Annotated in this window: 35 protein-coding genes and 3 pseudogenes; 20 read left to right on the top strand and 18 right to left on the bottom strand. The window is 67.8% G+C overall.

Annotation, left to right across the window (positions count from 1 at the left end; all coding sequences use genetic code 11):
- Window positions 1-409: 409 nt before the first annotated feature.
- From CG719_RS34725 to CG719_RS34715, 3 genes are all read left to right on the top strand, one after another.
- On the top strand, window positions 410-1,006 hold the full coding sequence (locus CG719_RS34725; RefSeq protein ID WP_100572686.1) for an SLATT domain-containing protein: 597 nt from the start codon (window positions 410-412) through the stop codon (window positions 1,004-1,006).
- Window positions 1,003-2,322: a nucleotide-binding domain-containing protein gene (locus CG719_RS34720; protein WP_100572685.1), complete on the top strand. Its 1,320-nt coding sequence runs from the start codon at window positions 1,003-1,005 to the stop codon at window positions 2,320-2,322. Before CG719_RS34725 ends, CG719_RS34720 begins: the two co-directional genes overlap by 4 nt.
- Before the next feature lie 324 nt (window positions 2,323-2,646).
- The gene (locus tag CG719_RS34715; protein ID WP_100572684.1) at window positions 2,647-3,621 is read left to right on the top strand and encodes a hypothetical protein; all 975 of its coding nucleotides are present in this window, start codon (window positions 2,647-2,649) and stop codon (window positions 3,619-3,621) included.
- A gap of 95 nt (window positions 3,622-3,716) precedes the next feature.
- On the opposite strand, the gene CG719_RS34710 is transcribed toward CG719_RS34715, so the two are convergent.
- Window positions 3,717-3,911: a hypothetical protein gene (locus tag CG719_RS34710; protein WP_100572683.1), complete on the bottom strand. Its 195-nt coding sequence runs from the start codon at window positions 3,909-3,911 to the stop codon at window positions 3,717-3,719.
- Between the two features lie 244 nt (window positions 3,912-4,155).
- On the opposite strand from CG719_RS34710, the gene CG719_RS34705 reads away from it, so the two are divergent.
- The 5 genes from CG719_RS34705 to CG719_RS34685 all read left to right on the top strand — a co-directional run bounded on the left by CG719_RS34705 (window position 4,156) and on the right by CG719_RS34685 (window position 11,741).
- Window positions 4,156-4,551: a hypothetical protein gene (locus tag CG719_RS34705; RefSeq protein ID WP_159025030.1), complete on the top strand. Its 396-nt coding sequence runs from the start codon at window positions 4,156-4,158 to the stop codon at window positions 4,549-4,551.
- Between the two features lie 474 nt (window positions 4,552-5,025).
- Complete coding sequence (locus CG719_RS34700) at window positions 5,026-6,507, top strand: DUF3375 domain-containing protein (RefSeq protein ID WP_199836895.1); 1,482 nt, start codon at window positions 5,026-5,028, stop codon at window positions 6,505-6,507.
- Window positions 6,504-7,124: a DUF4194 domain-containing protein gene (locus CG719_RS34695; RefSeq protein ID WP_100572681.1), complete on the top strand. Its 621-nt coding sequence runs from the start codon at window positions 6,504-6,506 to the stop codon at window positions 7,122-7,124. Before CG719_RS34700 ends, CG719_RS34695 begins: the two co-directional genes overlap by 4 nt.
- Before the next feature lie 2 nt (window positions 7,125-7,126).
- Window positions 7,127-10,543, top strand: a complete 3,417-nt coding sequence (locus CG719_RS34690) for an ATP-binding protein (RefSeq protein WP_100572680.1) — start codon at window positions 7,127-7,129, stop codon at window positions 10,541-10,543.
- Window position 10,544: 1 nt separating this feature from the next.
- The gene (locus CG719_RS34685; protein WP_100572679.1) at window positions 10,545-11,741 is read left to right on the top strand and encodes a Wadjet anti-phage system protein JetD domain-containing protein; all 1,197 of its coding nucleotides are present in this window, start codon (window positions 10,545-10,547) and stop codon (window positions 11,739-11,741) included.
- 519 nt (window positions 11,742-12,260) lie between these two features.
- Here the strand turns inward: CG719_RS34685 and CG719_RS34680 are convergent.
- The 4 genes from CG719_RS34680 to CG719_RS34665 are packed head-to-tail and all read right to left on the bottom strand — an operon-like array spanning window position 12,261 to window position 19,173.
- Window positions 12,261-15,671: a protein kinase family protein gene (locus tag CG719_RS34680; RefSeq protein WP_159025029.1), complete on the bottom strand. Its 3,411-nt coding sequence runs from the start codon at window positions 15,669-15,671 to the stop codon at window positions 12,261-12,263.
- A gap of 16 nt (window positions 15,672-15,687) precedes the next feature.
- Window positions 15,688-16,698: an AAA family ATPase gene (locus CG719_RS34675; RefSeq protein WP_100572677.1), complete on the bottom strand. Its 1,011-nt coding sequence runs from the start codon at window positions 16,696-16,698 to the stop codon at window positions 15,688-15,690.
- Entirely contained in the window at window positions 16,695-18,857 is a 2,163-nt protein-coding gene (locus CG719_RS34670) for a VMAP-C domain-containing protein (RefSeq protein WP_100572676.1), read from the bottom strand. Before CG719_RS34670 ends, CG719_RS34675 begins: the two co-directional genes overlap by 4 nt.
- Window position 18,858: 1 nt before the next feature.
- Entirely contained in the window at window positions 18,859-19,173 is a 315-nt protein-coding gene (locus tag CG719_RS34665) for a trypco2 family protein (protein ID WP_100572675.1), read from the bottom strand.
- Window positions 19,174-19,338: 165 nt separating this feature from the next.
- Between CG719_RS34665 and CG719_RS34660 the strand changes: the two genes are divergently transcribed.
- The gene (locus CG719_RS34660) at window positions 19,339-20,865 is read left to right on the top strand and encodes a class I SAM-dependent DNA methyltransferase (protein WP_234375911.1); all 1,527 of its coding nucleotides are present in this window, start codon (window positions 19,339-19,341) and stop codon (window positions 20,863-20,865) included.
- 343 nt (window positions 20,866-21,208) lie between these two features.
- Here CG719_RS34660 and CG719_RS37005 read toward each other — a convergent pair.
- Window positions 21,209-21,386: pseudogene (locus CG719_RS37005) on the bottom strand (thioredoxin-disulfide reductase); the annotation flags it as partial.
- A gap of 126 nt (window positions 21,387-21,512) precedes the next feature.
- On the opposite strand from CG719_RS37005, the gene CG719_RS34650 reads away from it, so the two are divergent.
- Together CG719_RS34650 and CG719_RS37000 are read left to right on the top strand one after the other, a co-directional pair.
- Window positions 21,513-22,634 carry a hypothetical protein gene (locus CG719_RS34650; RefSeq protein WP_234375910.1) on the top strand — a complete coding sequence of 374 codons (1,122 nt, stop codon included), beginning with the start codon at window positions 21,513-21,515 and terminating at the stop codon, window positions 22,632-22,634.
- Between the two features lie 338 nt (window positions 22,635-22,972).
- A pseudogene (locus CG719_RS37000) lies at window positions 22,973-23,320 on the top strand (Shedu anti-phage system protein SduA domain-containing protein); the annotation flags it as partial.
- Between the two features lie 90 nt (window positions 23,321-23,410).
- Here CG719_RS37000 and CG719_RS36995 read toward each other — a convergent pair.
- From CG719_RS36995 to CG719_RS34615, 7 genes are all read right to left on the bottom strand, one after another.
- Window positions 23,411-23,701: a hypothetical protein gene (locus CG719_RS36995; RefSeq protein WP_234375909.1), complete on the bottom strand. Its 291-nt coding sequence runs from the start codon at window positions 23,699-23,701 to the stop codon at window positions 23,411-23,413.
- A 111-nt stretch (window positions 23,702-23,812) separates the two neighbouring features.
- Entirely contained in the window at window positions 23,813-26,062 is a 2,250-nt protein-coding gene (locus tag CG719_RS34640) for a hypothetical protein (protein ID WP_100572674.1), read from the bottom strand.
- On the bottom strand, window positions 26,062-26,916 hold the full coding sequence (locus CG719_RS34635; RefSeq protein WP_100572673.1) for a hypothetical protein: 855 nt from the start codon (window positions 26,914-26,916) through the stop codon (window positions 26,062-26,064). The genes CG719_RS34640 and CG719_RS34635 overlap by 1 nt, the downstream gene beginning before the upstream one ends.
- A 25-nt stretch (window positions 26,917-26,941) precedes the next feature.
- Entirely contained in the window at window positions 26,942-27,784 is an 843-nt protein-coding gene (locus CG719_RS34630) for a vWA domain-containing protein (RefSeq protein WP_100572672.1), read from the bottom strand.
- 283 nt (window positions 27,785-28,067) lie between these two features.
- Window positions 28,068-28,769 carry a hypothetical protein gene (locus CG719_RS34625; RefSeq protein ID WP_234375908.1) on the bottom strand — a complete coding sequence of 234 codons (702 nt, stop codon included), beginning with the start codon at window positions 28,767-28,769 and terminating at the stop codon, window positions 28,068-28,070.
- Between the two features lie 236 nt (window positions 28,770-29,005).
- Complete coding sequence (locus CG719_RS35640; protein ID WP_159025028.1) at window positions 29,006-30,295, bottom strand: hypothetical protein; 1,290 nt, start codon at window positions 30,293-30,295, stop codon at window positions 29,006-29,008.
- Between the two features lie 1,370 nt (window positions 30,296-31,665).
- On the bottom strand, window positions 31,666-32,817 hold the full coding sequence (locus CG719_RS34615; protein ID WP_100572671.1) for a hypothetical protein: 1,152 nt from the start codon (window positions 32,815-32,817) through the stop codon (window positions 31,666-31,668).
- Between the two features lie 278 nt (window positions 32,818-33,095).
- Here CG719_RS34615 and CG719_RS37675 point away from each other — a divergent pair.
- The 5 genes and pseudogenes from CG719_RS37675 to CG719_RS34590 all read left to right on the top strand — a co-directional run.
- A pseudogene (locus CG719_RS37675) lies at window positions 33,096-33,216 on the top strand (IS5/IS1182 family transposase); the annotation flags it as partial.
- An 87-nt stretch (window positions 33,217-33,303) separates the two neighbouring features.
- A complete protein-coding gene (locus tag CG719_RS34605) occupies window positions 33,304-33,621 on the top strand; it encodes a hypothetical protein (protein WP_030944093.1) in 318 nt (105 codons plus the stop codon).
- The gene (locus CG719_RS34600) at window positions 33,618-35,069 is read left to right on the top strand and encodes a hypothetical protein (protein ID WP_100572670.1); all 1,452 of its coding nucleotides are present in this window, start codon (window positions 33,618-33,620) and stop codon (window positions 35,067-35,069) included. The genes CG719_RS34605 and CG719_RS34600 overlap by 4 nt, the downstream gene beginning before the upstream one ends.
- Before the next feature lie 408 nt (window positions 35,070-35,477).
- On the top strand, window positions 35,478-37,562 hold the full coding sequence (locus CG719_RS34595; protein ID WP_159025027.1) for an ATP-dependent nuclease: 2,085 nt from the start codon (window positions 35,478-35,480) through the stop codon (window positions 37,560-37,562).
- Window positions 37,559-39,373: a UvrD-helicase domain-containing protein gene (locus CG719_RS34590; RefSeq protein WP_159025026.1), complete on the top strand. Its 1,815-nt coding sequence runs from the start codon at window positions 37,559-37,561 to the stop codon at window positions 39,371-39,373. The genes CG719_RS34595 and CG719_RS34590 overlap by 4 nt, the downstream gene beginning before the upstream one ends.
- 75 nt (window positions 39,374-39,448) lie before the next feature.
- Here the strand turns inward: CG719_RS34590 and CG719_RS34585 are convergent, their stop codons facing one another.
- From CG719_RS34585 to CG719_RS35635, 5 genes are all read right to left on the bottom strand, one after another.
- On the bottom strand, window positions 39,449-39,883 hold the full coding sequence (locus CG719_RS34585; RefSeq protein ID WP_267895384.1) for a DDE-type integrase/transposase/recombinase: 435 nt from the start codon (window positions 39,881-39,883) through the stop codon (window positions 39,449-39,451).
- The gene (locus CG719_RS34580) at window positions 39,884-40,099 is read right to left on the bottom strand and encodes a hypothetical protein (RefSeq protein ID WP_100572666.1); all 216 of its coding nucleotides are present in this window, start codon (window positions 40,097-40,099) and stop codon (window positions 39,884-39,886) included.
- Complete coding sequence (locus tag CG719_RS34575) at window positions 40,096-40,296, bottom strand: hypothetical protein (RefSeq protein ID WP_100572665.1); 201 nt, start codon at window positions 40,294-40,296, stop codon at window positions 40,096-40,098. Before CG719_RS34575 ends, CG719_RS34580 begins: the two co-directional genes overlap by 4 nt.
- Window positions 40,293-40,598 (bottom strand): transposase, encoded by a 306-nt coding sequence (locus tag CG719_RS34570; RefSeq protein WP_100572664.1) that lies wholly within the window; start codon window positions 40,596-40,598, stop codon window positions 40,293-40,295. Before CG719_RS34570 ends, CG719_RS34575 begins: the two co-directional genes overlap by 4 nt.
- 204 nt (window positions 40,599-40,802) lie before the next feature.
- On the bottom strand, window positions 40,803-41,000 hold the full coding sequence (locus CG719_RS35635) for a hypothetical protein (RefSeq protein WP_159025025.1): 198 nt from the start codon (window positions 40,998-41,000) through the stop codon (window positions 40,803-40,805).
- A 473-nt stretch (window positions 41,001-41,473) separates the two neighbouring features.
- On the opposite strand from CG719_RS35635, the gene CG719_RS34565 reads away from it, so the two are divergent.
- From CG719_RS34565 to CG719_RS36990, 4 genes are all read left to right on the top strand, one after another.
- The gene (locus tag CG719_RS34565) at window positions 41,474-41,995 is read left to right on the top strand and encodes a hypothetical protein (protein ID WP_100572663.1); all 522 of its coding nucleotides are present in this window, start codon (window positions 41,474-41,476) and stop codon (window positions 41,993-41,995) included.
- Window positions 41,996-42,035: 40 nt separating this feature from the next.
- Window positions 42,036-44,399, top strand: a complete 2,364-nt coding sequence (locus tag CG719_RS34560; RefSeq protein ID WP_100572662.1) for a putative dsRNA-binding protein — start codon at window positions 42,036-42,038, stop codon at window positions 44,397-44,399.
- Between the two features lie 320 nt (window positions 44,400-44,719).
- Window positions 44,720-44,929 carry a DUF6243 family protein gene (locus tag CG719_RS34555; RefSeq protein WP_093896585.1) on the top strand — a complete coding sequence of 70 codons (210 nt, stop codon included), beginning with the start codon at window positions 44,720-44,722 and terminating at the stop codon, window positions 44,927-44,929.
- A gap of 318 nt (window positions 44,930-45,247) precedes the next feature.
- Window positions 45,248-45,519, top strand: a 272-nt coding sequence (locus CG719_RS36990; protein WP_234375907.1) for an SMI1/KNR4 family protein, incomplete at its 3' end; no start/stop codon positions are given.

Here is a 45,519-nt window from a genome sequence, read left to right as displayed (position 1 = left end):
GATCTACCCCACGACCGAAGATCCTCCCAACGCGGTTACACCACTACAGGGGGCATGACCTGCGGAATCGCGACCGCGCACGCGGCACAGGCGTCGGCGCTGCCAGGTCCGGCCCCAGTCTGCCCGGATCAGTACCAGTTGCTCTGAGCCTCGCTCTCGCGCGGGCCTGGAGCCAGGAGCTTCGCGGGGCCACCGCGGAGATGGAAGGCGAGCGGCTCCGCGGCATCGTGTCCACCGCTTTCCCCTACCTGCGCGAAGCAGGGGAGGACCGCAGAGCGGGCCAGATCGAGCGGCCTGAACGGGACGTAGCTCAAGTCGGTCGGAGTGTCAGTGGTCGCCGCCATACTCAGAAGATGTGCAACTGACTTTCAGGCGCATGTCCAGGAGTCCTCGACCGAGTAGGAACGAATTGACACCCGAGAGCGACGCGGTGCCTGACCGCGACCCCTACCTTCTGGCGCAGATACGAGAGGCCTTCGGGCGCGTGGTCTACAGCCACAAGACCCATGAGAAACAGGCGGACATCTGCTTCACCAAGCACCGGTGGCAGCAGGGCGTCCTCATTGCTCTCACCGCGATCAGCTCGGGCACCTTCCTTGCTGCGGTGGTCGGCCTGCTCGGCAACGCAGTGCTGACGAGTCTCGCGACCTCTTCTATCGCGCTCCTGGTCAGCTGGATGAGCCTTGGGACGAAGACCTTCAAGTTCGAGGAGGAGTCCGATGCCCACCGCGGCATCGCCTCTCGGCTGTGGGACGTCCGGGAGTCCTATATCTCCCTCATCGCCGACCTGATGTCCGGCACTGTCTCCGTCGCGGAGGGCCGAGAGCGGCGGGACGAGCTGCAGCGGGCCGCGCGCGACGCGTACGCCGACGCGCCTAGGACGAGCAGCAGGGCGTTCGCGCGCGCCCAGGGCGGGCTGCAGAACAACGAGGAGATGACGTTCACCTCGCGCGAGATCGACCTCTTCCTCCCGGAGGCGCTCCGGATCGGCGAAGGCGAGGCATGAAGATGAAGACCTCAGAGATCTTCGAAACGCTGCTCGAAAACCTAAAGGTCGGAGACACGGCCACGACGGTCGCCTCGCGCCGGGATGAGATCACGAAGGCGCTCAACAAGGACTTCCGCGACAAGGACGGCTGCACCGACTACAAGCTGATGGTCGGATCGTTCGGCCGGCACACCGCGATCAAGGGCGTGTCCGACCTCGACATGATCTTCATCCTGCCGCCCGGGATCCGGTCGAGCTACGACGGGGACACCGGCCCGCGGAGGATTCTCGAGAGGGTTCGCGACGACCTTAAGGCGCGGTACAAGAACACGGAGATCCGCGTCGACCAGTGCGTCGTCCGAGTGCGGTTCGCGTCCAACGCCTTCAAGTTTGAGGTCCAGCCTGCGTTCGAGAACGCCGACGGCAGCTTCGACTACCCGGACACGAAGGCTGAGGGCTGGAAGGTCACCAAGCCGCGCGAGGAGATCGCCGCGACCAAGGAGTGCAACGACCGCACCTCGACGAACATGCGCCACCTCGCCCGGATGGCACGGGCCTGGAAGAACGCGAACGGCGTAAACATGGGCGGCCTGCTCATCGACACCCTCGTCTACAACTTCTTCGACCAGACCGACGACTACGACGCAGCGGGCACAGGCTCGTTCGACCTCATGGCCCGCGACTTCTTCGAATTCCTCAAGGATCAGTCAGAGCAGGAGTACTACCTGGCGCTGGGCAGCCGACAGCGGGTCCACGTCAAGGCGCAGTTCCAGCCGAAGGCCAAGAAGGCGTACAACCGATGCCTCGAGGCGATCGCGGACGAAGGCAAGACGTCCGCCAACAAGAAGTGGCGCGAGGTCTTCGGCACGTCGGTGCCGCTGGCGAAGAGCGCGAGCGAGTCGTCCCGGTCGTTCAGGGACACCGAGGAGTTCATCGAGGATGAGTTCCCGGTCGACGTGTCCGAGACTGTGTCCATCGACTGCGAGGTCACGCAGGCCGGATGGCGTCCGACCTGGCTTCGCGCGATGCGTCGCGGCGGGATCCTGCTAAAGGCCGACAAAAACTTGAGGTTCGTGGTCACCAGTTGCTCGGTCGGGGAGCCCTACACGCTGAAGTGGAAGGTGCTCAATCGTGGTCCGGAAGCCGAGCGGCGGGACGCGATCCGCGGCCAGATCGTCGACTCGAGCAAGCGGGGAGTCCGCATCGAGCACTCGGACTTCAAAGGCGAGCACGTCGTCGAGTGCTACGTAGTCAAGGACGGGGTCGTCGTCGCTCGGGACCGGATCGACGTGCCGATCGGCAACACGAGCGTGAAGAGGGCGAACGCCTTGTAGAAGACCGATCCTCGAAGCGTGGCGAGGCCCCGACGACTCTGCCGGGGGCTCGTCGCATCAGACGCATCCGCCCCCCAGGGTTGAAGTATGGGCAGCTCTCTCGCTGTCATGTCCGAGTGCCTGCTCAACGCGGAGCTGGCTTCCGCGAAAGCGGTAGGCTGCCCGCCGCCCGGCTGAGCTGCGTTCCGGGGATCCCGGCAGGTCCGCTCAGTGGATCGTCGATCTGCTCAGCGACGAAGCAGATGCCGCGGAAGAGGAGTTTCGGCGGGTTTGGGACCTCGGCTGAAGCTGGTTTTCCGTCGGACGCTTCCGGAGAATGGTGCCGTGGAACGGCGGATCGACTTCTGGCGAGAGCGGCAGATGTTCTGTGGGCGCTGCGATCATGGGTGGCGTGTCGATTTGGACTGGATCGATCGGTGGGAGCAGGCGACGGAAACCTGCCCCGGCTGCGGCATGACCTGCGAGCACGAGGATTCGCCTCGGGTGACGCTCGACTCCTGCGACCCGGCACTCGACGGCGACAGGGTCGCGCAGTTTTTCTGGTACCACGCCAGTACGCAGGCGCACTGGCCGACGCGGGACTTCGACCCGTCAGCCGTCTTGACTCCCGAGATGCGCAGGAGGATGGGCGGAGAGCAGCGGGTTTCCGCGTGGGTCGCGAGCCAGCGGGCGAAGGCCCTCCACGTCGGCACGTACGAGGCCGCTGTCCACAACATGCTGCGTCGGATCCGTGACCAGGCCGACCAGCGCAGCCAGTTCAATCTGTATCAGGTCCGTCTGAAGCCATCCGTTGTGGTGCGGGAGGGGTGGCTCGTCGACCCCGCAAACTTCGTCGGCGACGTCGTGCTCGACGAGGTCTGCCCGCCCGGCGTCGACGTCGCCCGCTACCTGAATTACCACGAGGATCCGGGAGGGCTCTCGCTCGCACTGGGGAGGAACGCGATCGCCAGCGTTCAGCGGATCGCGGTTCCGCTCCCCGACACCCGGGATGGCGGCTGGGTGCGCGATGCCGTCGCGGCTCTTGAAGGCGTGAGCGACACCGCCGCCCCGGCGACCGGCAAGCTGGCCCTCCGCATGCGGCCGCCATCGGCGCGCGCCGTCCTGGGCCGACAGCTCGGTGCGTCCCTGGCTGACAGACTGCCGGTCAATCTCCGGAACCAGTTCAGGTCGGCCGCGGCGTTCGCGGAAGGAGAGGATCCAGAGCGCTGGGCGCGACGGACCAGCGGCCTGTTCGATCTGATCGACGATCCGACTTCCGTGCTGGCTGCGCTCGACCAGCAAGATCCCCGGGAGGTCTGAGAACGGCCTGTCCCGCTTCTGTGGGGCAGGAAGCCCTGAGGTCGCTGCCGGTCTTTCAGGTGGGCGCCGCCCTGAGTGGGGAGAGCGTGAGCAGCTCAAACGCCGCGGAGCGTCATGCTGACCGCGGAGTCGATGACGGCTTGGGAAAGTCGCTTCCATCCGATTTCGTTATCCCGGTCTAGTGCCGCCGTGTCGAGACCATCGAGGCCATCGTAGATTTCGCGAATCGCGGCGTGCTCCCCGGCGCGCACCGCTTCCAGGAGGCGCAACGTCTGCATCTTGAAGGGCATGCACGTCACCCTCGCCTGGAGACTGAGCTGTTCGGCCAATCATGCCTGACGTGATGCTGACGAGAATGGACAGCACTTGATGGCTCTCAGGGGCAGGTGGTGCGTCGGCTTCGCCGACCAGGACCATGAGTGAGGCGCGGCACTCAGGCACGCCGGAGGCGACGGACAGCTCCACACGCAGCCCTACATCGTGCAGGGTCCTGGCGATCACCTGCGGATGCATGGGCCGCTCGACCGAATACGCGTGGATGGATTGAAGGGATTCCAGGGCATCGTTCCATCGGTTTTGATACACCAGGACCTCGGTGAGGAACCCTCTCAGCTCAAGGCGCTGGGGGCCGCGCAGACCGTCGTCCTTAAGCAGCGTTCGGCAGCATTGCTCGACTTCCTCGTCGGTCATGAGCCCGGTCGTGAGGGTGTCATTGATCTGGCCGATCTCGCGCTGAATGCGCGCGGACGGAATGGTCGGCATCCGTTGGCTCAGCGAGTCGAGATCGGCGGCGAGGGCTTGCACCTCTGGCTCCGGGGTGCCATGGCCAGTGTGACTGCGGAGCACTGTCAGGCAGTTGGCGATGGCCAAGGACGCGTCCTCGGGCGGGGAGTCGGCCAGTTGGAAGGCGAGGTCTCGGGCGCGCTGTAGATGGTGCAGCCATATTGCCGGCGCTTCTAGGTACCCTGTCGCGCTTTCCGGCGGACCGATCCGGCGGCAACACGACCCAGCTCTCACCGGGCGCGATCAAGATGAGATGGCACGGCCTCGCGTCCGTCCGGATGGGGCAGGGCGCCGGCGGACCGGTAGGCGAGCCAAAACCCTCGGCCGGGACTCGAAATTGTGTTCGGGGATCGTCGCAAGGGCGAGAAGCGGGAACGATCCAGATCCGGATGTATCCGGCCTCTTGCCTGCCGTTTTCCCTCCCCGAGGCAGCCTGGCCTATCCCGTCATCGGCTCGGGCCGAGTCCCGTTGTCAGTGGTGGCCTCTACGGTTCCTTGTGGCCGGCGCGGAATGCCCATGCGCGGCTGTGCGGGCATGAGTGCCGATCGAGTGGGGCGTCCATTTTCGCTGTTGGCGGGAAATGCGGTCGTACTTGCTGGGGTAGTGAGAGGGCAGGATGTATGGAGTTGGACTACGACCGCCTGGTCGCCCTGCGGAAGCAGAGCGCTGCTTGGCGGCTGCTGAAGGCCGACAATGCGGCACTGATGTTGAGCTTCTTCAACAAGGTGTTCGTCGAGCAGGGAGCGCGCTCGATTGCCGGTGCGGAGCTTGTCGAACGTCTGGACGATGAGTTGTTCGCCCTCAATGACCGGCTCGGGCAGGGCACGTTTCCCAAGTCCGCGAAGGCGTATCTGGATGTCTGGTCGGCACCGGGGAACGGCTGGCTGCGCAAGTATTACCCGGCGGATTCGGACGAGCCGCACTACGACGCCACGGCCGCGGTCGAGAAGGCGATCGCGTGGGTCCGGTCGCTGGAAGAGCGTTCGTTCGTCGGTACGGAGTCGCGCCTGAATACGATCTTCGATCTGCTGCGGCAGATGACGTTCGGCACCGAAACGGACCCCGAGGCGCGACTGGCCGAGCTCTCCCGGCGACGGCATGAAATCGACCAGGAAATCGAGCGTGTTGAGGCCGGCGAGGTAGACGTTCTGGACAGCGCGGCCCTGCGGGACCGCTACCAGCAGGTGACAACGACGGCGCATGGGCTGCTGGCCGACTTCCGCGAGGTTGAGGCGAACTTCCGGGACTTGGACCGGGACCTGCGGAGCAAGATCGCCGCGTGGGACGGGGCCAAGGGCGAACTCCTGGATGAGGTGCTGAGCAGCCGCGAGAGCATCGCTGAGTCGGACCAGGGACGGACCTTCCAGGCGTTCTACGACTTCCTGCTCGCCCCGAGCCGTCAGGACGAACTCAAGACGCTGCTGGCCGAGGTTGAGGCCATGGAAGCCATCGACGAGCCTGACCCGCGCATGCGTCGCATGCCCCGGGACTGGCTGGAGGCCGCCGAACGCACCCAGGCCACGGTGCGGCAGCTGTCGGATCAGCTCCGCCGATTCCTGGACGACCAGGTGCGCTCGGAAGACCGCCGTGTCCTGGAACTGGTGCGCGCGATCGAGACGCAGGCCCTGGCCCTGCGCGACGTGCCGGGCGTGAATCTGGTCGCCGAGATCGATGCGGCAGCCCCGGCCATCGCCCTGCCGATGGAGCGGCCCTTGTATACGCCGGTGGTCAAGGCGCCGATCGACAGTACCGGCATCGAGGCGGGGGACGATGAGTTCACCGCCGACGCCTTGTTCGAGGCGGTGTATGTGGATCCCGCCCGGCTCACGGCCGCGGTGCACCACACCCTGGGCTTGCGCACGCAGGTGTCCTTGGCCGAGACGCTGCGCGAGCACCCTCTGGAGCAGGGGCTTGCCGAACTGGTCGCCTACTTCGCGCTACCGGACGACGGGTTCACCACCGTGTTCGACGACGACCGCCAAGAAGAGATCACGTGGATCGGCGAGGACGACGTCCAGCAGGTCGCCACCGTGCCCGTGGTCACCTTTGCTCGCACCAGCCCCGGCATCGCCTGGGTATCCAGCCCGAAGGAGGGGCGATGACCACACCTGCCACCCCCACCCCGCAGCAGCCGTACGCCCTCTCGCTGCCGGTCAACCAGCTACTCAAGGGCCCGGTCTTCCGCGACCAGCACGAGCGGGCCTGGGACGCGCTGCTGCACCACAGTGCCGGCGTGAAGGACTACGTCGACGTCATGGGGCTGCGCGTGGTGATCGACGAGATGGAGGGCTACGCCTTCCTCCAGTCGAAACCCGACGACGAGGACGATGACCGCGATCCCCGCATGGCGCCGCCGCGGCTGATGCCCCGCCGCTCGCTGTCCTACCCCGTCAGTCTGCTGGTCGTGCTGCTGCGCAAGAGGCTTGCCGAGTTCGACGCGGGCGCCGACGGCACCCGCCTGATGATCACCCGGGACGAGATCGTCGAGATGATCCGGATGTTTCTCCCGGCCGGCAGCAACGAGGCACGTCTGGTCGACCAGATCGACGGCCACATCAACAAGGTGGTGGACCTACAGTTCCTGCGCCGCGCTCGCGGGCAGGAGCAGCTGTTCGAGGTGCAGCGGATCATCAAAGCCTTCGTCGACGGGCAGTGGCTCGCCGACTTCGACACGAACCTGGCCCAGTACGCCGCCACCCACACCCCCCAGGAGAAGTAGCAATGATCCCCGCCCAGCCCGGCCCCGCCGACACGAGTGCCTCCACCGACCTGGCTGCGGCAGGCTTCCGACTGGAGCGTATGGAGGTCTACAACTGGGGCACGTTCGACAAGCACGTGTGGTCGTTCGGTCTCGGCGGCGCCAACGCCCTGCTGACCGGTGACATCGGTTCCGGCAAGTCCACCCTGGTGGATGCGATCACCACGCTGTTCATGCCCGCCCGCAAGATCGCCTACAACAAGGCAGCCGGTGCGGAGAGCGGCGAGCGCAGCCTGCGCTCCTACGTGCTGGGCCACTACAAGTCCGAACGCAACGAGACCACCGGGACGACCAAGCCAGTAGCGCTGCGAAAGCCGGGCAGCTACTCCGTCATCTTGGGCGTGTTCACGAACCCGGCGATGGCTGCGACCGTCACGCTGGGGCAGGTGTTCTGGCTGGCCGACGGGAACGCCACCAGCCCCGAGCGGCTGTTCCTCGTCGCCGACCGGACGCTGTCCGTCGCCGGGGACTTCGCCGACTTCGGCACCGAGGTGCGGGCGCTGAAGAAGCGTCTCGAAGCGGGCGATGTCCGCGTCCACAAGACGTTCCCGCCATACAGCAAGGATTTCCGGCGCCGGATGGGCATCGAGTCCGAACAGGCGCTGGAGCTCTTCCATCAGACGGTGTCGATGAAGTCGGTGGGCAGCCTGGACGAGTTCGTGCGCAGTCACATGCTCGAACCGTTCGATGCGGCGGCGATGACGGACAACATCGTGAGCCACTTCGACGCTCTGACTACTACCTACAACTCCGTTCAGCGGGCCCGTGCCCAGATCGAGGCCCTCACCCCGCTGCTTGAGGACTGCGACGCCTATGAGGGCCTGGCCGCACGCATCGAGGAGGCCGACGGCCAGCAGGCCGCCTTGCGGTACTTCATCGCCCAGCGCACGTCGGCGCTGCACGAAGCCCAGCGCGCCGAGGCGGAGCGGATGCTCGCCCGCCTGGAGGGCGAGAAGAAGACCGCGAAGGACGAGCTGGAGCGGCTGCGGGACCAGGAACGCCGGTGGGAACTGCAGCGTGAGGGCCTGGGCGGCGGGCGCCTGGGCGAACTGGAGCGCCAGATCGAGGAGACGGAGCAGCAGCGCGCCGCTCAGGAGAAGCGTGCCCGCCAGCACGCAACCCTGCTGGAGCAGGCAGAGCTTGCCCCGGTCACCGATCAGGCGCAGTTCACCGACCGCCTTGAGGAGGTTGCCCGGGCCCAGCACGACGTCGCCGGGACGACACAGGAGACGCGCACGGCCCTGGAGACGCTCGCAGTCGAGGCCGCACAGCTGAAGCAGCGGGCCGAGGACCTGAACGCAGACCTGATCAGTCTGCGCTCGCGCCGCAGCAACATCCCCCGCAAGCAGCTGGAGGTACGCGCTCGCCTGAGCCGCGAACTCGGCATTGAGGACAGTGCTCTGCCCTTCGCCGGCGAACTCATTCAGGTCCGAGACGAGGAACAGGCGTGGGCCGGAGCCGCCGAGCGGCTGCTGCGCGGCTTCGCCGTGTCCCTCCTGGTCCCCGGCGATCAGTACGCTCGCGTCTCCGACTGGATCAACGACCACCACCTGGGGACGAAGCTGGTCTACTTCCGCGTCCCGGAGAAGCTCCCGCCGCGGCGCCTGCCCACCGGTGCGTCCATGGCGCTGTTCACCAAGCTCGAAGTGCGCGAGGACTCGCCGTTCGCTCCGTGGCTGGCCGGCGAGCTCGAACGCCGTGCCTCCCACGCCTGCGTGCCGACGATGGAGGACTTCCGGCACGCCGAACTAGCTATCACCGCACAGGGGTTGATCAAGGGGACGCGGGGCCGCCACGAGAAGAACGACACCACCCGCATCGACGACCGCAGCACGTATGTGCTCGGCTGGACGAACCAGGCGAAGATTGATGCCCTCCTGGATCAGGCGGGACGAGTCCATGGCGCCCAGCGCGAGATGGACGAGAAGAGACGCACGTTGGGGGCCGCCTACGAGGACGCCATCAGCCGTGACAAGGTCCTCGACCGGCTGACGGCGATGGTGGACTACAGCGAGATCGACTGGCCGTCCGCGGTACGGCGCATCACCGAGCTGACCGCGGAGAAGCAGCGCCTGCAAGCCGCCTCCAACGACCTGGACGAACTCACCCGCCGCCTCACCGAGACCGCAGACGAAATCGCCGAACAGGGAGCCGCCTACGAGAAGGCCAGCCAGAGCTGGGGACGGGTCGACGGCGAGCGCGACGCCGCTGAACGCGCCCGCGACGAGGCCCGCGCGGTACTCGACGAACCGGCCGCCGGCGCTGCACAGGCGCACTTTCCGGCCCTCGAACAGCGCTTGAACACCGCCCGCCTGGCGTGCCGGACCGCGCAGGAGTGCGCGCAGACGGAAACCCGGCTGCGCGAGGAGATGACGGCGCACAAGCACCGCTGGGCCAAGGAGCAGACCCGCCTCGCCCAGACGATCGCCGCCCAGATGAGCTCCTTCCGCACCACCTATCAGGTCGAGACCAGCGAACTCGACGCCTCGGTTGCCTCCGCCCCTGGCTACCGTGCCCTGCACCAGCAGCTCGTTGCCGACGACCTGCCGCGCTTCCAGGACCAGTTCCGCACCTACTTGAAGACCAACGTGATCCGCGAAATCGCCGGATTCCACGCGCAGTTGAACATCTGGGCCGACGAGATCGGCGACCGCATCAACACCATCAACGAGTCGCTGGCCGGCATTGACTACAACCCGGGCCGCTACATCATGCTCAAGCCCGAGCAGACGCCCAACACCGAGATCCGCGAGTTCACCGCGGAACTGCGCGCCTGTACCGACGACGTCCTATCCGGCGACGACTCCGACCTGTACTCCGAGGAGAAGTTCCACCAGGTCCAGCACCTAATCGAACGCTTCAAGGGCCGCGAAGGCCACGCGGACAGCGACCGCGGCTGGACCAAGCGCGTCACCGACGTGCGGTACTGGTTCGTCTTCAGCGCCAGCGAACGACGCCGCGAGGACGACTCCGAGTACGAGGTGTACTCCGACTCCGGCGGCAAGTCCGGCGGACAGAAGGAGAAGCTCGCGTACACCATCCTGGCCGCCTCTCTCGCCTACCAGTTCAAGCTCGACACCACCCACAGCAGAAGCCGTACCTTCCGCTTCGTGGTCATCGACGAAGCCTTCGGGCGCGGCTCGGAGGAATCCGCCCGCTTCGCCCTGGACCTCTTCAAACGTCTGGGCCTGCAACTCCTTATCGTCACCCCACTGCAGAAGATCCACGTCATCGAGCCCTACGTGTCCGCCGTCGGCTTCGTCGACAACCCCAGCGGACACCATTCCCGCCTACGCACCCTGACCATCGCCCAATACCGCCAAGAACGCCTCGCCCACACCCTGGCCAGCCTGCAGCCCGCCGCCGGACAGGGAGACTGAGATGACGACGCATCAAAACCTCAACTGGACTACGCCGCAGGCCGTCCTCGAACGCCTCCGCAAACGCTGGAACACGGGTACCTACCTCACCCAACTCGCCAACGGGGCACCCTGGGAACCCGTCGAGATTCCCCTGCGCGGCCCGAAAGCCGGCGACATCACCCGCCACTACGACGACGTCCTCGCCTGGACCGAATCGTGGGCGCCCAGCGCACACCGGCACCTGCGCATCGAATACCGCCGGCTCGGCGGACGCCTGGCCGGCGTGAACTACATCCCCGACCGCGTCTGGGTCGACGACCGCGACGACCTCTGGCGCATACTCGGCGTCACCCCCACGGTCGCCCGCTACCAAGCCCTGCTGGCCTCCACCCAGGAAAGGCTGCCCGCTCTCATCGACTGGATGGTTGCCCACCCCATGCAGGTCCTCCAGCGGGAGGCCGACTGGCATCGCCTGGAGGGCACGATCCGCTGGATCACCGACTACCGTGGCCCAGCCGTCTACCTACGCCAGCTCGACGTACCTGGGGTGGACACCAAGTTCATCGAACGCCACCGCGCTATCCTGACCACCCTGCTCGAACAGTGCCTTCCCGACGACCGCATCGACGCCGAGGCCGCGCGCACTGACTTCGCCGCCCGCTTCCGTTTCCTGCGCAAGCCCGCCTACCTGCGATTTCGGCTGCTCGGCGGCGAGTCGCTGGGGGGCTTCAGCGAACTCACGATCCGCGCGGATGAGTTCACCGCGCCGCCGCCCGGCATCACGACCGTGTTCGTCATCGAGAACGAAACCACCTACCTCGCTTTCCCCGACCAGCCCCACAGCATCGTGATCCACGGCGGCGGCTACGCCGTCACCCAACTGTCCGCCCTGACCTGGCTGCACGATGTACGCCTTGTGTACTGGGGCGACCTGGACACTCACGGTTTCACCATCCTCGACCGGCTGCATCGGGCCTTCCCGCACACGCAGTCCATCCTGATGGACCGGAGCACTCTCTTGGAGCACCGCGGCCAATGGGTGAAGGAGGACGCCCCCACCCACCAGCCTCTCGGCACGCTCACCCCGGACGAAGCCGACGTCTACGCCAGCCTCGCGGACGGCGAGTTCGGCCCCAACGTGCGACTCGAACAAGAACGCGTGCGCTACCACCTGCTCGAAGTCGCCCTCAACGACCTGCGCCAAGGGCCGCGGTGACTAACCCTCGTGCCTGGCCGGCAGTCGGAGACCGGGAACTGCGGCGTCGCTGCCGTTCTGTCGCGCCCCGGGGTGCAGGCGCGGCGTCGGAGCCGAGCGGTTCGATCTGCAGACCAAATACCCAGAGCGGCATGGGCCCCACGACCGATGGGCTGCGCGGCAATCGCCGCTGGGACTACATGGGTTGAGGCAACCCCTTTTTCGGAACAGACGTTCGAAACGAATGATGCTCCGGCGGGGGGTCCTGCGTAGACGGGGGCCTGATACGACGACGCCCCGCCGGCTTGCTGCGGCGGGGCGTCGTCGTGCAGCCAGCGCGCTACGCGCGGCCGATGCGACCTCTCGATGCCTTTTCGGGAGCCATGGGCCCGGGCTGACCGGGGCGCAGTGGTGCTGACTAGCCGGGTGCCGATTCGCTGCGCCAGGTGCTTGGTGGGCGCCAGCCCGGGGCGGTGCAGGCATCGGACCGTGGCGCATCGAGCACACACCTGGGCACCAACTTCTCCGCCGTGCTGCCGACTACTGACCGGGTGCCCGCGCGGCGGGGCCCTCCAGCCAGTGCCTGATGCGCCGGGACCACTCCTGAATCTCGAACGCAGCCCGCGACCGTTCGTCTCCGTACTGGTCCAGCACGGCGAAGCTCGCGTCAACCACACTCAGGGCGTCGTCGTGACGTCCTTCGTCGCCGAGCAGGACGGCGAAATTGATCAGGCTCATGGCGTGGTCCGTCCAGACGCGCCGCGCCTCCTCCGGAGGCAGGGCACCGTAGATCTGGGTAGCCTCGGCGACGGCCGTCCGAGCCTCGCCCTGCCGTCCCAGGTCGCCCAGGCGGCTGCCCAGGTTCGTGAGACTCCTCGCCAGATCGCCCCCAACCGCCGGCTCACCCAGCTCGGCCCTTCTGCGCCCGATGAGAACAGCCTCCTCGATAGCCTGGAGTGCCTCACGGTACCGACCTGCCTCCGCCAAGCGGTTGGACTGGTTGTTCAGGGTCATGGCGTGGCCCGCGCCGAAGAAGCCGAAGTCCCGGCGACTCAGCTCCCGGTACAGCGTCTCCGCTTCTGCGACCGCGTCGAGACTCTCCCGCGCCCGGCCGGCTTCGCCCAGTCGCACGGAAAGATTACTGAGGGCCTCGGCGAGACCAGACGAGAAGGGGACGGGGGCGGAGTTACCCCCTACCGACAGCAGCTCTCGGTACACCTCCACGCTCTCCAGGGCCGCAGCGAGCGACTCCTCCCGCTGCCCCACGGAGGCCAGTTGGTTCGAGAACGTCAGGAGAAGACGGGCGAATTCCAGCCCGTAGGTGCCGATGTCCCGCCCCGCCAGATCCCGAACCCGCCGGACGTCCTCAGCGACGACCTCCTTCGACGCTCGGTCGGCCGTCGGGCCTCCGGACGCAAGGGCGAACGCCTCGGCCAGGGTAGCGGCGGAGGGTCTGCGGGCGGGATCACGCTCCAAGCAACGCCAAAGAGTCCGCAGGAGCACCGGGCCGATCCTGGGGTTGGTCAGGGGACCATGTCGCGAGTTGTCGTCCCTGGGGTCGCTCCACCGTCCCGAGAGGAAGGCCAGCAGCAGCGCACCGACGGCGTACACATCGCTCTGCGGCGTGAGCGACCGCTCGTCGTCGTCCGCCTCCAGGTAGGTGTCGCTGAGGGGCAGCACGTCGCGGTGAGCACTGTCGACTCCGTCGATCGTCGCGGTCGCCCAACCGACCAGCCGGACGTCGCGGTCGGTCACGAGAACGGCCAGGGGTGAGAGCGAGCCGTGCACGAGCCCCCGAGAGTGGGCGAAGGCAACGGCCTCCGTCAGGCCCAGCCCGATCCGCAAGAAAAGCTCCTCCGGGACCATTCCACCGTGTTCGTCGAGGACGGCGCGCAGGTTCGGTGCGGGCGGTGAGGACGGGGCGTCTGTGCGGCCGTGGACGCAGCTCGCCGCGACCCACGGCAGCTCCCCTGTGGTGGGCGCCGCCACACCGAGGAGTGCGGGGGCATGCGTGCCCTGCATCCGCGTCAGGCACTCGGCTTCCGTCCGGACGAGGTCCCGCGCGGTTCCCGGGTCGCGGGTATGCAGCATGACCGGCGCCCGGACCGTGGCGACGGTGCCGTCATCGTCCTCGGCCAGGTACATCGTCAGGTGAGGCCACCCGTGGGCACTGCGTGCACGGAGCCGGAATCGACCGAGCCGTACCGGGTCCTCCGGCAGGAGCTCCACCCAGCCGGCTGGCAGGGTCTCGCCCGGCGCGTCGTCGTACGCCTCATCAGTCCCGGCGGCTGCGGAGTCCCGGGGCTCGGTGGAATCCCCGGTCTCGCCCTCGGGGACACGGGTTTTCGGCATGGGCGCCACTGGCCTTGCGTCGGCGGACGGGATGCCGAGCCGCGATAGTGCCTGCTCCCGTAGCCAGCCGAAGGAGCGCCCGGTGTCGTCGATGACGGCCGCGCCGTCCGGGTGCCCGACCCACGCCGGGAAGACCGGGGCGCGGCCGACGGCGGCCTCAATGCGCTGCGTCACAGCCTCGGCGGTGCGCAGCAATTCCCTAGGGGAGACGGCGCTGAGGAGAACGCGCCGGGCGCCGTCTGTGAAGTCGTACCGCCGGTGGTGCGGCAGCCGGTCCGCACCGTCGGCGTCGAGCTCGTGCATCAAGCCCCCTAGGAACACCTCCATGAGGTGTCCGATGTCTGTCGGCGGCCCGAGGGCGGCCTGCACCAGGCGCATCACGGGCGGCGTGACGGGGGCGACGGCCGCCACGTGGGCCGCGAGCCGATACGCCTCGGCGGACGCGGCCTCCCTGAAGCGGAGTACCGCTTCGGCGGCGTCGCCGTCCCGGGCGTCGGCGACGGTCCGGCTGGAGCCGGGACGGCCGGCGTCCCACAGCGGGAGGAGCGCTGTGCCGCCGGGTGAGGCGACGAGCCACGCCCAGTCGGCGACGGCCGCAGGGGTCGGCGCGAGGACCGGGACGGGTACGGAGTCGAAGCGGACCAGGTCCGGCGGCAGGTCAGGGTCGGTGACGTGCCAGGCGCGGGTGGGGCCGCCGCGGCGATGGGTGGTGACCTGCCAGCGCCGTGCGCCGATGCCGGTGCTCGCCCAGAGCCGGGACGGCAGTGCCTGGACGATCGCGATGGGACCGCAACGTCCCCAGCGGTCCGTCACCCGGCGCATCCCGCCGTCCCGCCAGGCTTCGCCCACACCGTCGCTGACGACCAGGACGAGGGTGTTGCCGGTTAGGTCGCACAGGACCTTCGGCGATAAGAGCCGGCCGCGGTGGCGGTAGGGGGTGGTCCGCAGAGACGGAGTGTCGCTGCGCGTGTCGAGTCCGTACACACGCACGTCTCGGAAGGCCCCAGCACGTTCCATCAGTGCCCGGACGTCGGCGGCGAGCCGCTGCCAGAGGACCATGGAGACGCCGTCGTCAACCACGAGGGCCAGGGACAGCCAGCGGGTGCGCACCGCACGGGCGACGGTCTCGGGCACGCCCGTCTCAGCGATGGCAGCGACGGTTCGTGTGACGTCGAGTTCCTGCTGGCGCCGGTCGGGGAAGCGCTGCCGCAGCGGCCGGAGGGACTTGCCGAGCCGGAGCTGCCCGGCGCCGAGGATGCTGCTGTCCGGGGCGCGGACTGCGAACGCCGGTGACAGGCCCGCGAGCGCTGGCGCGTCTTCGGTGGGACTGGCCTGCGCCGAGGCCAGAAGCGGGCGCGCGGACCGCTTCTTCGTGGACTCCGCAGCGGTCGGCTCTGGTGCGGGCTCCGCGGCCTCCGGCGCCGCCACCGTCGACCCCTCGTGGTGGGGCTCGCCGTGCCGCTCCGAGCTCGCAGCGGCCACGCCGATGGAGCGCACCAGGGGCCCGGAGTCCCGAGGCAGCTTCCCGGCGAGCCACATGGCGTCCAGGAGTTCCTCCAGAGAGAGCTCCACCCCGCTCTCGGCCAGGACCTTCGTCACGCGCGAGATCACGGCGTCACACGGCTCCGCCGAGGCGGTGCAGGACGCCCTGGAGGAGGGAAGCCGCGTCGAGGTTCACGCCACCCTTGCGGAGGAAGACTGCGTTCAGCAGCTGATCGGTGGCCAGTTCGCCCTCGGCACGGCGTTCGAGGAACTCCCGCAGCAGGTCGTCGGTGTCGTCCAGGGCGTCGGGACCGAGGTGCGCGGCGACGATCTCCCGAAGCCGCCGCTCGTTGGGCTCGGGGAGATCGAGGCGAACGCAGCGCCGCAGGAAGGCGGGCGGGAATTCCCGTTCGCCGTTACTGGTGATGACTACAACCGGGAACTCACGGCAGCGGACGCGGCCGCGCGTGACCGGGGCGGTCTCATCCAGGTCGTCGGTTCGAACGTGTACCGGTGCGTGGCTCGCGGGCAGCCGGGTGAGTTCGGAGATGGCGAACTCACCCTCCTCGAAGACGGTCAGCAGGTCGTTGGGTAGATCGACGTCACCCTTGTCCAGCTCGTCGATGAGCAGCACGCGGGGGCGCTCCCGGGGCACAAGCGCGTTGCCCAAAGGGCCGAGCCGGATGTACTGGCCGATGTCCGGTTCGGTGCCGTCCGCGTCGCGCCGCAGGGTCGCCTCGCGCAGCCGGCCGACGGCGTCATAGAGGTAAAGGGCATCCTGAAGAGTTGAGCGGCTGTTCACCGGCCACTGCAGGACACGGCCGAGCGCGAGTTCGTGAGCGATGGCGTGGGCCAACGAGGACTTGCCCGTGCCGGGCTGCCCGGTCACCAGGAGGGGTCGGCGCAGGTGGAGTGCCGCGTTCACCACCTCCACCTCGTCGGGGCCGATGAGGTAGGGCCGCGGGTACGGAACCCTGTCACCGGTCACGGTCTCCTGCCGGTCGAACCGGCGCCACGGGGGTGCAGCGGGGAACGGTACCTCACGGCGCTCGCCGTCTCCGCGGAACAGCCACCAGTCGTCGCCTCCGCCGTCGGAGGATGAAAGCCGAGGGCTTGTACCGGCCAGGGGCTCTGAGGTGGTCATGACGCGTGCGATCCTCTCCAAGGGTCACTCAGTTGAAGCGACTCAGTCTGCGGGAGACGACCTTCCGGTTCCCACACGAGGGAGGGCCGTGCCCGCCGCTCCGCCGGGCAAGCCGCCGAGTCGCTCCGGAAGCCCCGGACCCGCTCGGGAAGTCCCTCCAGGTCGCCGGCGGGAGCCAGGATCTCCAGTCTCCCTGCGTCCTCGTAGCCAATGGCCTCACGGTCCCACAGCACGACCGGGACGCCCAGGACGAGACATTTCAGCAACCAGGACCGACGCTCGTTGGCGGGGCCGTGGAGAACCACCCGCGCGGTATCACGATGCTCAGTCTTCAGCAGATTCACGAGCTGCCTGGCGTCGCCGGACGTCCGGCCGGTGACGAGCACCGACGCGCGTCCGTTCTTCCACCGGCGCTCCTGGTCGCCTTCGCGTTCCGGCCTCTGGTCACTGAGTTCCGGGCAGCTCAGGGAGACGCGGTATTCCGCTCCGATCGGCCACGCCGGAAGAATGTCGTCGAGCGCTCCGGGCTCCCATTCGTCGACGGCCAAGTCGAGCCCCGCCCGGTCGACCACGACGGTCACCCACGGCACATGGTCGCCTTGCCCCGGCTCCTGGGCCGCGGCGAAGACCGCCTCGCTCAGGGTGCTCGCCGCCTCCCGCGGGGTCTTGGGCTCCGACTCCGCCTCCTTGAGCACGCGGTACGAACCGTCGTCGCGGACGAGCAGAATCCGGACCCGGTACCGGTCGTCTCCCGCGGCGGGGTCGTGTGCCAACTCCATCACGACCCGCGACACCGGCGACGCTGCGCGCTTCGCCCACTGGGCGGCGTCCGCACGCCGCTCGGCCAAGGCCCCGGCGTGGATACCGAGCCGCCGGGCGGTCTTCCCCGACCACGCGCGCAGGTCGTCGCCCAGCCCGTCGCCCGCGGCCGCCGCCACGTACTCGACGAGCCGCAGTAGCGCCGGCACCGGCGGGGCATCCTCGGGACCGCTCACACCGTCGGACAGATCCTCCAAGCCCTCGACCACGCCGCAGACATCGTCCGCGCTGAGCTGCGGACGGGTGAGGATCTCCGGAAGTACGACGTACCGCAGCGCCTCACCGGCTGTTCGGGGCAGCAGCGCCGGCTGCTTCTCGCAGAGCCGGCGCAGCAGGCCGATCAGGGCGTCGTACTCGTTCACGGAGAGCAGCGACCCGCAGTCGAGTCCCCTGGCCCACGAGAACAGACGAGTCAGCGCGGTGCGGGCCGTCCCCTGCGCGCTGCTCGCGAGGGCTTCGCCGAGAGACGCGAGCGCTCGGGGATGGGCCATGAGGAGCGCCACGAGGTCGGCAGCAGTGGGCTCATACCCCTGGGCCTCGTAGCCCAGTTCGCGCGCCAGGGCCCGGGCGTGGTCGACACGGACGCCGGGGTGCGAGAACAACGGCGCAAGCAGCGTCTCCAGTTCGCGCTCAGCGGGCGTGCGCTCGGCGGCGGGCCCGGCCTCGGGCAGGGACGCGCCGATCGCACTCAGCTCGGGAGACCGACCGGTTTGCTCCTCGACGTGGGACACGAAGCCGCCGTCCCCGGCGAAGGAGGACACCGGCAGGGCGATCAGCCGACGGGCTCCGTAGGCGTGGTCCTCCTCGGTCACGACGCCGACGAGGTGGCCGCCGCAGAAGATCGCCGTGCCCGAGGCCCCGCCCCAGGCGTTCCCGCCGTCGGTACGGGCGGTGGGGGCCGGTCCCTGGTCGAGGACGTAGCGGTCCTTGCCTCCAGAGAGGACCGGCAGCACACCGCGCAGGTGCTCCGGGGCCCGGGTCTCCCCTTTGGCGGCCCAGGGATAGCCGAGGCCCTCGTACGGCAACAGCGCGGTGCCCGCTGGGCAACCCCAGCGGACGGAGCCGGGCGGATCGATCTTGCGGTCGATGCGCAGCAGTGCGACGTCCAGCCCGTCCGGGTGGGCCCAGAGCAGCTCCGCGTCCGCGCGCGTCGTCTCGCCGTCGAGGTGGTGGCCTACGCGTACGGTGATGACCGGCCACAGCGTTCCCGTGTCGCGGTCCTCCAGCACATGGCGGGCGGTCAGTACGAGCCGCGGGGCGATCAGATAGCCGGAGCCGACGGTGAGGCGCCCCTCACCGGTGCCCCCGCTGCGGATCAGAGCCAGTCTGCGGCGATCCACGTCACTCCTCGTCCAGCGACCCGAACTCGTCGTCGCCGATCTCGGGGCGCGCGCCTCCGAGGGCCCGGTCCTTGACCGACAGCTTCAGCACCAGCTTGTGGGTACGGACGGTGGTTTGCTCGCCCCCCGCGCCGACGACAACTACGCCGAAGGAAAGCTTGCCGTCCCCTTTGGCGGACTTACGCAGCTCCAGCTGCAGCTCCAGCTCGGCCTCCTCGACGCCGAAGGCGAACTGCTGGTTGATGCCAAGCTGCTGCGCCTCGTACAGCTCTTGGCGCAGCTCCTCGATGGCTGCGGCCAGTCCGATAGTCGACACCTTCGCCCCGCCCCCGGTTCAAGACAATGAGAAAAACAGTAGGTCGCCGGTACGGTACAACGCTCGCGAGACACCACAAACCTCGGTCATGGACAATGACTCGGTGGAAGGAACCGTCCACCGCATGCCACCGCGCGAGAAGAAGTCCACCGAGCAGGAGGAAACTTGAGCGCCTCCACCCCCGAGGAGATCCAGGCGATCCTCTGGAAGGCAGCCGACAAGCTGCGCGGCTCCGTCGACTCCGCCCAGTACAAGGAGTTCATACTCGGGCTGATCTTCCTAAAGTTCGTCTCCGACGCGTTCGACGAGCACCGGAACAAGCTCGCCAAGGAGCTTGCCGAGGACGGCCTCTCGGACGACCGAATCGGCGTCTTCCTGGAGGACCGCGACGAGTACACCGGCGCCCACGTCTTCTGGGTACCGGAGACCGCCCGTTGGCCCTGGATCGCCGCGAACGCTAAGAGGCAGGGTGTGGGCAAGCTCCTCGACGAGGCGATGGACACGGTCATGCGGGAGAACGCCTCTCTGGCGGGCGTTCTCCCCAAGGTCTTCAACCGCGATGACGCCAGCCAACAGCGCGTGGCCGAACTCTTCGACCTCATCACCGACGCGCGCTTCGGCAGCACCGAGGACAAGCCGGCCCAGGTCGTGCTGAGCGACGTGTACGAGTACTTCCTCAACAACTTCGCGCGCGCGGAGGGCAAGAAGGGTGGCGAGTTCTACACCCCTCAATCAGTGGTCCGGCTGATCGTGGAGATTCTGGAGCCGTACAACGGGCGCGTGTACGACCCGGCGTGCGGCACAGGCGGCATGCTCGTCCAGGCGAGCAAGTTCATCGAGGCACACGGGGGCCGCGGCCACAAGGCCGACATCGCGGTCTACGGCCAAGAGGTCAACGAGCGCACCTGGCGCCTGGCCAAGATGAACCTCGCCATCCACGGCATCGACGCCAACCTGGCCGCCCGTTGGGGCGATACCTTGGCCGACGACAAGCACCCGGACCTCAAGGCCGACTTCGTGATGGCCAACCCGCCGTTCAACATGAGGGACTGGGCGCGGGACGAGAGCGACGTCCGTTGGCAGTACGGGGTTCCTCCGAGGAACAACGCCAACTTCGCGTGGCTCCAGCACGCCGTCTCGAAACTGTCCGACCGCGGGACGGCCGCCGTCGTCCTCGCCAACGGCTCACACTCCTCGCCCAGAGTCGAGGCTGAGATCCGCCAGGCGATGGTGGAAGCTGACCTGGTCGCCTGCATGGTTGCATTGCCGCCCCAACTCTTCCGGACGACCCAGATCCCGGCCTGCCTGTGGTTCCTGACCAAAGACAAGTCCCCCCAGGGCGCGAAACGCCTGGACGACCGGCGCGGCACAACCCTTTTCATCGACGCCCGCGGAATGGGCGAGATGGTTGACCGGACCGAGCGGAATCTGACAGAAGCCGACCTCGCAAAAATCGCTGGCACCTACCACGCCTGGCGAGGCACGGCATCAGCGCAGGAAGCAAACCTGGCCTACCAAGACGAGTCCGGCTTCTGCTTCTCGGCGGATGTGGCGACTGTGCGCGAGCATGAGTACGCGCTGGCCCCGGCACGTTATGTCGGCGTGGGCCTGCCAGCCGCCGTGGAGCCGCAAGCGGTCCCGCGGAGCGGTCCCGCGGCCCTGATGAAGGACCTGTACGCAATCTTCGACTGAGAACCGCCAGCGAGAGCCCCCGGCTGGGCGGGGTGCCTGAGGCGCGTAAAGCGAGAACGCTGGGCACACGCCGTCTGGCCCCACACGCTCGTCACGACTGCACTACGCCACCTGGGACGGCCGCGCCCCTCTACGGTGCTGTCCTGCCCACGACGGCACCGTGGAACCTGTCATTGGTCGGGACCCGGAACATAGGCACGAGCACAGGCTGCCGCCGACAGGGCCGTTGGATAAACGCGGCCGTGCGCGCATCGGCCCGCGAAGGGAGGGAAAGCGCGCACGGTAGCGGACCGTATGGCGCACCTTGACGGGGTCATGGTGCGCTTCAGCCCCGTCAAGGGCGCTTGGGGAAGCCGGGGAAGTTCTCGACCTCGGTTGTGGTGGTGAGCGCACCGCCGACGAAGATGGCACTGCCGAAGAGGAGCGGCTTGAACTCTGGCGCGGGCGGTGTAGAGGGCGGCGGTGAATCCGGCGCGGCCGGAGTCGATGACGATGACCTCGCGTATGCCGGTGTCGGTCACTGAGGTCACGCGACGACGTGACCCCCCCCACAACGAGGAGCGGTGGGATTGCGCGGGTACCACCGCTCCTCTGCCCATATCTGGCAACCTTGCAGGTCGCTGAACTATCTGGGAGGGGACCCCGCTGTGACCGAAGTGCTGCCTAGCTTCGACAACGCCGGCGACGACGACGCCGACGCCGACCGCGAAGCTGTCGAACAGGAGCGGGCCAAACTGCGGGAGTTTGTCGCAGGGCTGAGCGCGGACGACATCAAGTCGGGCGGCTGGTTTACGAAACTCTGCACCCAGGCGCTGCGGTCGTACGCCGAGAAGGCCACCTGGGAGTATTTCCAGCAGAAGTACAAGGGCGTGCCCGCGGACGGCATAGTCGGGCAGCAGATCAAGCTCGCGGTAAAGAACGCCATGATTGAAGGCGGGATCACCTCCAGCCTTTACAACGGGACGATCGCTGCCACCATCGGGTCGTTGGGTGGCGCCAGCCCTGCCACTGTTCCGGCCGGTGTCTTCACCTTTATGGTTGACCTGACGTACATTACCCAGCTGCAGATGCGCCTGGCCTACGACATCGCGGTGATCTACCGGATTCCCCTGGACGTGGACGATCCCGAAGACACGATGAAACTCGTCCGGGTGGCACTCGGTATAAAGGCCGGAGAAGCCGCCCGCGTCAGCCTGAAGTTCGTACCCGGCCTGGTCCGGCAAGTCCTCAAGAAGTACTACTCCGGTGCGGTCCTTGCCGCCGCGAAAAGCCTTCCGTTCGTCGGGAAACACCTCCTGCAACGCAATATCATCAAGTTCGGCATCCCCGGCGTTGGCATCCCCTTGACCATCCTCGTGAACCGCTACACGACCTTGGCCGCAGGACGCTATGCCAAATCCGTGTTTCGTGACGAGGCAGAGGTAATTGAACTCGCCGACACTTTGATCCGACGTACGCAGCACCCGAGGCTGATGCTGTGGGTCGCGTGGCTCGTCATCAACGCGGACGGCGAGATCACTGATGCCGAGCGCCTGCTGTTCCAGCGGCTGACGCGGCTTGCCTGGGAACGGCATCAGGTCGATGACGAGCAACTCGCCAACGTCGTCAACATTGACCCGGGCGAGGTATGGCACCGCATCGATGCCGAGCCTGGGGATCTCAGTGACGTTGTCTACGCCGCCGAACGGGTCGCCGCCGTTGACGGGGATCTCAACACACACGAGAGGGCGGTCATCGCCGAGCTACGGGATCGCTGCCAGCGACGCTAAACCCGTGGTGCGCAGACCCCACACGAAGGCCGAGGTCTGCCAAACGGCGGGGTCGCTGCCGGGGCGGCACCACCGGTTGTCCGGAGCGGCTGGCATCGCGCGAGGTGGATACCGCGGTGACGGCCGCCCTCGCGTTGACGTCCTGGTCCCGGCTATGCCGGGAGCCAGCCGGAGTTCATGCGCACCTAGCCCGATCCAAACGATCACGCGCATAAAGCGGATGGCGTCTGAAGTCAGAAAGCCAGGATGTTCATTCGCCTGCCGGGTGAGTCGACGGACGTCCATCCTGGGGGCATGACGCAGTTCGCGCCTACCCGGCGCCACAGAGCACACAGAGGATCACGACACTCGCGCGACGCGACATCTTCGACTACCTGTGCGGTGAGGGCGGCCCCTGGTGGGGAATGCTCGACGAGGTCGACTTTTTGGGATCCCTGTACGACCTCGACAGGCTGGCGTCGACGGACTCCCGGTTCACGGCGGCACCTGAAGACATTTTCCAGTACCGGATCAACAACCCACTCGACTGGTCTGACGACTGGGTCTTCGAATACCCCCAGTTTCAACTCCTCGATGGCCCTGACGAGGTTCTGCTCGCCTTCCTAGCGCGGTTCGTGCATCCCGAGGTGCAGCCCGACGTTGACCACTCATCCCAAGGGGTCGCGAAGCTGAACCGCCTCCTCGGGCCGGGCGGCTGGACCCTCCGCCCCTTCAAGTTCATATCGGGGCGGCCGGTCTACGGATCAGCCCCCGCACCGGACACCGGCCCGCTAGTCTCACTGCCGCTCGATGACGACGACACCGGCAAACTCGACCTCGTCCTCGGCCAGAACTACAGCCTCCTCGACCGCGACGGCGAGGAAGTCGCCCGAGACCTGCTCCGCCGGACTGTACTGACGCTGCGCCGCGACGGCGGCTTCTACCACCCCATTCCCGGTGACGGATGGACGGACGCCACGTCCGAGGCAGTCCTCACCGTGCCTTCTGTCCTCCTGCCTGCATTCACGGAGGCCGTCATCAACGCGGTCTGGCAACGACTGGAAGCCGTACTCACCCGTCTCCAGCACGAAGACGTCCAGTCCCTCGTGGTCGAAGGCGACATGGGGCCGCTGCCGGCCGTCTCACCGGACTGGAGGAACCAGACGGCCGAGCCCGATCTCCCTGTCCTGTCGCCTGGTTCAGTGGCCCGTCAACAGGAATGTGACGTATTTCCGGACACCGAGGTTGCGTCGGGTCTCCGTCCGTGCGGTGCTGAGTTCGCCCTTCACTCTCGCTCGTTCCGCCTCGGCGCCGCTCAGCTGCTTCTGGCGTTGCAACAGGTCAGCACGCCTGCGCTGGGTCTCCATAGCGCGCTGCTGTCGGTCGGCCGTGAGCCGCTGCCGTTCGTCGGTGATCTGCTTTTGGAGGACGTCCCTGTCCTGCTGGGCCTTGCTCTCCGCCTGCTTTACCTCCTGGTCGTACTGCGCCCGCAGCGTGGCGATCTCTGCGCGGATCCTCGTCAGGGCGGGCCCGGGCAGCTTGGCGGGTGCGGAGGCCCTGGCCCGTTGCTCCAGGGACCGCCGCCATGCGTCGAGGGCACTCGCCCGCGCTTCGCCCACGCCGGACACGCGGACGTGGTGGCCGCCTGGGCGGACGAAGTAGGCGACACGGCTCCCGGAACCCTGGCTCTGGGAGTAGGACACCCCCGTGAAGTCGGCCGCCGTGCGGATACCGGCCTGCACCAGAGCCCCGACCGTCTTGGCGCCCATGTTCGGCAGTGACCGCGCTTCCTGGATCGAGGTGGCGCGCAGCTTCGCCTCGACGTGCTGGCGCACCGCGGGTTCCAGCGCGGCGGCGATCATGCTCTGCTCTCTGGCGGGCAGTTCCGCCTTGCGCTTGCCGGACTGGTCGGTGCGGCGGTTCAGGTCCATAGTGATGCGGGCCAGTCCGTCGCGCAGGTCGGTCTGGAGGGTCTGGATGCGCTTGTCGGTGGCCGCGCCGTCCTTGGCCGTGGCGGCGTCCAGCTTCTGGATCTCCTGCTCCAGCCGCCGGTGGGCGCCGGCCGGATCCTTGAGTTCGCGGGCCCGGCGACGTAGTCCCCGGACCCGTTGGCGGGCGGTGCGGTACTCCGGCCTGAGCCGCCGGCCTACGCCGATCATGGCGGCCGAGGCGAGTAGGGCGGCCCCCTGCGCGGCAGGCAGGTAGCCCTCCGGCTGTCCGACAGTGACCGCGAGCACGGCGGGGGCGGCGGTGCTCAGTACGGCGGTGGCCGCGGCCGCCAGGTCGCGAGGGCAGCGCTCGGTGAAGCCGGCGGAGGCGGGGGCCGGCGCGCTAGTCGGCACCGCTCTGGCGGGGGCGGACGCCACGCGATCCACCAGCCAGGCTGGGATGCCACCGGAAGGTGCATTTGCCGGGGCGGCGGCACCCGTCGTACCGCTGGTCGCCGTCGGAGCCGCGGCGCCGCCCTTTCGCTTGCGGGGTGGGGCGGGGAGCGTGAGGGCGGCGGCGGTCAGGCGGGGCAGCCCGGAGCAGGGTTGCCCGAGGAAGCTCTGGACGCGGGCGGCCTCCGTGCGGACGCGTTGGTCGGAGTGGCCGAGGAGCAGGGGCCAGGCCAGGGAGGTCGCCGGGTCCTTGAAGTCGGGCTCGGAGAGGATCAGGTACTCGCCCTGGGTGTCGTGGAGCTGGGTCCACAGGCCGGGGTCGGTGGCGACGGCGATTAGGGAGAGGTGGATGAGCCAGGCCGAGAAGCGGTCCATGGTCGGCCCGAAGTCGGCGGCGCTGCGCTGCGGCGACTGGTAGTTGCGGTGGCCGTTCTCCGTCGCCGCCTCGCCCTTGAGGGCGGGGACGTACATGCCGTCGTAGTCGACGAGCCGGAGGGTGTTGTCGTCCGCCACGAGGATGTTGCCGTGCTGCAGGTCGCCGTGGGCGATGCCGTGGTCCTCCAGGTCGCCCGCCAGCGCGAGGAAGCGGTCGGCTAGGGCGAGGACGGCAGCCGAGTCGTGGCGGTGGCGGTCGATCCATGACATGAGGTCGGTGCCCTGCACCCACGCCATCCGCACCACCGGGAACCAGTCGCCGAGAGCCAGCACGCCCTGCTCCAAGAACTCGAAGCGCACAGGCCACGGCTGGGAGAGGCCACTGGTGTCGAGGGCGCGCAGGGCAGCGCTGATCGCGGTGTAACGGACGCCGATGGCGGAGGTGTCTCGGGTGAAGCACTTGAGCGCGTAGCGCTGCCCGTCCCGCGTGGTGACGGAGAAGACGCTGGCGAAGTTGCCAGAGATCGCCTTGGGTCCGAGGATGGGGCTCTGCTGGACGGTTCCCTGCTGGAGATCGGGATCGCGGAAGCAGAGTTCGGGGTGCTGCAGGGCCTCCGCGTAGTTCGCGCCCGTGGGGAACTTCCGGACCGCACCGGTTCCGGTGGCTTGGCGACCGCCGCGGGACACAGCCATCACGCCTCCGTTCTCACCCGGATCCGGATCAGGGTCACGTCGTCGTTGCGCATGAGCCCGCGCGCCCGCTGGTCCTCCACCCACTCCGTGAAGGGCTCATCGCCCACCTCGGCAAGCGTGGCCAGCACGGTGCCCGGTGCCCGGTGCCCGTGGTGCGGGGACAGCAGCCAGGCCGCGAGCGCGTCGCTGGCCAGCAGCACCTCGTCGCCCGGCGCCAGGGTGCCGTGGGCGAGCCGCAGCCGCTGGGCCACCAGGGCCGTGTCGTGGTTACGGCTGCCGAGGAGCTGGGGGGTGATGCCGAAGCCCTCGACGTCCTCGACGGGGAAGGCCCGCCGGACGACACCGTCCCGCAGGTGGAACAGGCAGCTGTCGCCCAGGGCGAAGGCGTGCCAGGACCAATCGGCCGTACCGTCACCGGACACGGTGGCTCGGACCTCCGCCCCCAGGACGGTCGCGAACGCGCCCTTCTCCAGGCCGGGTTGTTCGTACCAGGTGATGGGCCGGCCACGGGCGTCGCGCTCCGCCCGGTACCACTCGAGGTACGCCTCCCAGCGAGGCGCGGACCGTTCCATGAGGTCGACGACGAACGTGTCCACGTCGTCCCACCAGTCGCGGCCGAGGGACATCGACTCGACGGCGTCCGCGACGAGACGCTCTGCCCAGGCGCCCGCGAGCAGGCTTTCCGAGGCGCCGTCGGACACCGCCGCGTACAGTGGGAGGACGGTACGGCCCTGGTCGTCGGCCCGTGCGTCCCCGACCCAGGACCGCCCGGCGTCCTCGCACTCCTTGAGCGTGTTGCCCGCCTTGGGCACCCGCAGCAGCTGGCATTCCGGCAGGGCCGAAACGTCCTCCATGGTCAGCGCAGCTCCGTCTCGGTGGTCAGCGCAGCTCGGTGGCGCGGGTGCCGATGTCCAGGAACTCCACGATGGAGGTGATGTCCGCGTTGTAGACGAAGCCCCGGGTGGTCTCGCTGATGCGGTGCCCCTGCGAGGCCGCGTAGGAGCGCATGTGGCTGGGCAGCACGCTGGACATCTGGAACAGCAGCCGGGCGTACGTGTCCGGCAGCCCCTCCTCGCTGTCCGGGAAGGTGACCGGTGTGCCGCCGCTGCCGGACACGTGGAGGTTGAACAGGAGGACCGCGCCATCCGCGGTGGCGTGCGAGGCCAGCGCGATGGCGGCGCTGGTGGGGTCGCCATCGGTGGACTCGCCGTCGGTGAGGTTGAGCACGATCGGCGGGAAGCCGCTCGGGTGGGCCTCGACCCAGTTCGCGACGAGGCTGTCAGCGTAGCCGAGGGCGCGTGTCATGGGCGTGCCGCCGTTGGTCACCGGGTCCATCCAGACCGGGAACTGCACCGAGGTCTCGACCAGGCCGCCGGCGCCGTCCGGCACCTTCTTGGTACGGCTCTCCACCCGCGCCGGGTTGTTGGCGACCTCGCTCAGCGGAACGAGGTCGCGCCCGGCCAGCGCCCCCTGGAACGCGGAGCCCACGTGATTGTGTCCGTACCCGATCACGGCCACGTGGAAGTAGTCCCGTACGCCTTCCTCTTTGGCACACTTGACGGACAGTTCGGTCAGCAGCCGGTTGATCGCGTCGGAGACGACCTCGGCCCTCTGCTGCGCGACCTCACCGGCGCCCATGGGATCGCTCATGGAGGCGGACTGGTCCACGAGGAAGATGAAGCAACCCGGATTGGTTCGGCTGATCTCTGCGGTGTACGGCACTGCGCCCCCCTTGCTGTGAAGGGGATCACCATATCGAATGACCAGTGCTTTCACACTGCCTTCACAGTCTTGGTGCCGAAGGTGATCGACACTCACATGCCGTTCCACCGGCCGCCGGCATGAGCCCCCGACGGTCTGCTCGACGACGTTTGGATCCACGTGCTGCTCGGAGTCGTGAAGGAGGTTTTCGATGTCTCCGGAATCGAGGCTAGTGCCTTCACCCAGGGCAGATTCCCATCAGGGCAGATTCCCGTGATCAATGACATGCGAGGCAGTCTGCTGGTTACGTCTCGTGTGGCCACTGGGGCTGCGCGGCGCTCGGAGTGATGAACACCGCAAGGCAGCGGAACTCGCCACTTGAACCCTCCAGTTGGGTGTACTGACGCCAGGCGAGCGTGTAGGCGCCGCGCAGCACTCGGGTGTTGTCCGGGAAGGAACCGCCGGCCCACAGCAAGGTGCCGCTCAGTTCGCGCCCGTGGTGGATGCGGAACTCCTCGTCCCTGGTGGGCATCCTGTGTTGCCTGGGGCGCCACAGGGCCGCCTCGTTTGTGATGAGCAGGGCCAGCCCGTTCTGGTCCTCGCGGTCGCAGAAGCGTTCCAGCCTTGCTACGTCCCGCAGGAAGTCCCTACGTGCGACGTCCGGGGCGTTGTGTCCGCGCAAGGCGTACTCCTCGGGAGGCGTCCCTGTAGTACCCGACCATTGTCGGGTTACGTACTTGAACTCGATTGCCGTACGGCTCGCCGGCCCCAGGCACAGGAGGTCCAGGTACTCCGAGGCGTTGCTTCCGCGCACCGGGATCTCGAGACGGCACCTCACCTCCGGTGCGACCTCGCCTACGGCGAGGGCGAAACTGTGCTGGAGATCGGCCTCGGAGTGGAACACCGGCCGCCGCGCGCGTAGACACTTCAGGACTTCGTCCAGCGTGGCGCTACCCGCGATCGTCTCCAGAGTGGGGGGCGGGGGTGTTGACATCGGCGTGGCCATGACGCCATTGAAGACTGTGCGGCCTGCCCATGTCAGCTGACAGTCGACTACCGTCGACAGGACCTCGGCCACATCGCTGGACGCCGAAGCGCTCATGATCCGGCGAACTCATCTTCAAAGGGGGCCGATACCGAGGATGCCGTCGGGCGGCAGCGATCTCCTAAAGAAGGTTCGTACGACGGAACCCGGGCTTGCTCGACTACTGGTGCAGCGGCGGCGTGCATCATGACCAACGGTTATCGAGTCGCGCCTCGGGAGCACGTTCCGCACGCGGTACGGCCTCCTCTGAGGCTGGTCAGGGTGAGGGTGATGGCCGTGCTGCACCTGCAGCGGCAGCGCCACCGGTCGGTGGTCTTCCCCGGATAGGGCTCCAACGGCTCGAACCCGGCGGCGCGTGCCTCCGCGGCGGCTGTCGCGGGATCGGTTCGGCCACCGGATCGGGGGCACTTCTTGCAGCCGGTGGTGCCCGACCGGATGGAGGACAGGCGCGTCGCTACTTCGTTTCCACAGGAACAGCGGCAGCGCCAATGGTCCGTGGTGCGGCCGGGGTACGGCTCCAGCGGCTCGAACCCGGCCGCTCGCACTTCGGCGGACGCACGCTCGTCGGTTGCCGAGTTGAGGGCACAGAACCGGCAGCCCTTCGAACCGCTGTTGACGTTGGAGTAGGTGGGGCTGGTTTCGCGACCGCATGTGGTGCAGCGGCACCGCCACGGCGTTTGGCTGCCCGGATAGGGTTCCAGCGGTTCGAGTCCGGCGGTGCGCATGGTTTCTCGGGCCTTCGGCGCGTTCGTGGCGGCGCGTTTCGCCTGGGTCTCCTTTGCCCGGCAGACGCGACAGCGCTGGCCCGCGTTACGGACGGCGTTGAACGTAGGACGCCCCTCGTGCCCGCAGGTCGTGCAGCGCGAGGGCCAAGTCGCGTTGGTGCGGCCGGGATATGGCACGAGTGGCTCGTATCCGCAAGCCCGCATCTCAGCGGCTGCGGCCTCCGCGTCGATGAGGACCGCAGCACGTGGTCGGCCGCCAACTCGGGGCGCATAGGGTTTTTCTGCGCTCCGTGTTTCCTCATCGACCATGGCCCAGACCTCGGCCGCCGTGATGCGGGCTGCGGAGCAGGTCTCGGTCCAGCCGTTCGGCATGACGTCGCTCGTGAGGAAAGGAACGAGTCCGGCCTGACGCAGGCGGCCCAGCACGGCCTGCTCGACGTCGTAGGCGGCTGCGCCGGTGGTGTATTCACGGGCCTGATGCAGTTGCCAACCCTGGCGTTCGTGTTGGATGAGGCGAGAGGTGTAGCCGGTGCAGGCGCCGATCCCGATCTTGACGGCTTTCCACTCCTGGTGGGTGATCACGTAGACCTTCGACGGTCCTGCCAGGTCGATGCCGTGGGTGGCACAGAACTTGCATCCTCCACCAGCACGGATTTTCATGAGCGTCGGGGAGACCTCGTTGCCGCAGGTTGTGCAACGGCACCGCCACGCAGTCACCGAGGTGGCATAGGGCTCCAGCGGCTCCAGCCCGGCCGCGCGCATGGCAGCCACCGCGCTGTCTGGGTCGGTCTTTCTACCCGCTGCCGCCCTCACGTCGGCGCAGTGCCGACAGCCGCCTTGGCCCGCCAGAATGCCGCCCAGACTCGGTGACGTCTCTCGCCCACAGCCGTTGCAGAGACACCGCCACGCCTTGTCACGACGCCCGGCGTACGGTTCGAGCGGTTCCAGGTCGGCAGCACGCATGAGGGCCTCGGCTTCGTCCGCGGGCCAGCGGCGTCGGCCACCCGGGGAGGGAGGGCAGTACGGGCATGCCCGAAGGCCGCGCCTGAGGTTACTCAACCTGATCTCGACGTCTCGGCCGCACGCGACGTGGCGGCAGTGCCACAGCCCGCTCGGTCCCGGGTAGGACTCCAGCGGCTCGAGGTCGAAGTCCTTCGCCTCAATTGCGGCCCGGTCGCCGTCCGTGCGGGGCAGTTCGCGGCGACGCGACCATGCCCGGTTGATGCCCTGCCCGGCGTTCTTGCGCCCGCATGGGCCGCAGCCCCCTTGTCCGCCCTTGACCGACCCATGAGTGGGTGTCCCGATCGTGCCGCAGGTTGTGCAGCGGCACCGCCAGGGGATGTCGGTCCCGGGATATGGCTCCAACGGTTCCAGACCCGCCGACCTCATGAGCGCGGCGGCCTGGTCCGGATCGACCGGCGCGTTCGGCGCGCACCATCGGCACGGTCCCCCTCCGCGTTTGATGTACGAGTAGCGCGGCTTGACCTCCCGACCGCACGGCACGTGCCGGCAGCGCCAAGGGGGTGTCGCCCCGGGATACGGCTCCAGCGGTTCCAGGCCGGCCGAGCGCATCAACTCCACCGCCTCCTCCGGAGGAATCGATGCCGTGCCTGAGCAGTACCCGCAGCCGCCCTGCCGGCCCGCGGCAATGTTGCCCAGCCGCGGTGACACTTCTCTCCCGCACGCTTCATGGCGGCAGCGCCAGGGCTTATCACTTCCTGGATAAAGCTCCAGTGGTTCGAGCCCGGCATCCCGCAGAATCAGCACCGGATCGCGTGGATCCTTCCGCGGACGTCCCGTCGCCACCCGGCCTCCTTCTGAAGTGCCCGCTTCCGGGGTGAGGATCGCACGCGGCACTGACAACGGCCTTGTTCACGTCAGGAGCTTGCGGCGGGCTTCATCGCGGGCTCTCCTTGCCCGGCCCTTTCCGGGCTGTCCTCTTCGTGGTCTTCGGCAGCTCGTACATCGGCAGGCCGCTCCCGCCGCGAGGAGCCTTCACTCGCGATACGGACTCGTTCAGGGCGACCATCAGGTCCAAGAGCTCTCCCAGTGCTGCCGACGGTTCGGCGCTGCTTACGGGTATCGACGAATCGCTGCTCAAGCATGACCCTTGCCCGGCGGCCGTCCATGCCTCAGCCCTCGAGGAGATCACCCTGGGGGAGGATTCCCGGCATGTAGCCCCTGGCAGGGGACAGATCCCGCCAGTCGAGGTCCCCCTCCTCCACGGAGACCACTCGCCAGTCGTCCCCCTCGTTCATGCTGCGGAACGCCTCGTGCAGGAAGTCGGGGAGCACCTCGCTGTCCCGACGGCCCGGGCGGCGCCGGTCCTCAGGAACCGTCCAGTCTGCCGCGAAAAGAGTGCCGTCGATGTAGAGCGTGCGCTCCTGGCGAGGCCGGTGGCGGGCGAGCAGGCCCAGGATGTCGTCGCGAAGGCCCGCGACTTCGTTGCGTCGAGCCGCCCGTTCCACACGCTGCAGCACCGGCGCCAAGACCCCGAGCGTCACGCCGAGCGCCGCGAAGCCAGCCACGACGTAGTCGCCCAGAATGAGTGGTTCCTGATGGGCGAAGGCGTCCAGGAACGGCGTGTAGTAGGCCAGCACATGTAGGTCCGGGTCGACGGGAAGGTCTACGGCGCGAGGGTCGGCTGTGTCCGGGTCGATCGCCGTCAGACGCATGGGGCTATGGGGGGAGGAGAAGTGCACCGCGCTCGCGTATGCGATCTTCGGCACTTCGCCCTTAATGGTCTTGACTGTCCTCTTCTGTTCCTCCATGGCTTCGCGCAGTTTCTTCGTCAGCGGGCCTGAGCGGCCCTTGGCTTCCGCGACGACATAACCGCCGACGGTCCGCTCTCCGAAGAAGTCCGCCCGGCTCCGGCCGGGGGCGAAGGTGAGGTTGTAGGCGGAGGCGTAGCGGGCGACGTGCATGAAGAACCGGACGGATAGCTGCCTCTCGGCGAAGATCTGGCACATGGCCTGCCCCAGGGTGTAGGACAGCATGCCCTTCTCGGAGGGGTCGAGTTCGCGGGCGAGGTCGGTACGTGTGATGCGACGGATCGGATCATCGCTCCAGTTGAGATAGGCGGGCAGGACCGCCACCCTGTGGCACCACTCGTACGCCGATGACCTCCCGTGCTTGGTTTGGTCGTACGGGGCCCTGCCCGTGATGAACAACGCGCGCGCCAAGTCTTGCGGCAGGACTGGCAGATCCTGCTTGACGGGGACTCCGGTACTGGCTGGGAAGAGCGTGGCATCGGTGCGCACGTGCGCGGGGCCATTGAAGAACATCGTCGCCGCTTTCCGGGTTCAGGGCCGTCATACACCGACCGTGAGGATCGTCGTACCGGCATCTCTCTATCACCCTGGTCCGCAGTCCGCCCCGGCATCAGCGGAGACGGAAGCGATCCCCCGGGAACCCTGGCTCGCCGCATGGCTCCGGCCACGCCAGGCGCCTGTGTCCGCGTGCCGCCCTGATGGCGACGGGCGCGTCGGACCGCGCCGGCCATCAGTCACCGAAGCGACCCACGACAGCCGTATGTTGCTGGAAAGTGAGCGTCGGCGTGGGCCACCACATCATCCGGATCTGTGAGCGACAAGGCGTCCCTGTCCTCGCCGACCGCGCCTATACCGGCGCCGGCCCTCCACGTCGCCGCCGGCCTCAAACGACCACCCGGGGGCGAACTCACCCGACGTTGCGCTACCGCGGTCCTCCAGCGAAGACGGCGGTGTCCGAGTCCCGATCCGGGAACCGGAGGCCAGTTGTAGGCTCCCGCCATGCCGATCTTTGAATACCGGGGCGAAGCCGCGAACTTGAAGGTGCTAGCACGGGAAATAGAGGCGGATCAGCACCTCGCCGGAAAGTGCTCTCTCGCCCTCACGCCCCTGCAGCAGAACAGGCGCGACTCCTTACGCCACGCCCACTGGGCGGAGATCTCCATCTCCGTCGCCGCCGGACTGGCCACGAACACCCTGTATGACGCCTTGAAGGCATTGGTCGAGCGGGCGCGTGACCGGGGGCCAGTGGAGGAGGCGCCTCCTCGACCGGAAGACGACGACCAGGGTGCGGACGGCTCGGAAGGGGTGAACCGGTGACCGTCCACTCTCCACGTCTGCGGAACTCGAGCGGCGCCGAGTTGAATCTGCGCAGCCAGATCCTCTTCCAGGATCAGACCCGCACGCGCACCAGCGATCTTGTGACGGCGGTCGGCTCCTGGCACAAGACCTACGTCCACGAGAGCAGCCACTGGGCGCGATATCACGGATCCACTGTCGGCATTCTTCTGAGCCTGCTGCGGCGCACGAGGGACCAGTTGGCCGCGTACACGATCTCTCACCTGCCCCGGCAAGACGTGGAGCATCTCCACGAGGACCGGAGCAGCGGACTCCCCTTTTTCTCCTTCGAGTGCTACCCCAAGCACGCCCAAGGGGAACTGAAATACAGCGAATTGGATTGGCTCAACTTCTACTTCGCCTACTACCTCCTCTTGGACCCGGAGGGTCTGACGGAGTTTGACACCGGCACCTGGGACATGCGGGCGGCAATGGAGCACGCCCTGGAAGACATGTGGCGCCAGGGTGCGGGCATGGAGATGGTCGAGTGTCCCGATGACGTACGCGTCGGCATCGACGGGCCCCTGAAGCTCGTGCACACCTCCGAGGGCCCGCTCACCACTCGCGTCCTCTTCGAGTGCGCGGCGGTGCTCGACGAACTCTTCCAGTTCGAGGGCGCCTTCATACGGAAAGCTGACCCGGCGCTGCGCGAGTTCTTGCTCGAGGTGCTGAACGGCGAGTACGGGATGCCGTGTCGCCTGGCACGTGCTCTCGCAGGGCGCACCCTCGGCGGAAGTACCGTCCTGGCCCTCATCGACTTCGCACTGAACCCTGTGGTGCCGGGCTTGAACTCCGACGACCCGTCCGTCGACTGGAAAGAGCTCTACCCTCCCTACCGGTTCGTGACGGCAGCCAAGGCGATGACGGGCTGGGAGACGGACCTGGAGTTCCAGTATCCGAGCCACGAGGCGACGGTCCACTTCCAGCACGTGCTGGCCAAGCGCAGTGGGCTCCGGATGGGAAGCGTGGCTTCCCGTCTATCCGACCTCTCGACCCTCCGGGAAGCCGCCACGGCCCCCATGCACCTGTCCGCGCGTACGCCTGCCGTGTCCCTCATGTGCGCTTCACGTCTGCTTGCCCTGCGGGAAAGAGACGTCTGTTCGATCTCGCACTACGGCGTCAATTTCCTGGGCGAGAGAGCGACCAGGTTCATCAAGCCCGACCGGGACATGCAGTGGCTGTTCCCGGTGTTCCAGGTGAGTCAAGGTGAGTACCGGTGGCCGGCGGAGCACGTGGGCCTCGATGAGGCGACGGACCTACTGATAGGTGCCGCGGTGGCGTCGGCGTACGACGACATCCTGCACGGCGTCGGCCCTCTCGCTCACGACCACCTTCCCCGCAGCCTCTTCGACGACGTCGGACAAGTCGAAGCGCTGAACCAGGTCCTCAAGGACTCGACGGGACTGGACATGGGCTGGCATCGGACCTGATGCGGACCCATTCACCGCTCCTGGCGCAACGCCTTCGCTGAGCACCGGTCACGCTGTGCGCCTCGTACATGGCCATCCCTCACCCGGTCCGTCGGCCTATGAGGTGGTGGCCGCATGGGTGCCGTATCTCGAACATTCGGGAGTGAATTTAGATCGATAGGTGACCGAAACTGAATCAAATGCGACCGCTGTGCATTTAGAGAATTATGGTGACAAGATGCGGCCCCAGATCCTGAGGGGGTGACGGCATCTCATGGGGCTTGTGGCTTCCTTTGCTGTGTGTTCCCGCCGGACGTCCCAGGGTGTGTACGAGCGCAGCAAGGAGCCGCGATGACCCAGCCCAGTGATCCGCGTGCCATCCCAGGCCCGCGAGACGGCTCCGCCGAACCACACGGGACCGTAGTCCCGGTGCCGCCTCGGCTCACCAAGGCGGCCATCCGCAACTTCCGGCTGCTCCGCAGAACCGAGCTTTCCTTCACGGACAAGGTGACACTGTGCGTCGGCCGCAACAACACGGGAAAGACCTCGCTGGCAAAACTGTTCGAATTCTTCGTGGCGAGGAAGAAGGCCGCGCTGCGCATCGAGGACTTCTCCGCCGACTGCTACGAGGAGTTCCTCGCCGCCCATCGCCTCTTCGCCTCGGGCGAGGCGGAGCAGGCGCGCGACACGGTTCCGGCAGTCACCCTCACCCTCCACATCTCCTACGACAAGGACTGCGGCCAGTACGGACCCCTGGCCCCCTTCGTGGTGGACCTCGACCCCGACTGCTCCGAGGTGGTGATCAGGTTCGCCTTCGCGTTGGGGGACGGTGCCCTGAAGGAGTTCTTCGGCGGCGTGCCGGTGGGGCCGGATGCCACGGCCACGCTTGAGCAGCTGGGCAGAGGCATCCCGAAGCACTTCGAGATGTCGGTGATGGCGGTCGACCCGACCGATGAGGCGAACGTCCGACCGGTCGACCTCGCGGACGTGCGCACCCTGGTGAGGGTGGACTTCGTCGAGGCGCAGCGAGGGCTGGACGACGAGAGCGACGGGCATGCCGCACCAATCGGAGCGGTCTTCGAGCAACTGCTGACCGCAGCGGAGAAGAGCCAGAACGCGACGTGGCTGGAGGAGCTCGCCGCGAACATCGACAGGACACTCGTGGACACCTCCGGCAGTCTCGACAGCAGCCTCCAGAAGGTCCGCGAACGGGTGGCGCCGACGTTGAAGGCATTCGGCTATCCGGGTCTGGCCAACCAGGAGTTCGTCACGGCCGCCCGGCTGGACTCCAAGAGGCTGCTCAGGAACTTCGCGCGCATTCACTATCCGGGAGTGGCCGGTGTGCGGTTCCCGGAGTCGTACAACGGCCTCGGTACGCGGAACTTGGTGATGATTCTGCTCAGGCTCTTCACCTGCTACCGCGACCACACGGCGACCTCTCCGGAGCCGGGGATCCATCTCGTCTTCCTGGAGGAACCGGAGGCCCATCTGCATCCGCAGATGCAGGAGGCGTTCATCCAGCGACTCACGTACTCCGTCAATCTGTTCCCCCGGATCGACGCGCAGATGAGAGCGACGATGCCCGGGCAAAAGGGAGCGGTCGAGGAGAGCAGCACCGCAATCGACAGCAGCCCCCGGTGGAACGCTCAGTTCGTGGTGACCACCCACTCGGCACACGTGGCCAACCGGGGACACTTCTCCGACATCCGGTACTTCCGGAAGGAGGAGGACACCGTGGAGAGCGGAAGCGAGCCGGGGCCGGCCCGCACCTTCATCAAGGACCTGTCCCAGGTGACCGGCGACGAGAGGTTCCTCCGCAAGTACCTGACCCTCACCCGGGCCGACCTCTACTTCGCGGACAAGGCCATCCTCGTCGAGGGCGCCAGCGAGCGTATCTTCGTCCCGGCTGCGGAGGAGAAGCTGGCGGCGAGGAGGCCCGGAGAGACGCCCCAGCACCAGTACGTGACCTTGATGGAGGTCGGCGGGGCGCATGCCCACAGGTTCTATCCGCTGCTGAAGGTCCTCGGGATCCCAGCCCTGATCATCACGGATCTTGATCCCGTCGACGACAGGGAGCCCGAGATCCGCAAATGCCTGGTGTCCGAATCCGGACGCACGTCCAACCAGTCCATCAGGGCGTGGTCCCCCGAGATGGCCGACATCACGGTGGCCGAGCTGCTGCAGCGGGCCGAGACGGACCCGCCGATCGCCGGCGGCAGCATGTGCCTCGCCTACCAGGTGCCGGAGGAGCCCGGCGGTCCGTGCGGCCGCACTTTCGAGGACGCCTTCGCGCTGGCCAACCGGGGCCTGTTCGGTATCCCCACGGGTGCCGCTCCCGCCGAGGAACTGGAACAACAGGCCCGTAGCAGCGTGGAGACCAGGCGCAGCAAGGTCGACTTCGCCCTCGACCACGTCCTCGGAGACCACGACTGGCAGGTCCCGAAGTACATCAGGCGCGGCCTTGAGTGGCTCATGGCACAGGACGGGACGGCGACGAAGGTGGACGTCCAGTGACGACCGAGGCGGAAGACGTCACGCACACGATCCTGACGGCTCTCCAGGCGGGCCGTCACTTCAAGGTGGAGGCCGGTGCCGGTGCGGGCAAGACCAGCTCACTGATCGAGGCGCTCCAGAGCATCCTGGCTGACCGCCCCCGCTACCTCCCGCGGCCCCACCAGCGCATCGCCTGCGTCACCTACACCAATGTGGCCCGCGACGAGATCATCAGCCGTACCGACCGCAGCCCGTACGTGTTCGCCGAAACCATCCATGGTTTCCTGTGGCCGCTGCTCTCCCCTCTCCGCAAGCACCTGTTGCGCCACATCGTCGAGCTGGACATCATGCTGTCGAAGATGGAGGGCCACACCTCACTGGACGGCTACACGGTCGAGTACAGCACCGGCTTCCAGAAAGTGGACCACGACAGCCGTCGGGTGCAGCTGGGTCACAATGATCTGCCCGTCCTCGCGAGGGCGTTTTTCGCCCGTCCCAAGTTCCGGGCCCTGGCCGCCGACCGGTTCCCGATCGTCTTCGTGGACGAGTACCAGGACACCCCCGCCGGTCTGGCGGAGGCCATGCTGGGCACGCCGGGCGATGAGGCCACCGCGCGCGGCCCCCTCTGCGGCTTCTTCGGGGACCATTGGCAGCAGATCTACGACAACGCGTGCGGGGCACTCGAGGACGCCCGCCCAACACCGGTCTTCAGACGGCGCAATCGGCGCTCGCAGCGCGCCGTCGTGAACCTCCTGAACACGATGCGTCCCGAACTGACGCAGACCACGGCGTCAGGAGTTGGCGAGGGCACCGTCGCCGTCTATCACACCAACGAATGGGCCGGGACGAGGCTCACCCACCACCGGAAGGGTCAGCTCGGCTGGGACGCGGCCCACGCGGCCCGGAAATGGGTACTGGACGACGTCCGCGACCGGTTATGGAGCACCGGGGCATCCGGTCACGATGCCCAGGCGCGGGCGGAGGAGCCCAGCACGAAGATCCTCATGCTCACGCACGAGACGATCGCCGGCGAACTGGGATATCAGAAGCTCCACGGGGCCTTTCGGCGCAACGATTCCTACGTGAGGAAGGAGGACCACGCCATGGCCTTCTTCATGGACACGCTGGAACCGGCCCTGCTCCACTACCGGAACAAGCGCTACGGCGCGATGTTCGACGCACTCGACCCCCGTGGCCGCCCACCCATCAACTCGTCGGCCGACAAGCAGGAATGGATGGCGTTCCTGACGAAACTGGGGGAGGCCCGCAAGACGGGCACGGTCGGCGACGTCCTCGACCTCTGTCTTGAGCAGCAGCTCTTCGACGGCCTGGGGAAGGTGCGCGAGCGTCACCGGAAGGCCGTGTCACCATCCGGCACCGACCCGCAGGCTGTGAGTGACGACAAGGCCGAAGCCCGGGCGGTGGCGCGGTCGAAGGAGTACCAACAACTGCGCCAGGTGCCGTACGCGGAGTTGCTGGCGTTGAACGAGCACCTCGGCGGCGGCACGCCCTTCGCCACACAACACGGAGTCAAGGGACTGGAGTTCAACCGGGTCCTCGCCGTGGTCAGCAAGGGACACTCCCGCTTCCAGATCCCCGAGATGCTGGCTAACTTCTCCCGGCGCGACGAACTGATGGACAAGGAACTGGAGGCGTTTATCAGGGCCCGCAACCTCTTCTACGTGGCATGCTCACGGGCCAGAGAGCATCTGGCCATCCTCTTCACCACGAAACTTGAGCCCGCTGCACTGGACACCCTTCGGGAGTGGGTCGGCGAGTCGCGGATCACGTCGCTGCGGTTCGACGGGGATACGGTGGTGGGTGGCGAGTGAGGGACGAGGCAGGCCGGACGGATCCCCGGGCCAACCCCGACATGAAGTTTCCCCGTGATGCTGGACACTCGATGCTTACGCCGTGAGGGCGTGTCCTTGTTCGTGTCGCTGTCGGATCTCCAGCGGGGTGAGGTAGCCCCAGCCCGGATGTTTGCGCAGTCGCCGCCGGTTGTAGAAGCTCTCGATGAAGGCGAAGATCTCCGCTCGGGCACTCGGCCGGTCCGGCCAGCAGCGAGTGCCGATCTCGCCCTTCAAGAGCGCGAAGAACGACTCGGCTGCGGCGTTGTCGAAACACGACCCCGTGCGGCCCACGCTCTGCCGCAGCCCCAACCGGCTTATTTCGCACCGGAGTTCGTCCGAGGTGTATTCGTTGCCGCGGTCCGAATGCACGATACAGCCGGGCTGGAGCCGACCACGTCCGGCAGCCATCTTCAGCGAGTCCACGACCAGGGATGCGCGGTGGTGGTCAGCCATCGAGTAGCCGACGATCTCGCGGGTTGCGAGGTCCAGTCAGGTCGCCAGATACAACCAGCCCTCATCGGTGGGGATGTAGGTGATGTCGCCGACGAGCTTCATCCCCGGCGCTGGTGCGGTGAAGTCGCGGGCGATCAGGTCCGGGGCGGGCACCGCCCTTTTGGCCGGGCGGGTCAGGCTCTTTCGCCCGCGCCGTGTGACGCCGCTGATGCCGCGTTCACGCATGATGTGCGCGATCCGTTTGCGGTTCACGCGGTGCCCGAGCCGACGAGGTGCAGCACGGTGATCTCGTGCGCCAGGACATCGTCCGCGACCTGCCTCGCCCGCCGGGTCTTCTCACCGGCCAGCCATGCGTAGAAGGAGGAGCGGGCCACCTTCAGCAGCCGGCACAGCAGTGCAACATGGTGGGTGGTCTTCTCCGCCTCGATGAACGCGTACACCTCGCTCATCGATCGCTGTCCTTCGCGAAGAAGACCGCCGCTTTTCGCAGCACCTCGATCGTCTCCGCCTGCTCGGCGGCCAGCCTTCGCAGCCGACGCAGCTCTTCACGCTCGGCCGTCGTCAGCTCTTCCGGCACCCCCTGCCCACGGCCAACCGTGTCCTGCTTGACCCAGTTCCGCAGGCCCTCGGCGCTGACCCCGAGCTGCCGGGCCACCTCGGTGACGGTCTTCCCGGAGGAGTGCACGAGAGCGACCGCGTCCCGTTTGATCTCCTCCGTATACCGCCTGCTGCGGTTGCTCTTACTTCCCACCTGGCACTACTTCCTCTGGAACTCACGTCCCAGTCTCCAGGTGTCCACGATCAAGGGGAAGCTTCACAAGCCTCCTTCCCCTGCTCGGTGCCCGGTTGTCCGAAGGGTCATCATCGGGGCGTGAGCCAAATGGCAAGACCGCTACCTGTGGCGGTGGCGAGGGCTGCCACCGCCAAACCCTTGTGGGGGATGCCCTTGCAACCGTCACAGGCGAGGGGCTCGCGCCACCACCAATGCGTTGATGGCCAGTGTCCCGAGGACGGCAACAAGGAGCGTTGTAGCAAGCACCAGTTGGACTCGCTCCGTGACGTTACCCATCCGGAAGTAAGCCTTGCCGCAGCCGAGTTCGAAGTCACTGGCGGGGGTGGCGGCAGGGCCGCTGCCACTCGTGTTCTTGGTCATGGACGCAGGACACCGCGTCTCGGGCGGTACGTCAAATTCCGCAGTTACCGGGGCGTTCAGGTGATCGAAAATGAGTGGGTGTACCGCGACAGCTCGCTCGGTCACGCGTGTCTCTGTCGCCCGGCTGCGGACCTTGGTGACCGTCGAACCGGCGCGACGCCAGCGAATCCGCCGCAACCACCATCCGCTCAGCGGCGCTGGTGGTGGAGCGGCGGACGGCACCAGTAGCGGCAGGTGGTGGGGCCACCGGCTTCACCCCTTGCCCGCGATGTAACCCTCCCGAACTCGCGTCCGGCGGCCTACGCTGACGGGCCAGTGCCGCCGTGATCACCGGGTCGTGAGGAGCGGCGGGAGGAGGGAACAGCAGGACCGGGGGCAGGCTGCCGCCCGTACGCAAGCACCGGGTCAGCGCACCGACGCTACCCGGGAGCGCGTGCCGGGGCCGGGCAGGGCCGCCCGGCAGGGGGAGGGCCATGAACCGCTGGGTCGGCATCGTGTCGCTGCGCGAGACCGCGCCGCCGACACCCGTGCACCGCATCGCGCTCGCCATCGATGCCGCGCGGAACCGGACGTCGTACCAGCTGGCCGGCCAGACGGTGCCGTACGCGCGGATGCGGGCGGCGCTGCGCACGCTCGGTCAGGAACACGCACGCCACCACGAGTGGGAGCGGTACGCGTACTGCGTTGACCTGGCTGGCGACTTCTTCGACGGCGGCCACCCCCCGACCGGACTGCCCTCCTGGCTCACCAACGAACTCCAGAACCTCCTGGACGGCAGGTATGACACATCGCCGACCGGCGGGCGGAGGGCGCAGGCGGGCCCTCGGCGCACCGACTCGCGTCCTGCCCACCAGCGCCCGGTGTCCACCCGCCGGGTCCGGAACACACCCCCCGAAGCCGCCCGCCCGGCCCGCGCGGTCGGCCCCGCCCGCGGCCGGACAGCGTCCGTCGCCCGAGCCGGTCCGGCCCTACTCCCGCGCCGAACGGCGGCTTGACGTCCACGACGTCACGTACCCGGCGCTGTGCGAGCCGCCCGTGTCGCTGGTGGGCACGTACGGGCAAGAGGTCCGCGAGATCGTGGCGAAGGCCGTGCGCGGATGGGACGCCGGCCCCGAAGTCACTGCCTGGCTCGGCCTGGCCGCCGAACACCGCAGTCATCTCTACGAGAGTCACCACATCGACCAGGTCACACCGCACGTGCTCGGTCTGCTCGACCGGCTCGGTGCCACCGCGCTCGACGTGATTCTGCTCGACGCCTACGCGCGATGGGCGACCCCTCGGAAGGTGGGCGAACAGTCGAGCGAACACGCCCGGCGTCGTGCCGCCGCCGGCCTTGCGCTCGGCGCGTGGGCTGCCAAGCAGGGGCTGGTGCGCATGGGCGCGGGGGAGGCGCAGCAGCCCGCCAGGTCCGTCTTCGAAGGAGTGGCCCGACAGATCCTCGGCGTGCTTAGTCTTTGTGGCGAGCACGACATCGCCCAGAGGCTGGTCGCCTCCGTGTGGTCCGACCTCGACCGGCCGTCCGCGGAGACGGGAGCCGATCCCGTCACTCTGGCGCATACGGCTTTCCAGAAGGAAGGACTGACCTACGACTACGACGAGGAGGGCCCGGACCACCGTAAGGTCTTCCGTGCCACTGTCCGCACCGGAACCGGCCGCATGGCGGGAGGCACCGGCCAGTCCAAGAAGGCGGCGCGGGCGGCGGCGGCACGAGCACTGCTCGACGCATACCCAAAGGTGGCTGCGGCGGCGGGCGCCGAGCGGAAGGCGACACCCGCGAACCTGCCTACCGCGTCGCCGCTGCCCTACGCGCAGCCGGGCAACCGACATCGGGATGCCGTGAGCGACCTGGCGGCGATGTTCGAGCTTGGGCATCGCGTGGACGGGCTCCTCGCCCAAGCCCTCACCCATGCCTCCTGGGTCCACGAGAACCAGGCGGCGGCGACCGCCGCCCGCCAGCGCGACAACCACCTCCTCGCCCACCACGGCTCGCACGTGGTGAACCACCTTGCCGCCCACGTCCGCGTCCGCCAGGCCCTCGCGCACGGCCTCACCCCCGACGAGGACGAGGCACTCATCCTCACCACCTCTGACGATGACACCGCCCGGCTCGGTGCAACGCTCCAGCTCGCCGAAGGGCTGCTGACGAGCCGCGGTGAGAGCGGACAGAGCCGCACAGCGGTGTCGGACGCCACCCAGGCGGTCGTCGCCGCGGCCTGGCGCATCCACGGGCCTCGGCTGCTCAGGCGCCGGCCCGCCGTCCTAGACGACTGGCTCTCCGCCTTGGAACACCAGCACGACCCGGTGACCATCCTCGCCACCATGGCCACCACATACGGGATCGACCACGATTACACGTACGACGTCTCGGGGCGGGATCACCTGAAGCGCTTCACCGCCACGATCAGGCTGCGGGACGCTCGAGGCCGTGTGCACCGGTGGACCGAGCGTCTGCCCGGAACCCCCGGGAAGCCGGAGGCGAAGAGGGCGACCGCCGAGGCCGTCCTCGACATCCTCGCCACCCCCGTCAACGGTGCCGTCGACGATCTCCCCGCCCCGGAACGGGACCTGCTCGTCTTCCTCCTGCGCGCCGAACTCGATGGCCTCGGCCAGCCGACGGAAAGGCAGCGCGCCCGCATGCTCGCCCGCGGCGACCTCGGCACCGACCTCCTCACCACCGGCGACACCGAGGCGTTTCTTGCCTGGGCAGAACGCATCCGCCAGCTGCTCGGGCCGGACAGCACAGCCGTACCGGACGCCCTGCGCGAGCTGTACCCGAAGGTCCTCGACGACACCCGACTCGGGCCTGGATCGCTCCTACGCCGTATGGCTGCCGAACCTGGATCAGACGTCGCGAGCGTGGTTCGGCGAAACGCGGCGGACGCCGTACGGCGAGCGCTGAGCAGCGGGCCGCAGGCCGCCTCCGTTCGCGACGTCGTGCAGGACTGGTGGCGCGATCAGGCCCCGGCCACCGGCGTCACGGTCCGCGACGACATGCGTCAGGAGATCTTCCGCCCGCTCCCCATCCACCTCGGCGCGCTGGACGAGACCCTGAAGTGGGGCGGCGAAGCCGCCGAGGCGGCCGATACCCGCATCGACGTCGAGCTGACGGTTCAGGACGGCACGCTGCACGTGTGGCTCGGCCTCGACAAGGTGGACGTCCGGGTGGCTTGCGATGATTTCGCCCGCCTACTGTCGCACGCGCTTCCGTACACCGACTGCCTGGTCGGTGACGACCATGTACTGCTGCGCCTGCACGGCGATCTCGAGACAGATCCACTCCATCCCTTGGCCGCCGCAGGCATGGACGCTTACGCCTCCGGGCCGAAGGACCGGCGACGGCTCATTGAGCAAGTCGCCGACGGGCCTGCGGAAGCACAGGACAAGCAGCCGTATTCGTGAGCCCGCAACCCGAGCCGGGCCACGTTCTTCACTCCGCTTCAGCGTGGCAAGGGCGTGACAGGAATGGCGCTGCAGAGCCCCCGCTGGCTCTGGAAGAAACGGCTGGCCCCTGGGCCCTCACCGAAGGCCCGGCCGACGCCGGGACGGCGAAAACTTGGTATGCGGAGCCGACGGGACCAGGTAACGTCTTGCTCATGTTCTTCCAGACGCCGATTTACGAGTGAGAGCGTGATGGGCCCCTGCTGACGTCCTTCGACGTCGCCGTGCCCGTCCCCCACCGATGAATCCTTAGATCACTTCACAACATTCCGGGAGAACCCGTGAGCAAGAACATCAACAACCCCGTGGGCATGGGCGGCGGCCAGCGCAAGAAGCTGTCCCGCGCCGAACGGCAGAACAACGGTCCTCACCGCAACCTCGACCGCCAGGGTGCCGCCGACCAGAAGGCGGAGCTGGTGCGCAAGATGCGCGAGAAGGCAGGCACTGCCGAGGGCGCCGGGCAGACGGGCGACAACACCGCACAGAGCTGACGCACCGCCACCGTAGGGCGGCACCGCACGGGGCAGGGCCCGGACCGCGACACGTGGTCCGGGCCCTGCTGCCGTACCGGGCGCGGCCTGCCCCGCTCAGCTCTCGGCCGAGCACCCGCGTCTCAGCCGGCCAACCGGGGCAGCCGCAGATTCAGCAGCCCCGTCACCGCCACCACCCCGAGCTTCACCAGCAGCGTCACACCAGCGCGTTCCCCGTGCCCAGCCCGGGCGACACCGCCTCGCTGAGTTGGCCAGCGTCGACGCGCGCCAGCGGGCCTCTTCGAGTCTGAGTCGGGTGCAGTAACTGATCGTTTCAAAGTGAGATTCGACCGCATGGAGCCTGGCCGGTTGGAGAGTCTTATGCTCGCGGCGACGGTGGAACTGGGGCTGCCAGATGCGAGAGGTAGGAACGGGATGGACCGGCTGTCCGATACTCGGCCGAGGAGTGTGCTGTCCGAGGCGGAGGTTCGGTCCTTCGAGCGGCAGTACGGGGTCACGCTTCCCAGGGACTACCGAGGGTTCCTGATGGCCGTCGGAGACGGCGGCCCAGGCCCGTACCACGGCATTTGGTCCCTGAGCGAGTCGTACGG

The sequence above is a fragment of the Streptomyces sp. CB01373 genome, assembly GCF_002803075.1.
Taxonomy (GTDB): domain Bacteria; phylum Actinomycetota; class Actinomycetes; order Streptomycetales; family Streptomycetaceae; genus Streptomyces.
The sequence above is the reverse complement of the archived record's forward strand: the minus strand, read 5'-3'. Positions and strand labels throughout refer to the sequence as shown.

Excerpts from the sequence above, each read along its gene's own strand:
- CG719_RS34720 (WP_100572685.1), top strand. The coding sequence starts at position 1,003 with ATGAAGATGAAGACCTCAGAGATCTTCGAAACGCTGCTCGAAAACCTA.
- CG719_RS34710 (WP_100572683.1), bottom strand. The coding sequence starts at position 3,911 with ATGCCCTTCAAGATGCAGACGTTGCGCCTCCTGGAAGCGGTGCGCGCC.
- CG719_RS34700 (WP_199836895.1), top strand. The coding sequence starts at position 5,026 with ATGGAGTTGGACTACGACCGCCTGGTCGCCCTGCGGAAGCAGAGCGCT.
- CG719_RS34695 (WP_100572681.1), top strand. The coding sequence starts at position 6,504 with ATGACCACACCTGCCACCCCCACCCCGCAGCAGCCGTACGCCCTCTCG.
- CG719_RS34690 (WP_100572680.1), top strand. The coding sequence starts at position 7,127 with ATGATCCCCGCCCAGCCCGGCCCCGCCGACACGAGTGCCTCCACCGAC.
- CG719_RS34685 (WP_100572679.1), top strand. The coding sequence starts at position 10,545 with ATGACGACGCATCAAAACCTCAACTGGACTACGCCGCAGGCCGTCCTC.
- CG719_RS34675 (WP_100572677.1), bottom strand. The coding sequence starts at position 16,698 with ATGACCACCTCAGAGCCCCTGGCCGGTACAAGCCCTCGGCTTTCATCC.
- CG719_RS34640 (WP_100572674.1), bottom strand. The coding sequence starts at position 26,062 with ATGGCTGTGTCCCGCGGCGGTCGCCAAGCCACCGGAACCGGTGCGGTC.
- CG719_RS34635 (WP_100572673.1), bottom strand. The coding sequence starts at position 26,916 with ATGGAGGACGTTTCGGCCCTGCCGGAATGCCAGCTGCTGCGGGTGCCC.
- CG719_RS34625 (WP_234375908.1), bottom strand. The coding sequence starts at position 28,769 with ATGGCCACGCCGATGTCAACACCCCCGCCCCCCACTCTGGAGACGATC.
- CG719_RS35640 (WP_159025028.1), bottom strand. The coding sequence starts at position 30,295 with ATGCGCGCGGCCGGGCTGGAGCCGCTGGAGCCCTATGCCACCTCGGTG.
- CG719_RS34615 (WP_100572671.1), bottom strand. The coding sequence starts at position 32,817 with ATGTTCTTCAATGGCCCCGCGCACGTGCGCACCGATGCCACGCTCTTC.
- CG719_RS34605 (WP_030944093.1), top strand. The coding sequence starts at position 33,304 with ATGCCGATCTTTGAATACCGGGGCGAAGCCGCGAACTTGAAGGTGCTA.
- CG719_RS34575 (WP_100572665.1), bottom strand. The coding sequence starts at position 40,296 with ATGAGCGAGGTGTACGCGTTCATCGAGGCGGAGAAGACCACCCACCAT.
- CG719_RS35635 (WP_159025025.1), bottom strand. The coding sequence starts at position 41,000 with ATGACCAAGAACACGAGTGGCAGCGGCCCTGCCGCCACCCCCGCCAGT.
- CG719_RS34565 (WP_100572663.1), top strand. The coding sequence starts at position 41,474 with ATGAACCGCTGGGTCGGCATCGTGTCGCTGCGCGAGACCGCGCCGCCG.